Source organism: Halorubrum ejinorense, from assembly GCF_039522565.1.
Classification (GTDB): domain Archaea; phylum Halobacteriota; class Halobacteria; order Halobacteriales; family Haloferacaceae; genus Halorubrum; species Halorubrum ejinorense.
In genome coordinates this window covers 218592-262354 of record NZ_BAAADQ010000003.1, presented here as the reverse complement: position 1 = coordinate 262354, position 43763 = coordinate 218592, and the positions used below count along the sequence as shown (strand labels likewise).

Here is a 43763-nt window from a genome sequence, read left to right as displayed (position 1 = left end):
AGGCGGTTGGATTCGGACATAGAGCATTCGAAATACCAACCGCCTCGTTCTTAACTTAACATCGCCGAGCCTCGGGCCTCGCACATTTATCCCCGGCCGGCGACTCTGGAGGACGCATGAGCGACCCTTCCGACGACGCGTCCGACCCGGCCGACGGCGACGGCGTCCACGACCCGACAGCGGAGGACGCGCCGGCCCCGGCCAGGGAAGTCGACGGCGACACCGACGCCGGCCGCCACGAGTACGACCCGGACGCCGAGCACGCGTTCCCGGACGAACGGCTCAACGAGGTCCTCGCCCGGCTGGAATCGGACGAAGAGGTCGTCGCCTACCTGGAGGCGCAGAACGTCAACCCCGTCGCCCGCAAGGGGTACAACGACCACGGCGCCAAACACGTCGAGATCGTCCGCGACCGCGCGCTACGACTCTACGACCTGCTGAAGACGGGCGGCGTGGAGTTCAACGGCGCCCGCCAGCAGGGGCTCGACGAGGCGGACGAGCCGGTGATCGTCGCGCTGGCGGCGACGCTCCACGACATCGGCCACGTCGTCCACCGCCACGATCACCCGTACTACTCGATCCCGCTCGCCGCGGACCTCTTAGACGACCTCCTGCCGAGCTTCTACGACGTCGGCGACTGCGTCCGCGTGAAGGCGGAGGTGCTCCACGCCATCCTCTGTCACCACACCGAGGAGCAACCGCTCACGCTGGAGGCCGGCGTCGTCCGGATCGCTGACGGGCTCGACATGGAGCGCGGCCGCTCGCGGGTCCCCTACGAGGAAGGGGGTCGCGGGATCAACACCGTCTCCTCGCAGGCGATCGAACGCGTCTCGCTCCGCGGGGGGGACGAGACCCCCGTTCAGGTCGTGATCCGCATGAACAACGCCGCCGGCGTCTATCAGGTCGACTCCCTGTTGAAGGCGAAAATCGACGGGTCGCTGCTGGGAGATCGGATCCGAACCGTCGCGATCAACACCCACAGCGACGGCGCGGACGGGAACGGCACGATAGTCGACCGGATCGAGCTCTGAGGGGCCGCGGTCCGGGTCGGCACCCGTCGCGTGCTAATTCGCTCTTCCCGTCGCTCAGGGACCGCGGAGCGTCTCGCCGGCGCCGTTCCGGTGGGAGGCCTCGTCGACGACGCTCGTCGCGGCCACCGTCGCCGTCTGCGCGAGACGCTCCGGGGTGAGTCCGCCGTACAGTTGGCTTCCCTCGGCGGCCCCGCCGCCGAGGACGGGCGCCGTCGCGAACCCGTTCGACCGCGTGCCCGTCGCCGCGATCCCCGGCTGGTTGACCACGAGACGGCCCGGCGCGAGCCGCTCCGCGACCCGGCGAGCCCGGCGCTGTTGGGTGGTGTGGACCGCCGCGGCGTGCGGGGAACCGATCTCGGCCGCGAGCCCGGTCGCGGCGTCGAACCCGTCGCGGCCGTGGACGGCGACCGCGGGAACGCCGGGCAGCGTCGCGAGCGGGTCGTCGGCCCCCTCCGGCTCGGCGACGAGGAAGGCCGCCTCGCGGGCCGCGCTCGGGAGGTCCAGTGCGGCCGCCAGCCACCGCGGCGAGTTCCCCCGCGGGTCGGACTCGGTACCGGTCGCCTCGTCGCTCTCTCGGCTCCGTTCGTCCGCGCCGCGACCGCTTCCGGCGACCGAGTCGCCGAGGAGCGCTCGGAACCGCTCTCGCTCGTCGAAGTCGAGGACGTACCCGCCCTCGGCCTCGAGCGCGGCACACAGGTCGGCCACGGCGGGCGTCACCGTCACGACCGCGGCGTCGCCGGCGGGGTGGGCCCCGAAGTCGTACGTCGCGCCGACGGCGACCCGCGTGGCCACCGCCTCGGGCGGGACCGACCCGTCGGCGACGGCGACGACGCCGTCCGCGCTCGCGGCGACGTTCGGCGTCCCGCACCGCTGTCCGGCCGCGACCGTCGCCTCGGAGCCGGCCGCGACGACGAAGTCCGCCCGCTCGAACAGCGCGTCGGTCCCGGGTTTCGATGCCGGGGCGGGCAGCATCGAGACCGCGTCGGTCGGCGCCCCGGCGCCCGACAGCGCCCGGCGGACGGTCTCGACGACGACGTCGCACGTCTCCACGGTCGAGGGCGAGGGCGCGAACACGACCGCGTTCCGGGCGGCGAGGCCGTACAGCGAGAGGACCGCGGGGACCACGACGGGGTGCGTCGCGGGGACCGCCGCGCCGACCACGCCGTGCGGCCCGGCGACGGTCACGGTGCCCGCCGCGCCGTCGCGCTCGACCACGCCGGCGGTCGGCGCGCCCCGGACCGACCGTCGGGCGCCGTCGAGCGCGGTCGCTATCTTCTCGGTCTTCGTCCCCGGGTGGCCCCGCCCCGTCTCGTTGGCCGCCGACCGCGCGAGTCGGCTGACGGTCTCCCTGTCCGCCAACCGCTCGCCGACCGCCCGCACGAGGCCCTTCACGTCGCCCGGCGCCCACGTTTCGAGCTCGTCGGCCGCGGTCCGCGCCGACGCCACGGTCCGCGCCGGGCGGCTCGGTAGTCCGTCCGGACTCGAAGCGGAGGAGCCGCCCGTCGCCCCCGGCTCGCTGAGCCCGCGCGTCGGTCGCGACTCGTCGACCCCGCTCTCCGGTCCCGACCCTTCGCGCTCGCCGGTCGAGACCGATTCGCCGGGCTCGGCGGCCGTTCCCGGCCCGTCCGTCTCGTCCGCCCGGTCCCCGTTCATGCGTTCGCGTGCGAATCGAACCGACTTATTCTCACCCCGTGAACCACTGTGTCACCCCGCGGAGAGTCGTCACCGAAGAAACAGTTATACCGGTGGTACGGTTCAGGGGACGTATGACCGAGCCGTCGGAGCTCGTCGGCGTCGTCGAACGGCGCCTCGACTTCCTCGAACGGCTCGCGGCGGAGCCGCTGCGGAAACACGAGCTCGTCGACGCGCTCGACCACTCGCGGTCGACGGTGAACCGCGCGATAGACGAACTGGAGGCGGCCGGGCTCGTCGCCGGCGAGACGGACGGCTACCGGACGACGCTCTCCGGGCGACTGCTCGCCGAGGGCTACCGCGACCTCCTGACCGTCGCCGACGACCTCGCGGCCGCCGGCGACGTGCTCGACCCCCTGGACGCCGCGGTCGACGTCTCCCCGGTGATACTGCGCGAAGCGGAGACGTACCGGGCCGCGACGCCCGACCCCTATCGGCCGCTGGAGGTGCTCGACGAGGCGCTCGCCGACGCCGACGCGGTCGCGGCCGCGCTCCCGGCGTTCCCCTATCCCCGGATCGCCGAGCGGTTCCGGCGCACGGCGGTCGGCGGCGGAACCGTCGACCTCGCGCTGGCAGCGGGGGCGTACCGACACGCGGTCGAACGGTTCGCGGACGACCTCGGAACGGTCGCGCGGCGGGAGGGCTGTCGGGTCGCGGCGGTCGACGCCGTCGACGCGGGCGTCGTCGCGGCCGACGACACCGCGCTCCTCCTCACGTTCGACGCCGACGGTACCCTCCACGGCGCGGCGGTGTCGACCGATCCCGAGGCGGTCGCGTGGGCGGAACGCGCGGTTCGCGACCTGATCGACCGGGGGCGAGACGGCGGCGAGGCGCTCGCGGCGGTGAAAGACGCTGCGTCGGACCGGAGGACCGGCGACCCCCGAAACGGGCGCTCCTCCGGCGACGACTCGGACAGCTCCTCCGGCGACGACTCGGACAGCTCCTCCGGCGACGACTCGGACGGCTCCTCCGGCGACGACTCGGACGGCTCCTCCGGCGACGACTCGGACGGTTCATCCGGCGACCGGGACGCGGGCGCGTCCGAGGCGACGGGGCGGGGCAGCGGCTCGGCCGGCCTGCTGGGACGGGTCGAGTCGGACCGGCGGGGTCGCGACCCGCTCGCCGCGCAGGGCTTCCATGCGGTCGACGAGGACCGGCTGGCCGGGGAGCCGGTGCCGTACGGACCGCTCCGGGCCACCGCGTCGTTCCCCGAGGTCGACGCCGGGTTCGTCCTCGACAGGACGGGGACCTTCGACGGCGAGCGGCGCTCGGTCGCCGACCTGCTCGTCGAGGGACTCGCGGCGGGGACCGATCACGCGGTGGTCGGGCCGCCGGGGAGCGGCAAGAGCACCGTGTGTCGGAGCGTCGCAGTCGCGTGGTATCGGTCCGGTCGCGGCCCGGTGACGTACCGGTCGAGCGGCGGCGGCGAGCCGTTCACCGCGACGGAGCGGCTGCGGGAACGAGTCGCCGAGGGCGACGGCCACCACCTCGTGGTCGTCGAGGACGCGGTCGACCCGGCGGCCGCGGAGGCGGTCGGCGTCGCCCGCGAGTTGGCCGACCGCGACGACGTCTCGTTCCTGTTCGACGCGCGCGAGGGGCCGTACGACGACCCCGACGGGCTCCCGCTGTCGCCCGCTGACCTCCGCTACCGGCGGGCGATCGAGACCGTTCGGATGCCGCGGCTCGACGAGCGCGAGGTCGAGCGGTTCGTTCGTCACGCCGCCGACTGCACCGGGTCGACCCCGGCCGCCGACCCGAGTTCCCTGCTCGCCGACGTGCGACGAACCGACGACGAGCGAGTCGGAGAGCTGCTCTGCCTCGTTCACCGCCTCGTTCGGGCGACCGGCGACGGGGTCGCGGGAGCCGACGGCCCGAACGGGACCGCCGACCACGCGGTGACGGCGACGAGCGACGAGAGCGACTCGGGCCCGACCTCCGCGCTGGAGCGGTCGGTCGCCGAGGCGGTCCGGGAGGTCCGGAACCGGCCGCCGCCGACCGCGGACGTGGCGGTGTTGGTGAACCTGCTCAACGTCGCCGGCGTGGGCGACGGCCGGACGCTGGCGTACGCGCTCGTCGGCGGCCCTGAGAGGGGTTCCGACGCGGAGATCGGCGGGGAGTCGTCGCCGACCGCCGACGGGGTTCGCCGGGCGCTCGACCGGCTGGTCGGGACGGCGCTCGTCGGGTCGGGCGACGGCGAGGGGCGCACCGTACACGACGAGTGGTCGGTGCTGTTCTTGGAGCGCCTCGTGGAGCGGGAGCCGGAGCCGGTCGTCGCGAGGCGCGTGGGGCGGGCGGCGTCGCGGGTGCTGGCGCTCGCCGACGACCCCGCGCGCCGCTCCCGCGTTCGACGCGCCGTCGGCGGTGACGCGCCGACCGTGGACCGGATCGAGCGCGACCCGAGCGCGTGGGCGGCCGAGACGGTGCGGGCGGTGTACGGCGTCGGCCGACGCTACCCGCGGCTTGCGGCGCTGTACGGCCGGGTCCGCTACGCGTGGATCGACCTCCCGGACGCGTGCCCCGACGACCTGCGCGACCGACCGGCGGAGTGGGTGGCGCGGATGTATATCGACGCCGGCGACCTCGACGGCGCGACCGACGCGCTGGACGCGTGGCGGCCGACGGACGAGGCGGGCGCGGCCGAGCGGGAGCGCGGCTACGGCGACGTGGCGCGCCGCCGCGGGGAGTACGACGCGGCGCGCGAGCGGTTCGAGCGGGCCGAAGGGCGCTTCGCGGCCGCGGGCGACCGCGCCGGACTCGCGGCGGCGATCCGGGGACGGGCGCAGGCGGCCCACTTCGCCGGGGACTACGAGGTCGCGTACGAGGCGGCCTCGCGGGCGTACGCCATCGCCGCCGAGATCGGCGACCCGATCGCGACGGCGAAGGCGCTGATGGACGTCGGGAACGCGCTCGACGCCCTCGACGGGACCGACGCCGTCCTCGATCACTACCGGGTCGCGGGCGACCTGTTCCGGCGGCACGACGACACTCACGGAGAGGCGAACGTCCGGACGAACCTCGCGGTCACGCTGCGGCGTCGCGGCGACCTCGACCGCGCCGAACGGACCGGGAAGCGCGCGCTCGACGGCTACCGGACGGTCGGCGACGAACACCGGGAAGCGATCTCCCACCTGAACCTCTCGGGGGTCGCACAACAGCGCGGAGACGTCGACGAGGCGGTCGCCCGCGCGTCCGAGGCGCGCGCGATCGCCGGCCGGATCGGCTCCGACCTCTACGAAGCGTTCGCGGTGTGTCAGTTCGGCGACGCGGCGCACCTCTCCGGTGACCTCGACCGCGCCGAGCGGTACCTGCGGGACGCGCTCGCGTCGCTGGAGGCGTTGGGCGCCGACAGTCGGAGCGCCATGGCGACCACGATGCTGGCCGAGGTCGCGCTCGACCGCGGCGACGACGAGGCGGCGGCGCGACTGATCGAGCGGACCGAGTCGCTGATCGGCGACCACCCGGGGCGAAAACGGGTGGCGGCGCTGAACCGGCTTCGCGGGTTGCTCGCGCTCGAACGCGGCGACACCGAGACGGCGGAGGCGGCGCTGCGAGACGCGATCGACGCCGCGCTGGCGGGGGGGTTCACGCTGGTCGAGGCGGAGTCGCGCGCGGCCTTCGGTGCGGTCGCGGCCGAGCGCGGCGACGCGGCGGCGACCGCGGAGCGACTGACCGCGGCGCTCGACCTCGGCCACCGGATCGAGAGCGCGAAGGTGATCGCCTCGGCGGCCGGAACGCTCGCCGACGCGCTCGCGGACGGCGACGGGGAGCGACTGGATCGCGAGGCGCTGTCCGCCGCCCTTCGCGAGTCGCCGCCGGAGGCCGTCGGGTCGGAGCCGGCGGCCGACCCGGCGACGTACCGACGCCTCGCCGAGCGCTGGCGCGTCGACGGCGACGAGGTCACCGCGCCGTTCCCGTCCGTCGAGTGACGCGCTCAGCGCGGTCGCCGAGACCCGCCGAATCCGAGGAGCGGCGCGCCGAGCGTGTCGCAACCGATTTCCGCGCGGCCGCGAAAGCCCGGCCATGACCGACGCCGACGTCCTCGCGGACCTGCGGACCGCCGCCGACTACCAGTTCGGGGCGGGCGCGGGCGACGCGCTGTTCCCCCCGGGCGACCCGCTCACGGTCCGCCGATCGAGCGGCGGCCGCCCGCGACAGGTGATCGACGGCGACGTCGACGACACCCCCGGCAGCAGCGAGGGCGACCGCCTCGTCTCGTACGGCACCGACGGCCGCTTCACGCTCGGTATCGCCGGCGGAAAGCGACTCTACGACGCCTTCGACGCCCCGCGACATCGGATGGTCGTCGGCGAGGAGAGCGAGCCGTTCGTGCGCGAGGGCCGCGACGCGTTCGCCAAGTTCGTCACCGCGGCCGACGACGGGATCCGCCCGGGCGACGAGGTCGTCGTCGTCGACGAGGGCGACGCGGTCTTCGGGGTCGGCCGCGCCGAACTCTCCGGCGCCGAAGCGGAGGCGCTCGGCTCCGGCGTCGCCGTCAAGATGCGGGACGGGAATCCGAGCGACGACGACTGACGACGTACACGTGCGGTGGCGCGTGCCTGAGAGGCCGCTCCGCGGCCGAACAGCACGCGCGAGGGAGTCGGGCGCGCCGAGGACGACCGAGGGGAGTCCGACGGACGCGCCCGACGAGGCTGGGGAGGCGTGAGGCGCGGTGCTGTTGCGGTGCGGGGCGGGACTCGAAGGGGCAGTCGCGAGGGCGAAGCACGGCGAAGCAAGCACTGGAGGGAACGAACGAAGTGAGTGACTGAAGCGCACAGCGAGCCGCGCGACCCCTCGCGACTGGGGCTTCGGGGGTCTCGGTAGCCGGAGAGCCCTCGTCGGCTCCGACCGCGGATACCCGAGCAGTTTCGATGCCGGTGGCCGCCGCCGACCGTAATGTTACGCCCGGATCGGCCTAGAAGAACGCCGCGAGCCCCAGCGCTTCGATCAGGGGCACACCCGCGATCAGCGACCCGATCAGGTAGCCGCCTATCGCCCCGCCGTTCAACAGCGGCAGTCCGGCGTGGGCCCGGCCGCGGATCACCCAGCGCATGAGCACGACCAACCCCGCGAGGCTCCCGACCATCGCGAGCAGCGCCGGGAGGTTGACGCCCACGAGGGGCACCGACAGGTTCGGCGCCGACGAGAACGTCGCCGCGCTCGCGACCAACACCGCCGGGATGACGGCGTCGCCGAGTCCGATGAAGAAGGCGTCGCGTTCGCCCGCGTCGTCGTCGTTCTTGCCGCTTCCCTCGTTCGAGGCCGCCGTCGAACCGTCCGCTTCTGCGTCTTTCGCCGCCCCGTCTTCCGCCGACGCCGCGTCGGCCGCGTCCCCCTCGCCGTCCGCGTCCTCACCGACCCCTGCGGCCTCCTCGCTGGCGGGGCCCGAATCGAGCAGCGAGTACGACAGCGACAGCGGGATCACCAACACGACCGGGATGTTGAGGTCCATCACGCCCTCCGCGAGCGACAGCATGTGTTCGGTGCCGTACACCGAGACCGCGTCGTAGACGGCGAGGACCGCGAGCAGGATGAGCGCCGGCAACAGGCCGAAGGAGATGCCGAACAGCCCGGCCGCGCCAGCCCCCATCAACACGCCGGCAGTGTCGATCACGTACCACTCCGGGTGAACGAGCAGCCCGACGCCGACCGCGACCGCCGGCACCACGGCCGCGAGCGGCGAGACGAGCGCCGAGAAGACGTACCACGAGAGCCACGCGGAGGTGCCGACGATCAGCAGCCGGATCGCCCAGTCGAAGTCGTACCGGAACGCCGCCAGCATCACCCCGGTCATCGCGACGATGGCGACGACGTACAGCAGGCTGTTCGCCGGGTTGTCGGGGTTCTCGACCGCCTGGTACCCGCTCTCGGCGAACTCGGGGACCAGCGCCAGCGCGCCCACTTGGACGACTAGGAACAGTCCGATCACGAAGGCGACGCCGCGATACTCGCGGGGGAACATTCGACCGCCGGTTCGTCGGCCGAGGGTTTCGTCCTTGCGCTTCGGACGCGGGACCGCGGGCGACATCGGCCGCTGCCCGGAGCGGAGAACGCGTACAGAAAGGGGTTCGGGCTCGGTGTGGGAGCGGGTGGGCCCGAACCCACGCCGGCGGACGACGGACGGTGGAAGCGAGTGGCCGGCCGGCCCGAAGCGGGATGGGGCCGGCCGGATTCGTCCGCGGCGTTTACCACCTCTGCCGAGTCACGTAAGTAGCTATCGCCCGAGTTATCACAGCAGATACTCGCGGGGCGACGAGCGACCCTTCCCCGGGTCGTCCCGGGATCGACGCTCGGTCCGACGGTGGACGGTACCGAGAGCCGAGACGCGGCGGAGGCCGGACCAAGCAAGGAAGTCGGGGTGGAGAGGAGCTCGAGGTGGGGAGGAACTCGAGGTGGAGAGGAAGTCGCGAAGGGGTGGCAGCCGGAACGGAGCGGGCGAAAGGCGAGTGGGAAGGTGGGGAGAGAGGCGGACGGGCGGGCGGCGGCCGAACAGCGGACCCCCAAGCTGTCGACGGCATCGCCGCCCGGGCGGCCGGGACGGGTGCGCGGATCGTTAGCGCCGAACTCCAACGAGAAAAGCGTCGGACTTCGGCGATCGGACGTATGTGTCTCACGCGTATAAACATGTCCGAATCGGCATCTCGATCGGGCGAGGCGAGCGACGGTCACAGATCGACCCGTCGGACGGTCGATAGCGCACCGCTTCGAACGGGTTGCGAGCGGTTCAGCGGCGGTCGCGGAGCGCGGGAAACTCCTCGCGGACCGCGGCGACGCGGTCGGGGTCCACCGTCGCCGTCACGACGCCGGGGTCGTCGCCGACCGAGGCGAGCGTGGTCCCCCAGGGGTCGTACACCGCGCTCCGGCCGCAGAGCGTGTCGTCGTCGTCGAACCGGCCGCTGCCGTTGATCGCGGCGACGTACGCGAGGTTCTCGATGGCTCGCGCGCGGCCGAGCGTCCGCCAGTGTTCGACCCGGGGATACGGCCACGCGCTCGGGACCAGGACGCACTCGACGCCCGCGTCGACCATCGCGCGGAACTGCTCCGGGAACCGGAGGTCGTAACACGTCGTCACGGCGACCGTGACGCCCGCGACCTCCGTCACCGGCGTCCGCTCGCCGGGGACCATCCGGTCCGTCTCCTCGGACCCGTATCCGAACAGGTGCCGCTTCCGGTAGACGAGCCGGCGCTCGCCCGAGGCGTCGAACAGCACCGCCGCGTTGGCCAGGCCGGACTCCGCGGGGACGTCGAGCCCGTCGGCCGCCGACGCCGACAGGTCCTCGACGACGGTCCCGGCGAGGACCGCCACGTCGTGCTCGTCGGCCGCGGCGGCGAACCGAGCGAGCCGGTCGCCGTCGAGGCTCTCGGCCGCGCGGGCGTACGAGTCGAACGCGAAGTAGCCGACGTCGAACAGTTCGGGGAGAACCACGAGGTCGGCGCCGTCGGCCGCGGCCTCGCGGACACGGTCGAGCGCCCGGTCGACGTTGTCCTCGACGGCGCCGCCGTCGACCGCCAGTTGGACGCCCGCGAGCCTCATGCCGGAGAGGCCAGGGAGGCGCGGAGCGCGTCTTCGAGGTTGTCGAGCTCGGCGTCGAAGTTGCGCTTGAAGAAGGACTCGACGCCCGGGAGGCGGCCGTCGACCACGAACTCGTTCGCGAGCCGACATCCGCCGTCGTCGGTCTCCGTGATCACGTGTTCGCCGGTCACGCGGAACGCCCGCGACTTCCCGACGAACTTCACTCGGTTCGGGGCGTCGCGCTCCACCTCCTCCGTTTCGACGTCGATCGTCGAGCGGATCATCGGTATCGGCAGCGCGACGTGCCAAGTCGCGGTGCCGTCGTCGTGAACGTCGAAGGAGTCGACCACGCTGATGGCGCCCGCGCGCTGCTTCGCGTCCGAGATGAACGCCCACACGTCGGCCGGCGGCGCGTCGAACTCGAACGTCCGGGAGACTCGAACGGTCATACGATCCCGTTTGGGGCTACGGGGGTTAAAAATGCGCGTTGGCGGAGCCGAGTACGGAGAACGCGCCGGCACGATCGGGGAGAACGGAAGGAACGCGCCGGATCGTCACGGTCCGGGCCGTGTCGTCACCCGTCCGGCGTCACGCGCCACGTCGTCGACTTGGCGCGGCCCCACTTCTCGATGTCGACGTCGTCCGACTTCTCGGCCAGACGGGGGAGCCGCGAGCCGACCTGCTTGGCGGTGAGGCCGATCGCGTCGGCGATCGTCTTCGAGCGAACGTACCGCTCACCACGGGTGACGCTGTCCGTGAGGTACGCGAGGATCCGCTGTTCCTCCTCGGTGTACTCGCTCATTACCGGATGTACGCGTCTGACGTCCTTAACGGTTTCTCGTTTTCGTGCGCCGGCCGACCGAACGGACCGGACCGACGGAAAATGAAGGCCGATCGAGACGCGCGTCGACCGGTCAGTCGAACAGCTGAACCGCGCCGACGGCGAGCGTCGCGAAGACGAACGCGCCCGCGAATCCCCACGCTTTCCCGAGCTGACCCGGGTACGCGAACATCACCATGGCGCCGACGACGGCGATGGCGCCGAGTGCGAGCGCGACGCCGACCTCCTTGTCCGATTCGATGGAACCCTCGCTCATACGGACCGCTTCGCGGGGGACCACTTAGTTCATGCGAACCGCGCGACGCGGTCGCGCCCGACGGCCGCAGGCGCGGGTCGGTTTGCGACCGACTTAGATGATCTCGACGTGCTCTGACGCCTCGTTGAGCGCGAGGTTCGCCGCGATCTCGGCGTTCCGCATGGCGTACTCCGCGGTGTGCTGCAGGCTGACGAGCACTTCGCGGGTCATGAGCAGCGTCTCGTTGTCCAAGTCGCTCGGCAGCTCGTCGAGGATCTCCTGTTCGCGGTCCTCCAGGCGCGAGAACAGATCCCGACACTCGACGGTGAGGTCGTAGTCGCGCTCGACGACCGCCCGGACCGCAAGCGCGGTCAGCTCGTCCACCTGGTCGGTGAACTCGCGGATCTGTCGCATCGTCGCGCTGTCGACGTCGAGGGTGTGCCCATCGGCTTCCATCACGATCTCCGCGATGTCCTCCGCGTTGTCGGCGGTGAGTTCGAGGTTCTTCGCGACGGAGCGGTACCCGATGAGCGGGAATCCCTCTTCGAGACCGACCGCGCGGGCGAGGTTCGGGTTCTGGTAGGCGGTGAAGATGAGCCGGAGCAGCAGGACGAATATCTTGTTCGCCTGCCGCTCGCGGTTTAGCGCGCGCTGCGCGAGGTCGGGGTTGCCGTGCGCGAGCGCCTTCACGCCCTCGCCGCGCATCGTCGATCCCGTGTTCTCCAGCCGTTCGAGCAGGTTATCGAGGGTGAAGTCCTCGGGGTCGACGGAACAGCGGATCGAGATGTCCTCCGGCGTCTCCTCGATGACGCCGAGCCCCATCAGTTGCGTCTCGGCTTTGTACACCGCGTTGATGTGTTCGCTGTCGAGCGCCCCCTCGCTCCGGACGTGGATCACGCGCCGTCCCAGCACGTACTGCGCGACGATCGCTCGCTCCAGCGAGCGCGCGTCGAGCGCGTCGGCATTGATCACCGCCTCCGACTCCTCCGTGCTCACCGACTCGGGAAGCACCGTGAGCGTTCCCTTGCCGCCCATCCGCAGCGACACCTCGTCGCCTTTGTTCACGCCGTGTTCCTGTGCCCACTCAGCCGGGAGCGTCATCGCCAGCGTCGACGGCCCTAGCCGTTGGACCTTCCGCGTTTCCATACGCGAACGTATCGTGGGATAGACCTTAACGTTGTTCCCATGTTCATTATACGCTTCATCGAATATGCAAGGATTCAGCGAGTCGAGCGGGGCCGGCGTGCGCCGGCGCGTCGACGACGAAGCGACCGGACGCCCCCGTCTCCGGCGACCGATCCGCGCGCTTATGTCGGTCTGGATAGGAAAACGGGTATGACCGAGCGGGTACTCGTGGTCGACGACTCCTCCTTCCAGCGGACCGTCGTTCGGGACGCGCTGTCAGACCGGTTCGAAGTCGTCGACGAGGCGGAAAACGGCGCAGAGGCGGTCGAACTCTTCGAGGCGTACGAGCCGGACGCCGTGTCGATGGACGTCGTGATGCCGGAGATGACCGGGATCGAGGCGACCGCCGCGATCAAAGACCGGTGGCCGGACGCGGTGATCGTGATGTGTACGAGCGTCGACCAGCAGGAGAAGATGATGGAGGCGGTGAAGGCGGGCGCCGACGGCTACGTGACGAAGCCCGTCGACGAGGCGGAGCTGGTCGGCGAGTTGGAGAGTCACCTCGGCTGAGTCGGCGCCGACTCAGGCCGGGTCGAACGACCGCAGGATCGTCGCGAGCGCGTTCGCCAGCTCCTCGAACCGATCTATCTCCATGGAGTCGGTCGTCAGCCACACGCCGTGGCCGTTGGCGATGACGCGCGTGAGGTAGCCGTTCTCGAACACCCGCACCGTGAAGTGGTAGTCGCCGAGCTGGGTGTCCGCGTACAGCGACTGCGCGCGGAACCCCTGTCGCTCGTTCTCCGCGAATCCGACCAAGTCCGCTGTCCTGCTCAGGTCGCTACGGAGGTACAGCTGGTCGATGTCGGCCTCGGTGAAGTAGGTGAGGCTCCGGAGTTCGTCGCCCGTCGCGGTACGGGCGGCGCTGAGGAGCTCGTCGACGTGGTCGGTCGGTGGCTGCGACATACGACCACGATCAATGCTCACACACATGAGCGTATGGGTGGTCACACGAATGTCGCCGGCCGGTCGCCGCGAACTGGGTCCCCGCGGGTCCCGAGAGGGACAGAGTTTAGCGACTCCCCCGTGATCGCTACGACTGATGAGCGAGTACGACGACGTCTGCGTCCTGCTGCCGACGATGAACGAGGCCGAGACGGTCGCACGCGTCGTCGGAGACTTCCGTGACGCCGGTTTCGAGAACGTCCTCGTAATCGACGGCGGGTCGGCGGACGAGACGCAGTCGATCGCCCGCGAGACGGGTGCGCGCGTCGTCGAGCAGTCGGGACGGGGGAAGGGGCAGGCGGTCAGGGAGGCGGTTCGGGACCACGTGGACGCGCGGTACGTGCTGATGGCCGACGCCGACGCCACCTACGACGCCGACGACGCGTCGGCGATGCTCGACCCGCTTCTCCGGGGCGACGTCGACCACGTCATCGGCGATCGCTTCGCCGACATGCGGCCGGGCGCGATGACGCGCCTGAACCGGATCGGGAACCGCTTGATAAACCTCGCCTTCCGGGCGATCCACCGCGAGGGGTACCGCGACATCCTCTCCGGCTATCGGGCGTTCACGCGCGAGTCGTTCCTTCGTCTCCACCTCACCGCCGACGGGTTCGGCATCGAGACGGAGATGGCCGTCGAGTGCGTGAAAAACCGACTCTCGGTCACCGTGGTGCCTGTCACGTACCGGGAGCGACCCGGCGGCTCGGCGACGAACCTCCACCCGATCCGAGACGGCGGGGTGATCTTCTTAGAGCTGTACCGGAAGGCGAAGACCAACAACCCGCTGTTCTACTTCGGGAGCGCGGGCGCGGCGTCGACCGCGGCGGGGCTGGCAATGGGTGGGTTCGTGCTCTATCGGTACCTCGCGTTCGGTATCAGCCACGAGGTCATCGCGGTCGGCGCCGTGGGGGCGGTCATCCTCGGTATCCAGCTACTCGTGTTCGGCGTGTTGGCCGACATGATCCACTCGCTCCACCGCGAGCAGATCGCGTGGTACGAGCGCGCGCTCGACCGAGAGAGCGGTGGCCGGTCGGCGGTCGGTGACGAGATCGGCCAGGGCCCTCTAACGGCCGAGACGAACGAGAGCCGAGAGACGCGGTCGGACGCAGGCGAGGGAGACAACGGCGGCGAGTCGAGTCGGGTCGCCGGACCGGAGCGGCCGGGCGAGTGAGAGCCGACCAGACTGGCGACTGACCGGGACGACGGCGCTCACTCGATCGCCGACGCGAGCGACGCCGGAGCGATCCGTCGCGGCTCCGGCACGTCGACCCCATCCGGGGCCACCGCCACGTCGCCTCGCGATTCGCCGGGTGCGGCGGCCGCTTCCGACTCGGGAGCCGGCGGTGCGAGGACCGCCGTCCCGCCGACGGAGAGCGGGGCGACGAGCCCGGCCGCGAGCGCGGGCGAGTCGGTGAAGGAGCGCCGGAGGACGACGCGCGTCTCCTCGCCCATCTCGGCCGCCTCGACGGCGGCCGCGGCGAGCGAACACAGGTCGCGGTGGCTGAACGAGCGGTCCGAACCGAGGATCGCGTCGTCGTCGGGACCGACATCGCTGGGCGGCATCCCCGGGTTCTCGCTCCAGAGCTCCTGTTCCCAGTGCGTGGTCTCGGGTCGCTCCGGCGGGCCGCCGAACGCCGCCAGGTTCGTCCCGGGTGCCGGGTCGAAGCCGGACGCGGTCGCGACCGAGGCGAGCACGACCCGATCGCCGGCGTCGATCCCCGCATCCGGATCGAACCGGACCGGCGCGCCGACGGCCGCGGCGCCGAGGAACGCGAGGGTGGTGTGAAAACCGGGCGTCGGGTCGACGGCGACGGTGGCGCCCGCCCGGACGCCGAGGTACCTGAGCACGTTCGCCGCCTTGTATCCGTTCGTGATCAGGTCGTGGTGGGTCCGCTCCCGTCCGTCCGGCGTGACGAGCGCCGTCTCGCGGGTGCGTCGGTCGCGCGCGAGCAGGTCGCCGACGAGGTTCATACGCGGACGTGGGGGCGGGCGCGCCTTAACGCTGCGGCGTCGGCCGACAGAGCCGGATCGCCGACCCGGACGGACGGTCAGGGCGCGCCGGCGATGACTATCATCGAGCCGGCGTCAGGGCGCGCCGGCGATGACCGTCTTCGAGCCGGCGTCAGGGTGCGCCGGCGATGACCATCTTCGAGCCGTCCGCGGAGAAGGTGAGATCGCGGGTCGACCCGGGGTCGACGCGGACCGCGTCGCCGGGCGCGAGGTCGACGGCGTCTCCGTCGACGGTGAGCGTCGCCTCGCCGTGAAGCAGGACGTACACCTCCTCGTGGTCGGCGTCGCCGTGGTCGTGTTCCATCCCCTCCCAGCCGTCGTCGGCCTCGACGACGGTCACGCCGAGCTGCTCACAGTCGAGCGCGTCGCGGAGGAAGTACATGCCGGGGGCGCGCGGTTCGACGTCGTCGTAGGCCGTCGTGTCGTAGCCCATGCGTCGACGGACGGTCCGAAGGCTCGAAAAGCCACGGGCCGCGGCCGTCGAGACGCCGCTCCAGCGGCAGGGGGCGGGAGACCGCTCAGAAGGAGCTCTTCAGTTTCTCGAAGAAGCCGCCGCCGACGTCGATGTCCTCGCCGCCCGCTTCGGCGAACGCCTCCAGCGCCTCGCGCTGCTCGTCGTTGAGCGACTCGGGGACGACGACGGCGACCTGAACGTACAGGTCCCCGCGTCCGCGGCGACGGAGCCGGGGCATTCCCTTCCCCTTGAGCCGGAACGTCTCGCCGCTCTGCGTCCCGGCCGGAACGTCCATCTCGACGGTGCCGTCGACCGTCTCGACCTCGACGGTGTCGCCGAAGACGGCCTGCGGGAACGAGACCGCCTCGTTGACGCGGAGGTCGTCGCCGTCGCGCTCGAACCGCTCGCCGACGTCGACGTCGACCTCGATGAGGAGGTCGCCGTTCGGGCCGCCGTTCTCGCCCGGCGCGCCCTCGCGTTCCATCCGCAGGCTCTGTCCGGAGCGGATCCCCGGAGGAATCTCGACCGAGAGCGTCGCGTCCTCGCGGACGACGCCGTCGCCGCCGCAGTCCTCGCAGTCCTCGCTGTACAGTTCGCCCTCGCCCTCACAGCGGGGACAGGTCGAGGTCTGCTGAACTCTCCCGAGCGGGGTCTGCTGGACCTGTTGGACCTGTCCGCGCCCGTTACACTGCGAACACGTCTCGACGTCGGCGTCGGGCGGGTGACCGGCGCCGTCGCAGGTGTCACACTCGGTCGGTCGCGTGAGCGTGACCTCCTTGGTGGCGCCGTCGAACGCCTCCTCGAGGTCGATCGTCAGTCCCGTCTTGAGGTCGCGGCCCTGCCGCGGCCGGTTGCCCCCGCCGCGGCCGCCACCGCCGCCGCCGCGGCCGCCGCCGAAGAACTGGTTGAATATGTCCTCGAACCCCCCGGCACCGCCGGCGCCGCCGGCGCCGCCGAAGGGGCCGCCCGCGCCGCCCGGACCGCCGCCCCCGGTCGCGCCGCGCTTGTCGGCCTCGGTGAACCGGTCGTGGCCCATCTGGTCGTACTGCTGGCGCTTCTGCTCGTCGGTGAGCACCTCCTTGGCCTTCTGTATCTTCTTGAACCGCTCCTCGGCGTTCTCGTCGTCGCTGACGTCCGGGTGGTGTTCGGCGGCCTTCTTGCGGTACGCCTGTTTGATGTCGTCTTCGCTGGCGTCCCGCGACACGCCCAAGACGTCGTAGAAGTCTTCGCTCATTCGTTGCGTTCGTTGATTGGTGTTGATCTGCCGGTCGATTTAAACGACGGGGTCGAGGCGTCGAGGATCGGGTCGGAGCGGGTTACTCCTCGTCGTCGTCTACGTCTTCGAAGTCGGCGTCGACGTACTCCTCGTCGTCGCCGTCGCCGCCGGGACCGGCGCCGCCGGGGCCGGCAGCACCGCCCGGACCGGCACCGCCGCCCATGCCGCCCATGCCGCCCATGCCGCCGGGACCGGCGCCGCCCGCGCCGCCCGGACCGGCCTGTGCGGCCTGTCCCTCGTACATCTGCTTGCCGATCTCCTGAAGCTCTTCGGTGAGGGCCTCGGTGGCGGACTCGATCTCGTCGGTCTCGGCGTCCTCGTCTTCGAGGACGTCCTCGACGTCCTCGATGGCCGCCTCGATGTCGGCGACGAGCTCGTCGTCGTCGAGCTCCTCCTCGTTCTCTTCTAAGAGGGTCTCGGCGCGCTGTATCGTCGTCTCGGCCTCGTTACGGGCCTCGATCCGCTCGCGGCGGGCCTCATCCTCCTCTTTGTGCTTCTCGGCCTCCTCTTGCATCTGGTCGATCTCCTCGTCGGAGAGGCCGACGCCCCCCTCGATGGTGATCGACTCGGCGTTGCCCGAGCCCTGATCCTCGGCCTCGACGTTGACGATGCCGTTCTCGTCGATGTTGAACGAGACCTCGATCTGCGGGGTTCCCGCGGGCGCCGGCGGGATACCGGAGAGCTGGAAGGCGCCGAGCAGCTCGTTCTCCTCGGCGATCTCGCGTTCGCCCTGGAAGACGCGGACGTTGACCGAGGTCTGGTTGTCCGCGGCCGTGGTGAACACCTTCGACTCCTCGGTGGGGATCGTGGTGTTCTTCTCGATGAGCCGCTCGAAGAGACCGCCCTTCACCTCGATACCGAGCGAGAGGGGGGTCACGTCGAGCAGCACGATGTCGTCGACGTCGCCGGAGAGCACGCCGCCCTGGACCGCCGCGCCGAGCGCGACCGCCTCGTCGGGGTTGACGTTCTTCTTCGGCTCCTGGCCGACGAGCTCCTCGACTTTGTCTTGGACCTGCGGCATCCGGGTCGACCCGCCGACGAGGATGACCTCGTCGATGTCCGACTTGGAGTAGTCGGCGTCGGAGAGCGCCTGTTCGGTCGGCTCGACGGTGCGCTCGATGAGGTCGGAGGTGAGGTTCTCGAACGTCGCACGCGTCACGGACTGTTCGAGGTGGACCGGACCGCTGTCGGTCGCGGTGACGAACGGGAGGTTGACCGTCGTCTCCTTTTTGTTCGACAGCTCGATCTTCGCCTCCTCGGCGGCGTCTTTCAGTCGCTGGAGCGCCTGCCGGTCGTCGCGGAGGTCGATACCGTGGTTGTTCTGGAACTCGTCGGCGAGGTGGTCGATGAGCGCCTCGTCCCAGTCGTCGCCGCCGAGGTCGTTGTCGCCGTTCGTGGCGACGACCTCGTAGACGCCGCCGCCCAGATCGAGGACCGACACGTCGAACGTGCCGCCCCCGAGGTCGTACACGAGGACGGTCTGGTCGGACTCGTCGTCGAGGCCGTACGCCATGGAGGCGGCCGTCGGCTCGTTGACGATGCGCTCGACCTCGAAGCCGGCGATCTCGCCGGCGTCCTTCGTCGCCTGTCGCTGCTTGTCGTTGAAGTACGCGGGGACCGTGATGACCGCCTTCTCGACGTCGTCGCCGAGGTACTCCTCGGCGTCGCGTTTGATCTTCTGGAGGATCATCGCCGAGACCTGCTCGGGCGTGTAGTCCTCGTCGCCGATCTCGACGGTGTAGTCGGCGTCGCCCATGTGCCGCTTGATCGACTGGATCGTGCGGTCTGGGTTCTGGACGGCCTGGTTCTTCGCCGGCTTGCCGACGAGCCGCTCGCCGTCGTCGGCGAACGCGACGACCGAGGGCGTCGTCCGGTCGCCCTCGGCGTTCGCGATGATCTCGGGCTCGTCGCCCTCCATCACCGCGAACGCGGAGTTGGTGGTACCGAGGTCGATACCGAGAATCTTGTTGCTCGCCATCTTGGTCACAGGTAGCGGCTTGTTTCGGTTAAAGGTTACTAGACGCGACGATCCAGCCGGACAGACGAAGTCGCTGCCGTCGTGCGGTTTCTCGATCGTGTGAGTCGCTCACATCGATGTCTTTATACAGATCCGCAAACGCAGCAGCCACGGCTCGTCGGTCAGGGGCCGGTAGGGGGTCGCTCGCGAGTCGATCGCTACGGAAAAACGAGCGTGGGCCGGGATCGTCCGATTCGACGGCTCTCAGTCGGGGGCTTCCGCCTCAGATCCCGGAGACGAGGTCTTCGAGGACGGCTTCCGGGTCGTCGGCCTTCGCGACCCCGGAGGCCAACAGGACGCCGGCGGCACCGAGGTCGCCGGCGGCGGCGACGTCCTCGCCGGTCGAGACGCCGGCGCCGCAGAACACGTCGACGCCGGAGTCGACCGCCTCCGCGGCCGCGACCGCGTCCTCCACGATCCCGGGGTCGGCGGTGGAGACGGAGACGTCGCCGCCGATGAGTTCCGGCGGTTCGACGGCGACCGCGTCGGGACCGAGCGCGGCGGCGGCGCCGATCTGCGCGGGGTTGTTCGCGCAGACGACCGTCTCGAGGTCCGCGCGCTCGGCGGCCGCCACCGAGCCGTCGATGTCGGCGAGTTTCAGCCGCTTCTCGGAGTGGTTGATGAGGGTTCCCTCGGCGCCGTTTTCGGCGGCCGCCTCGGCGAGCGTCGAGCCGGTGTGCGACCCGTGCGCGTTCGGCGAGACGTGTTGGGCCCACGTCTCGACGCCGGTGTCGGCGACGCGAGCGAGGTCGGCGGCCTGCGGCGAGACGGCGATGCGCGCGCCGGACGCCTCGGCGACGTCGCGGGCCGCGGTCGCTACCTCGATCGGGTCACACGGGTACGCCTTGAGGTTCACCAGGATGAACATACCCCTACTCGCGGGCCGCGGGCGCAAATAGCTTCATACTCCGGCGGCTGTCGGCCCCGATGCCCCCGACGTCCAAGGTGGCCGGAGCATAAACGCCCTTATACCGCCGTACTGTGGGTGCGACAAGGAGATGTCCCTCATCGAGCTCATCGCCGGCGTGGAGGCTCGCAAGGCCACGTTGGCCGTGTTCAACGCCGATCCGGAGGTCACGACGGCGCTCCGCGAACACTTCGCCGACCGCAACATCCGGATCGTCGACGAGCGGAGCGAGGCCGGACCGGACGGCTACGCCGTCCTCTCGCGCGACGGGGAGTTCGTCACCGCGGCGGCGGTCACCGACCTCCTGCCGGGCCTCGGGGGCACGGCGGACGCCGACGGCGACGGTGGGGCACCCGGAGACACCGAGTCGACCGGGAACGGCGAGGGAGCGCTCGGTCCCCCGGACGACGCGCGAATCGGCAAGCCGATCCTCGACCACCTCGACGAGACGATGTTCACCTCCTACTCGCGCGGCGACATGGTCGCCGCGTCGCGGGAGATCGAGGACCGCGCGTGGCGGGTCGGCGACGGGGAGCTCCACGCGGGGTTCCAGACGCTCGACGTGCTCAGCGGCGAGTCCGACACCTACGACCTGCTCGGCGAGAAGTCGGACCTCGACGTTCACGCGTACGCGGCCGCAGAGGGCGACGCGCCCGACGTGGAACACTACACCGTCCACACGGGTCGGACCGCCGAGATACGCGAGACCTGGTTCGTCGCCTACGACGGCGGCGGGTACGACGGCGCCAAGTGCGCCCTGCTCGCGGAGGAGCGCGCGCCGGGCGAGTTCTACGGGTTCTGGAGCTACGACCCCGAGACGGTCGACTACATCATCGACTACCTCACCGGTCAGTACGGCGTCCAGTCGACGGACGGCGGCGCGGAGAGCGGTGCGAGCGCGGACGAAAAGCGGTAGTTCGATCGCGGCGGAACGGGCCGAGACGACGGCCGCTCAGTCCTTCCGTTTGACGACGTCGCCGAGCGTCATCGTTCCGGGGTCGTCGGTCTCCCAGTCGGCGTCGTCGGACGACTGCCCCTCGACGAGCGAGATGTCGAGCGCGCCTTCGAGCTTGCGCTGGACGTCGTCGGTCGGGAGGGTGTCGCCGCGTTCGAGCTTGCGGATGAGACTCGCCTTCTCGTTGAGCTGATCCGCCAGCTCCTCTTGGCTCAGTCCGCGGGACTCGCGCGCGTTCCGGATCCGATCGTCGTAGTCGGTGGCGATCTCGTCCATGTCGTCGAACATGTCGCGTGGGCGGGTCGAGCCGCCGGAGCTGCCCGAGCTGCTCGACGAGCCGGACGACGAGGACGACTTCCCGGTGCTGGAGCTGGTGGAGTACTTGCCGCCGCCGGAGCTCGTCGACTCGTCGCGGACCTCGGTCCCGAAGTCCGTACACGAGCTACAGAGCTCCAGTTCGGCGCCTTCGACCTTCGTCGTCGTCAGCGAGGCCTCCTCGGCGCCACACATCTCACACTGGGGCATACGCGACGCTAACGCTCCCGGTGGTATAAAGGGTGTGCCGCGGCGTCGCGTCGACGCCGTTCGCGTTTCGATGCCCCGCCCGTCGCAATCGTGCCGCGGTCGGTACCGACTTGTCGCCGCGGCCGGCAGGGGGTGTATGGACGTCCGCGTCACGCACTCAGACCTCCGAGGGACCGCCCGCGCGCCGCCGTCGAAGAGCTACACCCACCGCGCGCTGCTCGCGGCGGGCTACAGCGACGGCGCGACCGTCGAATCGCCGCTGATCTCGGCCGACACGCGGGCGACCGCCCGAGCCGTGGGCGCGTTCGGGGGGGCGGTCGCGCCCGCGGACGCCGAGGGGGCGGGCGCCGACGCCGGGTCCGACCTCACCGACGCCGACGCGCTCGCAGTCGAGGGGTTCGCCGGGCGGCCCGGCGTCCCCGACGACGTGATCGACTGCGCGAACTCGGGGACGACGATGCGGCTCGTCACCGCCGCGGCCGCGCTCGCGGACGGCGCCACAGTGCTCACCGGCGACGAGTCGCTGCGCTCGCGCCCGCAGGGCCCGCTCCTCGACGCGCTCGGCGACCTCGGCGTGCGCGCGGAGTCGACGCGGGCGAACGGGCGGGCGCCGCTCGTCGTCAGCGGGCCGCTCGCCGGCGGCGAGGTCGCGATCCCGGGCGACGTCTCCTCGCAGTACGTCACCGCCCTGCTCATGGCCGGCGCCGTCACCGACGAGGGGATCGCCGTCGACCTCACGACGCCGCTGAAGTCCGCGCCGTACGTCGACATCACGCTCGAACTGCTCGCGGACTTCGGCGTGGAGGCGACGCCGCTCGACGAGGCCGGTGACGCCCTCGACGGCGCCGCGGGGGCCGCCGGCTTCTCGGTTCCGGGCGGACAGACGTACGCGCCGAGCGACGGGACCTACGCCGTCCCCGGCGACTTCTCCTCTATCTCGTACCTGCTCGGCGCCGGCGCGGTCGCGGCCGAACCGGGCGAGTCGCTCCGGATCGAGGGCGCGCGGCCCAGCGCGCAGGGCGACGCCGCCATCGTCGAGATCGTCGACCGCATGGGTGCCAGCGTCGACTGGGACCGCGAGGCCGGCGAGATCGGGGTCGAACGCGCCGACCTGACCGGCGTCACCGTCGACGTGGGCGACACCCCCGACCTGCTCCCGACGATCGCCGCGCTCGGCGCGGTCGCGGACGGCGACACCCGGATCGAGAACTGCGAACACGTCCGCTACAAGGAGACCGACCGCGTGTCGGCGATGGCGGAGGAGCTGTCGGCCATGGGCGCGGAGACGACCGAAGAGCCGGACGTCCTCACGATCCACGGCGACGAGAGCAGTCTCAAGGGAGCTACCGTCGACGGCCGCGCGGACCACCGGATCGTGATGGCGCTCGCGGTCGCCGCGCTCGCTGCCGAGGGCACCACGACGATCCGCGGCGCCGAGCACGTCGACGTCTCCTTCCCCGGCTTCTTCGACGCGATGGCCGACCTCGGGATGGACGTCGAGCCCGACGGCGCGATCGAATAACCATTTATAAACAAACGGCATTGCGGCGGCGCGTGCCTCCGAGCGCCCGCAGGGCGCGAGGAGCACGCGCGAGGGACGCCGCGAACGCCCGCAGGGCGTGAGCGGCGAGGCTGGGGAGGCGTGAGGCGCGGTTGCTGTGCTGGGCGGGGCGGGACTCAAAGGGGCAGCCGCGAGGGCGCCGTAGGCGACGCAAGCACTGGAACGAGGAAGCGAACGCAGTGAGCGACCGAGTGAAGCGCGCAGCGAGCGTACGGCGCCCTCGCGGCTGGGGCTTTGGAGGAGTTCTCTGCCGATCCGCAACCGACTATTTATAAGTAGATTGCTAGGGCTTCGGGCGTGTTCGCCGTCGGTGCACACGCAGCCATTCATAAGCGATCGACTGAGCATTCGGGTGAGTTCGCCGCGGAAACGACGTTGATAGCTTATCGGGACCGACGAGTACACAAGCCCGCCGGAACGACACGTCGGTATGGACGACATCGACGTCGAGCCGGTCGACCGCGTCGACGAGCCCGAAGGCGATGGTGCCGTCGAACCCGCAGAGACGGACAGTTCCCTCGCCGTCGACGACGACCTCGCCGACCTCCCGGCGGGCGTCGACGCGCCCGACTACGTGCTGTACGGCGGGAAAGGCGGCGTCGGGAAGACGACGATGGCGGCCGCGACGGGGCTCGCCTCGGCGGCCGGCGGCGTCCGGACGCTCGTCGTCTCGACCGACCCCGCGCACTCGCTGTCGGACACCTACGAGACCGACATCCCCGCCGAGCCGGCACAGATACGGGAGGACATGCCCCTCTACGCCGCCGAGATAGACCCGGACGCCGCGGTCGAGGAGGGGATGTTCGGCGCCGACGCCGACCCCCTCGGCGGCCTCGGCGAGATGGGCGACGCGATGGGCGGGATGGGAGGCCCCGAGGGCGAGGACGGGGAGGGACTCGGCGGACTCCTCGGGGGGACGATGCCCGGCGCCGACGAGGCCGCGGCGATGCGACAGCTGCTGGAGTACCTCGACGACCCGCGGTTCGACCGCGTCGTCGTCGACACCGCGCCGACGGGTCACACCCTCCGGCTCCTCCAACTGCCGGAGATCATGGACTCGATGCTCGGCCGCGTGATGAAGCTCCGCCAGCGCTTCTCCGGCATGATGGACGGGATCAAGGGGATGTTCGGCGGGGGCGACGACGACCCCGACCCCTCCGCGGACCTGGAGGAACTGCGCGAGCGCATCGAGCGGCTGCGGGCCGTCCTCCGCGACCCCGCAAAGACGGACTTCCGCGCCGTGATGATCCCGGAGGAGATGAGCGTCGTCGAGTCCGAGCGGCTCGTCGCGCGCCTCGACGAGTTCGAGATTCCGGTGAACACGCTGATCGTCAACCGCGTGATGGAGGGCGTCGGTGACGTGACGGGCGGGGACGGGTCGGGCATCGACCCCGAGTGGGTGGTCGAGCCGAACCCCGACAGCTGCGAGTTCTGCGCGCGACGGTGGGACGTCCAACAGAACGCGCTCCGGCAGGCGACGGACCTGTTCCGCGGCCGCGAGGTGAAGCGCGTGCCGCTGCTCGCGAACGAGGTTCGTGGCGAGGCGGCGCTGCGGGTCGTCGCCGCCTGCCTGAACTGAGCGACCTGTCGTCTCCGGCCCGCGGCCGGGTCGCTACTCGGCCGCGCTCCCGAGCAGTCGGTCCCGGACCGTCTCCGCGATGCCGGTGAGGTGCGCCTGTCCGAACAGTCCGACGAGAATCGCTCCCGCCGTGTTGTACATGAGATCGAGCACCGTGTCGTCGAGGCCGTGCTGCGCGAGCGGCATGTCGATGCCCGTCTCGGTCGCGACGATGTCGAGCCCGAACTCGAACAGCTCCCAGAGCACGCCGAACGCGAGGACGATGACGACGATGAAGACGAACGCGAACCGCGGCGGGATCCGGATCCCGTCGCTGTGGAGGTCGACCGCCCGCATCGTCGTGTACCCGACCGCGGCGACCAGCGAGGCCGACAGCGCGTGCGTCATGTGGTCCCACCACTCGACGCGTTGGTAGAACCCGGCCGACCCGACCGTGTGGAGGAACACCGCCATCGTGATCCACAGGGCGAGCCACGGGTCGAGCGGGAGGTCGTACCGACGTTCCAGCGTCGCCGGGATCAGCGTGACGAGGAAGGCGATGATCCCGTTGCTTATCGCCTTCTGTTCGCCCGCGACGAAGCCGTAGGCGACGATGCCGATCAGGAGGACCTGCATCGCGCCGGTGAGGCGCCGCTGCGATTCGAGGGAGGGGCGCGGAAGCAGCCTCATCGCCGCACCACCCGCCGAATGACGCGGCGGAGCTGCCGGCCTCGGCGCCGGAAGTAGCCGTCGAAGAGGATCCCCGCCGCGAGCCCCGCCAGCGTGACGTACATCCACTCGAGCATCAGCGCGTCGTTCGTCGTGAGGAACTCGGTGCCGACGCGCTGGTCGAGGTTCCACCGGAGCACCGTCCACACCGCCGCCGTCGCCAGCGTCGCTAACACGACGAAGAGGACCGCGAACCAGTGGGTCACCCGCAGCGTGGTGAACATGTGGAGGTCGACGGTGATCACGAGCGCCAGCGCGGCGATGGCGACGTACGTCGCGAACGTCCCCAGTTCGCCGCCGAAGACCGCCCGCACGAGGACCGGCAACAGCGCGAGGGTGACCAACTCCGCCGGGAGCATTGCCCGCCAGTCCCGCGCCGCGACGGTGGGCGCGAGGACGACCGCCCCCAGTCCGACGACGATCGCCGCGGAGAGCAGGTCGTAGTCGAGGGCGCTCTCGACGAGCACCCCAGCGAGAGCCGCGATCATCGCCCACGCGACGAGCGCGTTAAGCCGTCCGTCACGGACCAACCGCGCCAAGCGATCCTCTACGGTCTCCGCCTCGGCGTCGCCCCCGTCGGCGCGACGTCGATCTCCATCCATGTCCGGTACGGACGCCCGGGAGGGTAATAAGGAGTCGCTCCGAGCCCAGGTCGGAGACGGAACCGACCACCGAACGGACGCCCTTTTATTCCGTACAGCCGTTGAATACGTATGAACTGTCGGCGGTGTGGCACCCCGATCGAGAAGCCGGGGGACTTCTGTCTCACCTGTAACACCGCCAACGCCGACGCGGTCGTCGCCGAGTTCGAGACCGACCGCGCGCACCTGACCGTGCTCGACGAGGACGCGGTGGTCGGCGAGACGACGGTGACGACGCGCCCGGAAGAGGGCGAGCGCCTGAGCGAGGTCCAACTCCGAAACTTCGCCGGCCGCGTCGCCGACGAGATCCGTCGGAAACGCCCCGAGACCGTCTACGCCGCCGGCGAGCGCGAGCCCCTCCGCGAGACTCGCGCGCAGCTCCACCACGAGTTCTACCGCGTCCCCGACGCCGGAGCGGGCGGGCGCGACCGACGAGAGCGGAGTCGGGGGAGCGGCGGGAACGGCGAGACCGAGAGCCCGGTCGTCGCGTGGGTCCTCGACCGACGCGGCGACCGGTCGCTGGCGGTGGTCGAGACGCCGCCGCGCGAGAAGATCGGCGGGTCACACTCGACGCTCATCGGCGGCCGCAAGGGGCGAAAGGCCGTCCAGACCGTCGCGGAACACCCGCACGTGAAGAAGATCGTTCCCGGCCCCATCGACGCCGGTGGAACCGGGTCGCGGACCGGGCTCCGGGCGAAGGCGACCCGCGCCGGAACCAACGGCAACGTCCGGCTCCTGCTGCGAGACGGCTCCAGCGTCCAAGAGAACCGTATCGTCACGACGGCGATGGACCGCGAGACCGGCGAGCGCGTCCGCGAGGACCTCAACGAGGCGCTCCGCGACGCGGAGCTCCAAGACGCGTAGCCGACCCCCGGCAACCGATCTCATCTCCTCGCTCCGCCCGACCACCGTGTGCGATTCCGTCCGTCGATGCGCCGATTCCGACCACACGTCCCGGTGTCGGGCGTCACCGAACGCCTCTCTGTCGCGGGCTTTTTCACGAAAACGGGCGTTTCGAGCGGTGTGAGCTCCCTCGTCACTCTCGGCGCAGGCGTCGTCTTCGGGCTGGCGCTCGCGGCGCCGCCGGGGCCGATGAACGCGGTGATCGCCGAAGAGTCCGTTCTCCGAGGGCGGCTGGCCGGATTCCGAGCCGGTCTCGGCGCGGCCACCGCGGACGCGATCTTCTTCGTCCTCGCGTACGTCGGCGTCGTCGCCGTCGTCGAATCGTTCCCGCTGTTACAGGGCGTCATGGTCGCCGTCGGCGGCGTCCTGATGCTGTACTTCGCCGTCGGCGCGGCGAAGGGGGCGCGAGCGTCGTTCCGCCCGACCGAGGGGGAGGAGCCGGTCGTCGAGGAGGGGAAGGGGTTCCGCAAGGCGCTGGTGCTCGCCCTGACGAACCCGTATCAGGTGCTCTTCTGGCTGACGATCGGCGTCGGACTGCTCCGGCCTGGCGAGCTCGACGTGCTCGCTCGCCTCCCCGTCGTCGGCGCGGACCTCGCCGGAACCCTCGTGGTCGCCACCGGTTCGCCGGCGCTCATCGGCGGGTTCTTCCTCGGCGTGTTGACGTGGATCGTCGGCTTCCCGACCGGACTCGTCGCGGCCGAGCGGCGGATCGAGACGTTCGCGCCGATCGTCGCCGTCGTCTCCGCCGTCGTCCTCGCCGGGTTCGGCGTCTACTTCCTCTACGACGCGGCGACGACGCTGTCGCCGCTAGTCGCCTGAGCCCAGCCCCCGCTACCGCCTCGCAGCGACCGACACCCGTGACCGGCTCGCAGCGACCGACACCCGCGACCGCGACTGACATGGACAACGGCTTTGACCCGTCGGCGCGACCGTCCCGTATGTTCGAGAAGACGACGTGGATCAAGCTCCCGCGAAACGTCCTCGTGGGACACGACGTCCTCGACGACCTCGGCGACGCGGTCGGCGAGCTCTACCTCACCGGGCGCCCGCTGATCGTGACGAGCCCGACGCCGAACGACATCGCCGGCGACCGCGTCCGGGCGCAGTTCGACGACCCCGCGACCGCCGTCGTCGAGGAGGCCTCGTTCGCGGCCGTCGAGAACCTGATCGAGACGGCCGAGGCGGTCGATCCCGGCTACCTGATCGCCCTCGGCGGCGGGAAGCCGATCGACATCGCGAAGATGGCCGCCGACCACCTCGACGTCGGCTTCGTCTCCGTCCCGACGGTCGCCTCGCACGACGGTATCGTCTCCGGGCGCTCGTCGATCCCAGAGGGGGACACGCGCCACTCCGTCGCGGCGGACCCGCCGCTCGCCGTCGTCGCGGACACGACGCTGCTCGCTGACGCGCCGTGGCGGCTCACCACCGCCGGCTGCGCGGACATCATCTCCAACTACACCGCCGTGAAGGACTGGCGGCTGGCCCGCCGGCTGCGGAACGTCGAGTACAGCGAGTACGCGGGCGCGCTCTCGGAGATGACGGCGGAGCTGCTCGTCGAGAACGCCGACATGATCCGCCCCGGCCTCGAGGAGTCGTCGTGGGTGGTCGTGAAGGCGCTCGTCTCCTCCGGCGTGGCGATGTCCATCGCCGGATCGTCGCGGCCCGCCTCCGGTGCGGAACACCTCATCTCCCACCAACTCGACCGGATCGCGCCGGGGAAGGCGCTCCACGGCCACCAGGTCGGCGTGGCGTCGATCATGACGGAGTACCTCCACAGCGGCGAAAACGGTCGGTGGGACGCCATCCGCGACGCGCTCGCCGAGTTGGACGCTCCGACGACCGCGGGCGAACTGGGGGTCGACGACGCGGAGCTGCTCGCCGCGCTCACGAGCGCCCACGAGATCCGCGACCGCTACACCATCCTTCAAGGCGGGATCAACGAGGAGGCGGCCGTGGAAGTCGCGACCGCGACGGGCGTCATCGACGGGTGAGTTCGGCTCGCCGCGGGAGCGACGGCGTCGCCCGAGGCGGGCGGCTCGGTCCGACCTCGAAAGGCCAATAACGCTGCCGGAAGTAGGTCCGGTATGTCCACCGCCAGCGTTCGCGACAGGGCCAAAGAACGGGCCGGTGCCGTCACCGTCCTCCTCACGATCGTCGGCTACGGTGCCGTCGGCGGCGTGTTCCTCGTCCCACAGTTTCAGGCGCTGTTCCCGACGCTCACGAAGGGGACCGTCGACCTGCTCGCGCACGGCATCGCCGCCGTCAACACGGTCACGGTCGTCACCCTCTCGCTCGGGTGGTACTGGATCCGCAACGGCGAGGTGAAGAAACACGCCGCGGCGATGACGACGTCGTTCGTCCTCATCCTCCTCTTCCTCGGGATGTACCTCCCGAAGGTCGCCGGCGGCGGCACGAAGGAGTTCGTCCTCGACTCGTCGTACGCCTGGGTGCCGCTGTGGGACTGGGTGTACCCGGCGTACCTCGTCATGCTCGCGATCCACATCATCCTCTCAGTCGTCTCCGTGCCGGTCGTGCTCTACGCCATCGTCCTCGGACTCACGCACACCGAGGAGGAGCTCCGAAACGAGACGCCTCACCGCCGCGTCGGTCGGATCGCCGCGAGCGCGTGGATCCTCTCGCTCGCGCTCGGCGTCGTCACGTACCTCCTCTTGAACCACCTGTACGACTCGACGTTCGCGGCCGCGGAGGCCGCGGCGGTCCTCCTGCCGGCGCTGCCGGTCTGAGCGCCGCGCGCCCCGAGGACGCGTCCCGGCCGCGCCCGCCGCCATCGAAACGCTTGACTCGGGGGCGTGACACCCACGTTCATGACCGATTGGATCGGAGAGACGTTCACGAGCGACGCCGGCTGGAACCACCTGATCGACCTCGTCGACCTCGACGACCGAATGGCGGGCTCGGCCGGCGAGCGCGAGGCGCTGGAGCTGACCCGCGACGCGTTCGCCGAGGCCGGCGCGCGGAACGCGGCGATAGAGGAGTTCGAGATCCAAGGCTGGGAGCGCGGCGACAGCGCGGTGCGGGACGCGGCGACCGGCGACCCGCTCGCGCTCGGCCCGAACGCCTGTATCGCGCTCCCGCGGAGTCCGAGCGGCGAGGCGACGGGCGAGCTCGTCGACCTCGGTCACGGCGTCCCCGCGGACTTCGAGGCCGACCTCGAAGGGGCGGTCGTGATGGTCTCGTCGGACACGCCGGAGTCCGTCGACCGGTTCATCCACCGGCGTGAGAAGTACTACCGCGCCGTCGAGGCCGGCGCGGCCGCGTTCGTCTTCGCCAATCACGTCGAGGGGACGCTTCCACCGACCGGCAGCGTCGGAACCGCCGACGCGCCGATCGGCGACGTTCCGGCCGTCGGCGTCTCGAAGGAGACCGGCGCCCGCCTCTCGCGGCGGAACGAGGGCGACGACCTGACCGTCGCGGTCGACTGCGAGACGCCCGCGGCGACGAGCGGTAACGCGGTCGCGGAGCTGGGCCCCGACACCGACGAACACCTGATCGTCTCCTCGCACGTCGACGCCCACGACCTCGCCGAGGGCGCGATGGACAACGGGGCCGGGACGGCGACCATCGTCGAGGTCGCGCGGGCGCTCGCGGCGCGGGAAGACGAGCTCGACGTTCGGGTCCGGTTCGCCGCGTTCGGTGCCGAGGAGGTCGGTCTCGTGGGGTCGTCGGTGGCCGCCGAGGCGGCCGACCGAGACGCGGTCCGCGCGGTCGTCAACGTCGACAGCAACGTGTTCGGGCGGACGCTCCGCCTCGACCACCACGAGTTCGACGCGCTGGCGGCGGCCGCCGACCGAGTGAGCGACCGCTTCGATCACCCGATTTCGACCGGCGGGGAGTTGGTGCCCCACAGCGACCACTGGCCGTTCGTGAAGCGCGGGATCCCCGGCTACATGGTCTCCGGCGAGACCGACGGGCGCGGCCGCGGGTGGGGTCACACCCACGCCGACACGCTCGACAAACTGGAGTCGCGGAACCTCAGGGAGCAGGCGATCCTCCTGACCGAGCTCGTCGTCGACCTCGCGGGAGCGGACGCGTCGATCCCGCGGCGGGACCACGACGACATCGCCGCCGCGCTCGAAGCGGAAGGGAAGGCGACCGGGATGAAACTCACCGGCGACTGGCCGTTTTAGCGAATCGACAGGGGAGAAAACCGGGCGGGAACGTCCGCCGCCGCGGTCGACCGCGATCCAATCCGGCGCCGGAGCGCGTCTCAGGCGATGACGAACTGGTTCCAGATCCCTTCGACGATGAAGAACAGCGCGTAGTACGACGACCACACCAGCACGATGACCGACGCGGCGATCGAGCTCTTGGGCGCTTCGATCGTCATGTCGTTGCGTGCCTCGACGTTGCGCGCCTCCAGTTCGAAGAGGTCGGCGATGAACATCGCGAGGACGAGGACGGAGAGGATCGTCCCACTGACCGGTGCGTCGAGGATGAACAGGAAACAGAGGAGGACGAGCCCGACGTTGGTGAAGACGTGCGGCGTGTACGGTTCCACGCTGTCGGCGTCCCGTCCCTGGGCGACGTGCTGTCTGTGCGCGAGGTGTCGCGTGGCGAGGTTGCCGACGGTCATCACGAAGATCGCGTACGGCAGCACCGGTCCGACGGCCGACAGCCAGCCGAGGGGAACGAGGAACTGCAGTGGGTCCATATCCACCATTTCCGTTCACGACCTATTAGAGTGTTTCCGATCGACGCGCTCGCGGACGAGGCGTCACTCCGCGGTCGGTGAGAGGAGATCGACCGTCGTCGCAACTTCGATCCGGACCACGTGGTGCGGTTCGACGGTCCCCAGTCGGCTCCCGTCGACGACGAGCGCGACGGGCTCTTCCTCGCGTTTCACCGTGACGCGAACGCCGCCCGTCGCGACCCACGTGTCGGGACTGGTGGTGAACGGGGCGACCGGGACGACCGCGAGTCCGCCCCCCGGCGACACCACGGGCCCTCCGGCCGCGGCCGCGTACCCGTCGCTGCCGAGCGGCGTCGCGACCACGGCACCGTCCGCGCGCACCGAGACCGACTCGCCGTCCGGGAAGTCGATCCCGTACTCGGAGATCCGGGCGGGTTTCCCGGTCACGAACGCGACGTCCGCGGCCGCGAACCGCCGGCGGTCGTCGCCCGCTCCGTCCACCGACAGGACGGGATGCGCGACCCGAGAGAGGCCGTCGAACGCCGGCTCTGACCCGCCGATACCCTCGACGAGGGTGTCGATCCAGTCGCCGGCGTGATCGGCGCCGACCGCGTGACGACCGGCTCCGACCGGAAGGATCGGAACCGACGGCGCGTCACCGTCCGCGACCGCGCGCACCGCGTCCCGCAGCGCCGCCTCTCCCACGGCGACGATCGCGTCGGCGTCGGACCGGTCGACGAGGCGCGCGCCGGCAGCGGTCGCTGCGGACCGTGTCGTCGCTACCGAGTCGCCGTCGCCGAGAACCGCGAGGCGGCGCGTCGGCTCGCTCATGCGCAGGGGTGGGGCCAGCGGGGGTGAAAAGCTCCCGGTTCGTCGCAGCGCGCGGTCGCGCTCTCGTCGCGGGAGAAGGAGGAGACGGACGGCGCGCTCAGTTCGCGGCCGCGTCGTCGTCGCCGCCGAGGGAATCGCGGATCTGACGGCTGACGGGGATGAGTACCCAGAACGTCAGCGCACCGAGAATCATCAGCCAGAAGAACGCGTCGCCCGCGAGCAGTCCGACCTCGCCGTAGGCCGTGTTCACTCCTTCCGCCGGGTTCACGAGCTGAACCACCTGATAGTACGACGGGGTCCGGTACCAGCCGCCGAAGGTGATCCACCCGAGGCCGCCGATCGTGAAGAGGGCGAAGCCCTTCATGAACTCGTCTGCCATTACCTGACTCTTAGCTGGCGTCGTCTTGAGACTTTCCCATCCCCTGTCCGCGGAATCGGGTCCCGAGCACGTACACGGCGGTTCCGAGGAGGATGAAGCCCACGCCCGTGATCGCCAAGATCGCTACGAGCACGTCTTCCGGCGGGAGGAGACCGGCGCTGTCGAGCAGGTAGACGATGGTCGTGCGGATGAAGCTGATCTGGAGCGTCGCGGCGTCGATCAGGGTGAAGCCGATGAAGTAGGTGACGACCGCGGCCAGCGTCGAGAAGACGGTGACCGCCTTGTACAGCCTGAACGGGACGACGATCTCGCGACCGCTCGGTCCGTCGCGCGGGCCGGTCGGCTCGCTGCGCGGGTCGTCGTCCGCGTCGCCGTCGCGGGCGATCGGGTCGCCGGTCTCGTCGAACGCCTGCGCGGAGTCGCCGTCTGTTGAGGATGACATGGGTAAGGAAGCCGCGGAACGGCACGAGGGGACCGCGACCGCGGTGTGGTCGCGGGAGCGGGCGTTTTCCGGCCGTTACTTCGGCGGGCGCAGCATGAAGTACCGGCGGTTGAGGTCGTACATGTACCCCTCACGCATCGTCTTCAACACCGCGTAGGTGAGGATGGCCCCCGCGACCGGGAGCATGAACACGAGCGTGAGCAACAGCTCCTGTTGGAACGGGATGAAGTTCTGAATGGCCAGCACCGCCAGCGTGAACGCGAGGATGACCCCGGCCACGCCGAGCGCGGCCCATCCGGGCTCCTCGACGGGACGCCGCGCGTTCCCCTTGTTGAGGAAGGGAACGAGCGTGATGACGCCGAAGATGATCCCGTGTGCGACGAGCCCGTACAGCTCGTTGGACATGACGATGTCACCGCCGAGCACCGCGAGTTCGGGGTTGATCGGAGCGAGCTTCAGCAGGCCGAACGACCAGTAGAGGTACCAGTCGGGGAGGATGATGGCCGGCGTGGAACCGGGATTCGCCGGGTCACCGAAGTGCGACGGGATGATCGAGGCCACGAGCAGGATGATCCCCAGGAAGAACGAGGTGATCGCGAGGTTACGGATCGTCTCGTGGGGCCACGTCGGGAAGCCGAGCACGTCGCGCTCGACGTACGTCGACTCCGCGCGCAGGTCTTCGTCCTCGCGCCGCGAGCGCTCGAAGTACTGGTAGGTGAGCTGTGCGAGTCCCTGGCTGCGCTCCTTGCGCTCGGACCAGGTCGGCGTCTCGTCGTCCGGCGGGACCGTCGCCGGCGGGCCGCCGTCGGCGCGCGCTTCGCCGTCGGTCCCGCCGTCCGTGCGCGCTCGCTCGTCGGTGCGGCCGTCGGTTTCGGGGGTTGTGTCGTCGGTCATTGGATTAGTGCGGTTCCGCGATGCCCTGCACCCAGACGATGCCGACGTGGATCGCGATGAGCGCGGTGACCACGAACGGCAACACGAAGACGTGCAGGATGTACATTCTCACGAGCGTCGCCTGTCCGAGGGTGAACCCGCCGAACAGCAGCTGGGCCGCCCACTCGCCCACGATGGGGGTCGCGAGCGCCAGTTCGACGCCGATCTGTGCCGCCCAGAAGGACAGCTGCTTCCACGGGAGAACGTAGCCCGAGAACCCGAACAGCAGCGTCAGGGCGATGAGCACGACGCCGAGGATCCAGTTGACCTCGCGCGGCTCCTTGTACGCCCCGGTGAAGTAGACGCGCAGCATGTGGAGGAACACCGCCGCCACCATGAACTGCGCCGACCAACGGTGGATCGACCGGAGCATGAAGCCGAACTGGACGTCTTTCATGATCATCACCATCGAGTCGTACGCGGCGGTGGGATCGCCTTGCGCAACCGCACCGGCGGTCGACGGCGCGTAGTAGAACCCGAGCAACGCGCCCGAGACGGCCGCGAGTAGGTACGCGATTATCGAAAGGGACCCGAGCGAGTACAGCGGGTACCAGTACCAGAACTTGTTGTCGAGGTCGTACTGTTCGGTGTGGCTCTTCGGCATCTGGAGGTTCGCGCGGTAGTACATCGTCTCCAGCAGTTCGAGGTAGTCGACGATGCGGAGCCGCTTGTCGAGCCAGATGAGCGTGGTCAGGAACGCCGTCTCGATGGCGGTGAGGTCCTGACTCTTGAGCCACGCGTTGTGGTCCATGTCGTCTTGTTTCTTCAGACTCATTGTCGAATCACTTCTTGTAGTACGGGTAGACGGCCCGTTTCAGCGTGTCCGCGAGACCGCCGGTGTCGATGGTCTTCCCGTCTTTGTCCTCCTCGCTGATGTACAGGTCTTCCCACTTGCGACGGCGTTTCTTGACGATCATCACGTCGGGCAGGAACTCCTTCCGGTAGAGCAGGAGGATGAACGCGAGGTCGATGAAGATGAGCGCCAGCAGCGCGCCGACGTACATGTTCCCGGCCTCCGTCGTCGCCCACGCGGACATCAGTCCGTAGGTGAAAAGCGAGACGAAGACGACCTCGATGACCGTCAGGAGAACGATCGCGATCGCGGCCGCAGTGCTCTCGCGGGCGGGCTCGTAGCGGTGGATGTCACCGTACGAGGAGTTGCCGGAGCTCATCTCGCACCCCCGTGCCCGGTGTGGGCCGACTCGCCGTACTTGAGCATGTAGAACGTGAACACGAACGTCATCCCGATACCGAGGATGGCGGAGATACCGACCCAGTGGGCGTGAAGCGGGACGCCGACCTTCGCGATGTCCTCCGGCCACCCGGTGTTCGCTCCGCCGACCTCGACGGTGGCGACGTCCTCACCGACGGCGATGCCGCCGTGCATGCCGACGGCCGCGTGGGGCACACACTGGTAGTGGGTGATGCCGGCGTCCTCGCTGGACGTCTCGTACTCGTAGGTGTAGCCTTCCTCGCCGACCGCACTACCGCTGTCGAGGCTGGCGGGGCCGCCGTCCTCGACCGTCTGGACGTTGTGGTCGCCGCCGGCGCCGGTCCACTCCCAGACGATCGTCGTCCCCTCGTCGACCCACACGAGGGTCGGGTCGAACGCGAGCCCGTTGCTGCCGGCGCCGACCGAGATGGTCACCTCGTCTTGGCCGCGGGCGTCCGTATAGGACCCGACGTTTCCGCCGGCCGCGCCGCTCGGCCAGTCGGGCTGTACCTCTTGTGCAGCCGCCGTTCCGGTCGCCCCGGCGGAGGCCGCAACGGCGGCGGTCGCGCCGCCGGCCGTCCGCACGAAGTCCCGCCTTTTCATACAGCCTCACTCAGGACGGCGTGCGCTTAAACCCACCGACTGAAACCGCCAACGTGGAGGAGGTTTCGGGGCCTGAGACCGCCGAAATCGGCGGATTACTCCTCTCGCTCGGAGTCGGCTGCGGCGGCGTCCGTGTCGGTCACCACGCCGTCCTCCACGGGCACGAACTCGGGGCGCTCCTTCGCCTCGCGGAGCGCGCGCAGTCGGTCCCGATACTCCTCCGAACGGAACCGGTCGGAGAGCCGCGCGTTGGCCACCATCGCGAACAGGAACACGCCGACCAGGAGGAAGACGACGCCCATCGTCGGCGCGACGATGGTGTTGAGGTCGGCCACGGCGCTCGCGACGAGGAGGGCGACGCCGGCGAGCACCTGAACCGCCGCGACGGCCTGTATCACGAGGTTGCCGAACTCGCCGGACCCCTCCGGGACCGTGTCCGGGTGCGGCAGCGACCAGTCGTCCGGCGGCTCGGGTACGTCGTACGAGTCCATCGCCGCCAGCGCGACGACGGGCTCGATGTCCCTGAGGACCGTCCCCTCGCCGCTGACTTCGCCGGTGGGGCGGATGATCGCGTACCCCTCGTCGGAGTAGACGAGGATCCGCTCTTCGCCGTCCTCGCGGACGCGCTCCAAGACGCCGAACACGTCGCGCGTCGCGATCCGGGACTTCAGTTCCGCGTCGACGCGGTCGAGGAGCCGGTCGCCGGTGATCCACGTGTCCGGATCGAAGGCGGCGTCCCACTCGTCGGCGCTCATCCGGGCCATGTCGGACGGGCCGAAGTCGTCGAAGTCGTACTCCGACTCGACCCGTTCGCGGAGCGCCTCGATGTCGTCGTCTCCCGAGGCGCCGCCGTTTGTCCCGGCGGCGGCCAAAGGACCGCCGTCATCGCCCCGAGCTTCGCTCTTCGGGTCGGACTCGTCCGGCCCGTCGGGTGCCGGGTCGGCCGACTCCTCCGGCGGCGAGTCCGGCTCCGACCGCGTCGAGGTGTCGTCCATCAGCTCGTTCGTACGTGCTCCTGACGCTAACTGTTTTCGTCCGCGTCCGGGCCTCGGGAAATCGGACACCGCGCGTCGGGCGGCAGCGTCGACGGAGGCGGATCGGGGGGCTTTACGCGCCGGAGACCGTACGCATCGATATGGTCGACGAGTCGGTCATCGCGGCGGTCGCCGGGCTGTCCGTGACGGCGAGTTTCCCGTTCCTCCTGTACGGGGCCTGGATCATGATCGACGCGGAGACGGTGTCGTGGAACGTGCTGATGCGGCACCTGCGGTACATCGTCGTCGGACTGGTGCTCACCACGGTCCCCATCGTCACGTGGATGGTCCCGCGCGTCCTCGATCAGGTGAGCGGGATGGCGATCCTCCACGCGTTCTTCGGCGTCCAGGCGTACGCCCTGCTCGCGTTCGCGCTCACCGGAATCGTGCGGATATTCCAGGCGAAGCGGAACGCGGACGCCTACGAGGACCTCGACGTCGACATCGACGAGATCCACGAGGACATGGGCCACTGGCGGAAGCGCCTGCGCGCCGGCGTCGCCGGGTTCATGATCCTGTGGCTGTGCGCGTGGGTGACGGGGATATACCGCCTCGTCACGCTTCATCTCGTCTCGATGTTCTGACCGGAACGGGTCGCGCCGACCGACAGGTTCAATCCGAGTTTGCCCCTAAGGGGAGTATCGTGGCAGTCACCTTCGATCTCTTCGGGACCCTCGTCGACGTCGAGTATCCGTCCGACCCGGCGGAAGCGGTCGCGCGCGAACTGGAGTCCCGAGACGTGGCGGTCCCGGACGACTGGCACGTCGCGTACGGCGAGCGACACGTCGAGGCGCCGGCCGGCGCGGAGGTCCCCCTCCCGGCCCACGTCGCCCGCGCGCTCGACTCGCGGGGCGTCGACGTGACGCAGAACGTCGCCAGACACGCCGTCGTCGCTGCGTTCGACCCGGACGTGACGCGGCGCGACGGGGCGGTCGAAGCGGTCCGCGGCGCGGGAGAGCGCGGTCCCGTGGGGTTGCTCTCGAACTGCGCCGTCCCGGAGCTGGTCCCCCGGACGCTGATCCGGGCGGGGCTCCGCGGCGAGTTCGACGCGGTGACGACGAGCGTCGGCTGCGGCTGGCGCAAACCGCACCCCTCGGCGTTCGAGGCCGCCGCGGAGGCGCTGGGCAGCTCCACGCCAGCGCTCACCCACGTCGGTGACGACCCGGAGACCGACGGGGGAATCGTCGCCGTCGGCGGGCGCTTCGTCGACGTGACGGAGACGCCGCTGTCAGAGGTCGTGGCGGAGCTCGAAGCGGAGCAGTAGTCGAGCGGACGGGAGAGGGATCTGTTGCGGGCGCGACATCGACCGCGAACGGCGAGTCGTCGACAACCGCGAGCCGCGCGTCCGGAAGCGGTCACCCCCTCGTCCGGGGTCAGTCAAGCCCGTGTTTCGACAACCGCGCGCGCCACGCGGCGTCGATCCGCCCCTCGGCGACCAGCTTCGCGACGTGGGCGGCGACCGTCGCCCGCGCGAGGTCGCGGACGCCGGAGACGTCCTTCTCGTAGGCGCCGTCGACGACCGCGTCGAGATCGGCCGCGCCGTCGTCGATCGCGGCGATCACGTCCCGCTCGCGGTCGAGCCGGTGGTCGATCAGCCGGTCACACGCGGCGGCCGGATCGCCGATGGCCGGTCCGTGTCCGGGGAGCAGCCGGTCGTACCCCGCGTCGCGCACGCGCTCGAGGCTCGCGAGGTAGGCGGCGAGGTCGCCCTCCGGAGCGGCGACCGCGACGCTCCCCTCGGCGACCGCCAGGTCGCCGCAACACAGCGCGGAGCGCCCCGACTGCTCCCCCGGTTCACCGACACCGAACGCGACGTGATCGGGCGCGTGCCCTGGAGTGTCGACGACGCGGACCGCGGTGTCGGCGACCGTCTCGCCCGGCGCGACCGTCCGGTCGGGCTCGACGCCGGCCGCGTCGACGAACCGGTCGACGTGCCCCTCGCGGGCGACGACGGTCGCACCCGTCATGTCGGCGTAGCCGGCGACGGCGCCGACGTGGTCGGGGTGCGCGTGGGTGACCGCGACCGCCTCGACGCCGGGGTCGTCACGGTCGCCCGACCCGCGCTCCGCGACGGCGGCGTCGAGCGCGTCGGTCCGGGCCGCCGGGTCGACGAGGACCCCGTCGAGGAGGTACGCGTTGGTGGTCCCGCCGGGAGCGCGCGTGTCGACCGGGACCTCGATCCGGGTGACCGCGGCGTCGTCGCCCGACACGCTTCAGTCCCCGCGCCCGAGCGACGACCGCGCGGCCGGCCCGGGTCCGGAGCCTGCGCGGTCGCGGCCGGGGATCGGTACGTCGGTGTCGTCGGCGACCGCGTACGCCGAGAGGTCGGCGACGCCCGCGTCGACCGCGTCGACCGACTCGTAGGGGCGCCCGACGACGACGTCGCCGGCCGTGTTCCGGTTGATGCCCGGGATGGCGGTCAGCTCGTCCATCGAGGCCGAATTCACGTCGATCGGGTACGGAACCCCCGTCACGGAGCGGTAGCCGTGATCGGTGATCGCCACGTCGATGCTCGTTCCCAGTTCGCGCTCGCCCGGAACCGCGACGAGGAGCGCGTACGTGCCCAGCTGGCGGCCGAACGTCTTGCCGTCCTGGTGGTACTCGAGGTAGACGTCCGGGAGGACGGTCCCCGGCGGGACCACGCGGTCGAGCATCGGGTTGTCGATGGTCTCGCGCACCTCTCGCTTGTACGCCTGGAACTGGTCTTTGTGCTCCTGTGCGATCTCGGCGCCCGTCTCGGCCATCTCGGTCCCGGCGAACGCCATCACCTGCCGGATGTTGATCCGTCGGAGCATCAGCCCCTCGTCGTAGACGGTCTGGAGGAACCGCTTGTTGTGCTCGTACGTCTCGGGGCGCTCGCCGGTCAGCCCGTGAACGAGGTTGATCCCGGGGAGCAGCTTCGGCAGCCGCGGCGATGCGTCCGGCCCGGTCGACGGACCGGTGACGCGCGTCGGGTCCCCGGGGGTCGTCTCGGGTGTGTCGCCCGGGCGCCAGCCGCCCTCCTCGTTGACGACCCGGACGGCCTCCAGACACTCCTCGGCGGAGACGAGCAGGTTGTTCTCCTCTCTGACGACCGGATCGGCGGATTCGAGACCGAACGCGGCCGTGTCGCCGGGCGTGTTGTGCTCGGCGATCACTCGGATGGCCTCGCGGGACGCCTCCGGGTAGTCGGTGATCGTCACCGGGTTCATGTTGTCGAGGTGGAGCGTCCGCAGGTCCGGGGCCACCTCGCGGATGCCGCCGTACAGCTCGCGCAGCGCGTCCGGGTTCGGCGCCTCGCCGTCCCCGCCGTACGCGAGGATGTCGGCCTGGCGACCGAGCCGGAAGTGCGCGACGCCGCGGTCGGAGAGCGCGTCCACCTCGCCGACGACCGAGTCGGGGTCCCGGAACGCCGGGTCGCCGTACAGCGGCTCGGTACAGAACGAACACCGGTAGGCGCAGCCGCGAGAGGTCTCCATCTCGCAGATGAGGTAGTCCGGGTGGTTCGGATGTTGCTCGACGACGAACGCCCCCTGCCGGGCCCAGCGACCGACCTCGTCGTTCGTCCGCATCCGGTTGCCGTACCCCTCTAACCCCTCGCGGACGAGGTCGTGGGCCGCGGCCTCGACGTCCCCCATCGCGACGAAGTCGTAGTCGAGGTCGTCCCGTTTCGTCTCCTGTGCGCCGGCGTTCTCCTCGCCGACGCCGAACCGCACGGGCCCGCCGAGCAGCGTCACGCCGTCTGCGGTCCAGCCGAGTTCGCGCACCTCGTCCGGCTCGGCGGGAGTCCCGCCGACGTACTTCCCGGGCACCGTCATCCCGCCGACGTACACCATGAGGTCCGCGTCGGCCACGTCGGCGTGTTTCGACCGGTCGTCGCGGAGCTCGTCGATGGTGTGGTAGGTGATCCGCGACTCCGGAACCCCCGCGTCGACGAGCGCGCCCGCCGTGTACCGCGGGTACGTCGAGAGGTACGGCGGGACGCCGAAGTGGGCCGGCTCGTCGACGTAGCCGTCGACGATGGTGACGGAGAGGTCGGCCGGATCGGCCGGGAGAGAGCCGCGACCGGCCGCCGAAGGATCGCTCATGTTACCCGGAGTAGGCGGCCGAGAGGGGAAAAGCGTGCGGAAGGTCCGCCGGGAGCGACGCCGGATCGCTTATGTCGGAACGCGCGGAAGCGCCGGCCATGCCCTCCGAGACGCCCACCACCGGTGAGACGCGTTCGGGCGGCGGTGCGCCCCCAGCCGCAGACGAGTCCTCTCGCTGGCAGCGGGTCGGAAACTACGTGTCGTTCGCCGCGCTCTGCGCGCTCGCCGCGATGGAGTTCCTCGGTGCCAATCCCCGGCCGTGGGGACTCGCGGCCGGCTGGGCCGCGGCGACCGCGGTCGGCCTGGGACCGATCGCGTGGCTCGCCCGCGACCGCCTCTCGCCGGACCGCTACGAGACGCTGACCTACGTCGCCTTCGGCGCCGCGGTCCTCGCCATCTCCGCCGGGCTGGGAGCCGCGCTCGCGTTCGGTGTCCCGTATTACCCGTACGGTCCCGGCTTCCTCGCCGGCGTGGCGTTCGGCACCGCAGTCGTCGTCGTCGCCGAGCGCGCGGTCGTTCCCGATCGGCTGTGCAGCGCGGGCATCTGATCGCCGGGACGCTCGATTCGTCCGACGCGACCGCCTGATCGCCGGGACGCTCGATTCGTCCGACGCGACCGCCGCCGCCACGCCGTTTAAGCCCTCGCCGACACAACGTGTTCGCATATGCCATCGACGATGGAGGTCAAGTGCGTCAGCGACGACTGCGAGCTCGACATGTTCGAGAACCACTACACGTACGACGTGCCCGACGACCACGCGGTCGAGGACCTCTCCTGTCCGTACTGCGGCGGGAGCGACCTCGTCGAAATCGGGGTGTAGCCGGTGGGTGGACTCGTCGAGACCGGCCGGTCCGCGCTCCGGAGCGCGCTCGAACGCGTCGGTCGCGGCTGGGGCCGCGTCCAGGAGCGGCGCCCCCTCTCGTACGACCTCCTCGAGAGCGACGACGCCTACCTCGTGGTGTTCGACGCCCCCGGCGTCCGCGGCGAGGACGTCGACGTGACGTTCCTCGACCGCACCGTCGAGGTGAACCTCGAGCGGTTCCGCGACTTCTACGACGGCTACGACCTCGTCTTCCCGGGCCGCGGCGTCTCGCTGTCCGGCAGCGTCGACCTCCCCAACGACGCCGACGTGACGCCCGAGGGCGCGAACGCGACGCTCACGCGGAACGGGACCCTCCACGTCGAGATCCCCAAACGCGGGGGCAGCAGCGACGTCGACGTCGTCGAGGAAGACGACTGAGGCCGCGCCCTCTTCGTTGCGGCGCTCTGATCCGTGAGGACCTACTTCTCCCCGTTCCGGTCCCCGTTTTCCGTTCGCGCTCCGATCACTCCTCATCCGTCCGACTCGACAGCGACATCCCCTCTGCGATCTCGAACGTCTCGTCGCCGTCGAACCGGGTCGGGTCGAACGCGACGATCCACGGGGAGTCCGGGTCCTCGAACGCGACGCCCGCGAGCGACGCGAGCACGCCCTCGGCGACCGTCTCGCCGATCGCCGGCGCGCGCATGAACCCGTGCCCCTGCCAGCCGGCCGCGACGAAGAGCGTCGGAGCGGGCCCGGCGGTCGAGCCGCGGTCGGCGGCCTCCCCGCTCGCGTCCACCGGACCGACGAGCGGGTCGCCGTCGGGCGTCGCGGTACAGAGTCCGGCCCACGCACGCGCGTCGGCAGCCGGATCGCGGTCGACGCCGGCGGGGGCATCACCGCCGGCGAGCCGCTCGCGGAGGACCGCGGCGACGTCCTCGCGGAACCAGTCGTCCGCCTCGCGCCGGTAGTCGTCGGGGTCCGCCGGCACCGGCTCCGTCCCGTCGCCTGCGAGCAGGCCGTCCGGGTGCGGCCGGAGGTACGCGTCCGCGGTGGCGTCGTACACCATCGGACCGTCGTAGGCGACGGGGGCGACGAGCGCCTGAACGCGGTACGGAACGACAGGGACCGGAACGTCGGCGGCCGCGAGCAGCGACCGCGTGTGCGCTCCGGCCGCGACGGCGACGGCGTCGAAGGCGCGGCCCTCTGCCTCCGCGCCGCCGTTAGATGGGTGGACTTTCCGTTTTCCGTCGGTTCGCGGACCGAGACGGACCGCCGTCTCGGTCTCGATCGCGACCCCCTCGCGGGCGGCTCGGTCACCGAGCGCTCGGACGTAGCTCGGCGGGTCGGTCCAGCCGGCCCCCTCCGCGACCGCCGCGACGGCGAGGTCATCGGTCCAGAGGGCGGAGAAGCGCTCGCCGAGGGCGTCGGGGTCGAGGGTGCGCACCTCGCGGCCGTGGTCGCGCATGCGCTCGACCATCGCCGGGACGGCGTCGGCGTCGGGGTCGCCCTCGCGGACCGCGATCACGTACGGACACGGCGTAAAGGAGAACCCCGGCAGCGACCGGTCGAACGCGCGGAAGCGCTCCATCGCTCTGGCGCCGACCGTGGCGTCGACGTCCTCGGCGTAGGCGTCGTAGAGGAGTCCGGCCGCGCGCCCGGAGCTACCGCCCGCCAGATTCCCGCGCTCGTACAGCGTCACGTCCGCGCCGCGGGCCGCGAGGTCGTGGGCCGCGGTGACGCCGACAGCGCCGCCGCCGACGACCGCGACCGTCGGCGCGGGCTCGGCTCGTTCGTTCATGTCGCGACAGAGCGCGGAAGGTACCGAAAAACCA

Annotated in this window: 46 protein-coding genes; 18 read left to right on the top strand and 28 right to left on the bottom strand. The window is 70.8% G+C overall.

The window, feature by feature from the left end; translation table 11 throughout:
- Positions 1–116: 116 nt before the first annotated feature.
- Positions 117–1031: an HD domain-containing protein gene (locus ABDZ89_RS05760; protein WP_343777379.1), complete on the top strand. Its 915-nt coding sequence runs from the start codon at positions 117–119 to the stop codon at positions 1029–1031.
- Positions 1032–1085: 54 nt separating this feature from the next.
- Here the strand turns inward: ABDZ89_RS05760 and ABDZ89_RS05755 are convergent, their stop codons facing one another.
- Positions 1086–2684 carry an aldehyde dehydrogenase family protein gene (locus tag ABDZ89_RS05755; RefSeq protein WP_343777377.1) on the bottom strand — a complete coding sequence of 533 codons (1599 nt, stop codon included), beginning with the start codon at positions 2682–2684 and terminating at the stop codon, positions 1086–1088.
- 113 nt (positions 2685–2797) lie between these two features.
- Here ABDZ89_RS05755 and ABDZ89_RS05750 point away from each other — a divergent pair, with 113 nt between their 5' ends.
- A complete protein-coding gene (locus ABDZ89_RS05750; RefSeq protein ID WP_343777375.1) occupies positions 2798–6649 on the top strand; it encodes a tetratricopeptide repeat protein in 3852 nt (1283 codons plus the stop codon).
- A 94-nt stretch (positions 6650–6743) separates the two neighbouring features.
- Positions 6744–7253: a PUA domain-containing protein gene (locus ABDZ89_RS05745; RefSeq protein ID WP_343777373.1), complete on the top strand. Its 510-nt coding sequence runs from the start codon at positions 6744–6746 to the stop codon at positions 7251–7253.
- Between the two features lie 382 nt (positions 7254–7635).
- On the opposite strand, the gene ABDZ89_RS05740 is transcribed toward ABDZ89_RS05745, so the two are convergent.
- The 6 genes from ABDZ89_RS05740 to ABDZ89_RS05715 all read right to left on the bottom strand — a co-directional run bounded on the left by ABDZ89_RS05740 (position 7636) and on the right by ABDZ89_RS05715 (position 12455).
- A complete protein-coding gene (locus ABDZ89_RS05740) occupies positions 7636–8682 on the bottom strand; it encodes a presenilin family intramembrane aspartyl protease PSH (protein WP_343777371.1) in 1047 nt (348 codons plus the stop codon).
- A 762-nt stretch (positions 8683–9444) separates the two neighbouring features.
- Positions 9445–10254, bottom strand: a complete 810-nt coding sequence (locus ABDZ89_RS05735; RefSeq protein ID WP_343777369.1) for a carbon-nitrogen family hydrolase — start codon at positions 10252–10254, stop codon at positions 9445–9447.
- A complete protein-coding gene (locus ABDZ89_RS05730; RefSeq protein ID WP_343777368.1) occupies positions 10251–10682 on the bottom strand; it encodes an SRPBCC family protein in 432 nt (143 codons plus the stop codon). The genes ABDZ89_RS05735 and ABDZ89_RS05730 overlap by 4 nt, the downstream gene beginning before the upstream one ends.
- A 125-nt stretch (positions 10683–10807) precedes the next feature.
- On the bottom strand, positions 10808–11035 hold the full coding sequence (locus tag ABDZ89_RS05725) for a DUF7123 family protein (RefSeq protein WP_004598402.1): 228 nt from the start codon (positions 11033–11035) through the stop codon (positions 10808–10810).
- A 112-nt stretch (positions 11036–11147) separates the two neighbouring features.
- The gene (locus ABDZ89_RS05720; RefSeq protein ID WP_343777366.1) at positions 11148–11330 is read right to left on the bottom strand and encodes a DUF7525 family protein; all 183 of its coding nucleotides are present in this window, start codon (positions 11328–11330) and stop codon (positions 11148–11150) included.
- 93 nt (positions 11331–11423) lie between these two features.
- A complete protein-coding gene (locus tag ABDZ89_RS05715; RefSeq protein WP_343777365.1) occupies positions 11424–12455 on the bottom strand; it encodes a PhoU domain-containing protein in 1032 nt (343 codons plus the stop codon).
- Between the two features lie 189 nt (positions 12456–12644).
- On the opposite strand from ABDZ89_RS05715, the gene ABDZ89_RS05710 reads away from it, so the two are divergent.
- Complete coding sequence (locus ABDZ89_RS05710; RefSeq protein ID WP_343777364.1) at positions 12645–13004, top strand: response regulator; 360 nt, start codon at positions 12645–12647, stop codon at positions 13002–13004.
- Between the two features lie 12 nt (positions 13005–13016).
- Here ABDZ89_RS05710 and ABDZ89_RS05705 read toward each other — a convergent pair whose 3' ends face one another.
- Complete coding sequence (locus ABDZ89_RS05705; protein ID WP_343777362.1) at positions 13017–13397, bottom strand: DUF7522 family protein; 381 nt, start codon at positions 13395–13397, stop codon at positions 13017–13019.
- 136 nt (positions 13398–13533) lie between these two features.
- Here ABDZ89_RS05705 and aglJ point away from each other — a divergent pair, with 136 nt between their 5' ends.
- The gene (aglJ, locus tag ABDZ89_RS05700) at positions 13534–14607 is read left to right on the top strand and encodes an S-layer glycoprotein N-glycosyltransferase AglJ (RefSeq protein WP_343777360.1); all 1074 of its coding nucleotides are present in this window, start codon (positions 13534–13536) and stop codon (positions 14605–14607) included.
- A 38-nt stretch (positions 14608–14645) separates the two neighbouring features.
- On the opposite strand, the gene ABDZ89_RS05695 is transcribed toward aglJ, so the two are convergent.
- From ABDZ89_RS05695 to tpiA, 5 genes are all read right to left on the bottom strand, one after another.
- A complete protein-coding gene (locus ABDZ89_RS05695) occupies positions 14646–15407 on the bottom strand; it encodes a hypothetical protein (protein ID WP_343777358.1) in 762 nt (253 codons plus the stop codon).
- Positions 15408–15558: 151 nt separating this feature from the next.
- Positions 15559–15879, bottom strand: coding sequence for a cupin domain-containing protein (locus ABDZ89_RS05690; RefSeq protein WP_343777357.1), 321 nt, complete (start codon positions 15877–15879; stop codon positions 15559–15561).
- 85 nt (positions 15880–15964) lie between these two features.
- Positions 15965–17134 (bottom strand): molecular chaperone DnaJ, encoded by a 1170-nt coding sequence (dnaJ, locus tag ABDZ89_RS05685; RefSeq protein ID WP_343777356.1) that lies wholly within the window; start codon positions 17132–17134, stop codon positions 15965–15967.
- Between the two features lie 82 nt (positions 17135–17216).
- A complete protein-coding gene (gene dnaK / locus ABDZ89_RS05680; protein WP_343777355.1) occupies positions 17217–19154 on the bottom strand; it encodes a molecular chaperone DnaK in 1938 nt (645 codons plus the stop codon).
- Between the two features lie 262 nt (positions 19155–19416).
- Positions 19417–20061 (bottom strand): triose-phosphate isomerase, encoded by a 645-nt coding sequence (gene tpiA / locus ABDZ89_RS05675; protein WP_343777353.1) that lies wholly within the window; start codon positions 20059–20061, stop codon positions 19417–19419.
- A gap of 130 nt (positions 20062–20191) precedes the next feature.
- Here tpiA and ABDZ89_RS05670 point away from each other — a divergent pair, with 130 nt between their 5' ends.
- Entirely contained in the window at positions 20192–21016 is an 825-nt protein-coding gene (locus tag ABDZ89_RS05670) for a DICT sensory domain-containing protein (protein WP_343777351.1), read from the top strand.
- A gap of 36 nt (positions 21017–21052) precedes the next feature.
- Here ABDZ89_RS05670 and ABDZ89_RS05665 read toward each other — a convergent pair whose 3' ends face one another.
- The gene (locus tag ABDZ89_RS05665; RefSeq protein ID WP_343777349.1) at positions 21053–21580 is read right to left on the bottom strand and encodes a multiprotein bridging factor aMBF1; all 528 of its coding nucleotides are present in this window, start codon (positions 21578–21580) and stop codon (positions 21053–21055) included.
- A gap of 136 nt (positions 21581–21716) precedes the next feature.
- Between ABDZ89_RS05665 and aroA the strand changes: the two genes are divergently transcribed.
- Together aroA and ABDZ89_RS05655 are read left to right on the top strand one after the other, a co-directional pair.
- A complete protein-coding gene (gene aroA / locus ABDZ89_RS05660; protein ID WP_343777348.1) occupies positions 21717–23102 on the top strand; it encodes a 3-phosphoshikimate 1-carboxyvinyltransferase in 1386 nt (461 codons plus the stop codon).
- 469 nt (positions 23103–23571) lie between these two features.
- Complete coding sequence (locus ABDZ89_RS05655) at positions 23572–24720, top strand: ArsA family ATPase (protein WP_343777347.1); 1149 nt, start codon at positions 23572–23574, stop codon at positions 24718–24720.
- Between the two features lie 33 nt (positions 24721–24753).
- Here ABDZ89_RS05655 and ABDZ89_RS05650 read toward each other — a convergent pair whose 3' ends face one another.
- Positions 24754–25389: a DUF2238 domain-containing protein gene (locus ABDZ89_RS05650; RefSeq protein ID WP_343777346.1), complete on the bottom strand. Its 636-nt coding sequence runs from the start codon at positions 25387–25389 to the stop codon at positions 24754–24756.
- Positions 25386–26030 carry a hypothetical protein gene (locus ABDZ89_RS05645; RefSeq protein ID WP_343777345.1) on the bottom strand — a complete coding sequence of 215 codons (645 nt, stop codon included), beginning with the start codon at positions 26028–26030 and terminating at the stop codon, positions 25386–25388. The genes ABDZ89_RS05650 and ABDZ89_RS05645 overlap by 4 nt, the downstream gene beginning before the upstream one ends.
- A 111-nt stretch (positions 26031–26141) precedes the next feature.
- On the opposite strand from ABDZ89_RS05645, the gene ABDZ89_RS05640 reads away from it, so the two are divergent.
- The 5 genes from ABDZ89_RS05640 to ABDZ89_RS05620 all read left to right on the top strand — a co-directional run bounded on the left by ABDZ89_RS05640 (position 26142) and on the right by ABDZ89_RS05620 (position 31120).
- A complete protein-coding gene (locus tag ABDZ89_RS05640; RefSeq protein WP_343777343.1) occupies positions 26142–26933 on the top strand; it encodes a DUF2103 domain-containing protein in 792 nt (263 codons plus the stop codon).
- A 159-nt stretch (positions 26934–27092) separates the two neighbouring features.
- Positions 27093–27791 carry a LysE family translocator gene (locus tag ABDZ89_RS05635; RefSeq protein WP_343777342.1) on the top strand — a complete coding sequence of 233 codons (699 nt, stop codon included), beginning with the start codon at positions 27093–27095 and terminating at the stop codon, positions 27789–27791.
- A 119-nt stretch (positions 27792–27910) separates the two neighbouring features.
- On the top strand, positions 27911–28963 hold the full coding sequence (locus ABDZ89_RS05630) for an NAD(P)-dependent glycerol-1-phosphate dehydrogenase (protein ID WP_343777341.1): 1053 nt from the start codon (positions 27911–27913) through the stop codon (positions 28961–28963).
- 93 nt (positions 28964–29056) lie between these two features.
- Complete coding sequence (locus ABDZ89_RS05625; RefSeq protein ID WP_343777339.1) at positions 29057–29716, top strand: DUF420 domain-containing protein; 660 nt, start codon at positions 29057–29059, stop codon at positions 29714–29716.
- Positions 29717–29797: 81 nt separating this feature from the next.
- On the top strand, positions 29798–31120 hold the full coding sequence (locus tag ABDZ89_RS05620) for a M28 family peptidase (RefSeq protein ID WP_343777337.1): 1323 nt from the start codon (positions 29798–29800) through the stop codon (positions 31118–31120).
- A gap of 80 nt (positions 31121–31200) precedes the next feature.
- Here ABDZ89_RS05620 and ABDZ89_RS05615 read toward each other — a convergent pair whose 3' ends face one another.
- The 9 genes from ABDZ89_RS05615 to ABDZ89_RS05575 form a co-directional block, all read right to left on the bottom strand.
- A complete protein-coding gene (locus tag ABDZ89_RS05615; RefSeq protein WP_343777335.1) occupies positions 31201–31644 on the bottom strand; it encodes a DUF7313 family protein in 444 nt (147 codons plus the stop codon).
- A gap of 63 nt (positions 31645–31707) precedes the next feature.
- Complete coding sequence (locus tag ABDZ89_RS05610) at positions 31708–32454, bottom strand: NAD(+)/NADH kinase (RefSeq protein WP_343777334.1); 747 nt, start codon at positions 32452–32454, stop codon at positions 31708–31710.
- Between the two features lie 97 nt (positions 32455–32551).
- The gene (locus ABDZ89_RS05605; RefSeq protein ID WP_343777332.1) at positions 32552–32833 is read right to left on the bottom strand and encodes a DUF7314 family protein; all 282 of its coding nucleotides are present in this window, start codon (positions 32831–32833) and stop codon (positions 32552–32554) included.
- Between the two features lie 10 nt (positions 32834–32843).
- Entirely contained in the window at positions 32844–33275 is a 432-nt protein-coding gene (locus ABDZ89_RS05600; protein WP_343777330.1) for a DUF7315 family membrane protein, read from the bottom strand.
- A gap of 75 nt (positions 33276–33350) precedes the next feature.
- Positions 33351–34169 (bottom strand): cytochrome b family protein, encoded by an 819-nt coding sequence (locus ABDZ89_RS05595; RefSeq protein WP_343777328.1) that lies wholly within the window; start codon positions 34167–34169, stop codon positions 33351–33353.
- Between the two features lie 4 nt (positions 34170–34173).
- Positions 34174–34983 (bottom strand): cytochrome b, encoded by an 810-nt coding sequence (locus tag ABDZ89_RS05590; protein ID WP_343777327.1) that lies wholly within the window; start codon positions 34981–34983, stop codon positions 34174–34176.
- Between the two features lie 7 nt (positions 34984–34990).
- Positions 34991–35380, bottom strand: a complete 390-nt coding sequence (locus tag ABDZ89_RS05585; protein ID WP_343777325.1) for a DUF7318 family protein — start codon at positions 35378–35380, stop codon at positions 34991–34993.
- Entirely contained in the window at positions 35377–36024 is a 648-nt protein-coding gene (locus tag ABDZ89_RS05580) for a halocyanin domain-containing protein (RefSeq protein WP_343777323.1), read from the bottom strand. The genes ABDZ89_RS05585 and ABDZ89_RS05580 overlap by 4 nt, the downstream gene beginning before the upstream one ends.
- Positions 36025–36119: 95 nt before the next feature.
- Positions 36120–37019 carry a DUF7319 domain-containing protein gene (locus tag ABDZ89_RS05575; protein WP_343777321.1) on the bottom strand — a complete coding sequence of 300 codons (900 nt, stop codon included), beginning with the start codon at positions 37017–37019 and terminating at the stop codon, positions 36120–36122.
- A gap of 140 nt (positions 37020–37159) precedes the next feature.
- Between ABDZ89_RS05575 and ABDZ89_RS05570 the strand changes: the two genes are divergently transcribed.
- Entirely contained in the window at positions 37160–37642 is a 483-nt protein-coding gene (locus ABDZ89_RS05570; protein ID WP_343777319.1) for a DUF7321 family protein, read from the top strand.
- 59 nt (positions 37643–37701) lie between these two features.
- Positions 37702–38322, top strand: a complete 621-nt coding sequence (locus tag ABDZ89_RS05565) for an HAD family hydrolase (protein ID WP_343777317.1) — start codon at positions 37702–37704, stop codon at positions 38320–38322.
- A 109-nt stretch (positions 38323–38431) separates the two neighbouring features.
- Here the strand turns inward: ABDZ89_RS05565 and ABDZ89_RS05560 are convergent, their stop codons facing one another.
- Together ABDZ89_RS05560 and ABDZ89_RS05555 are read right to left on the bottom strand one after the other, a co-directional pair.
- Entirely contained in the window at positions 38432–39268 is an 837-nt protein-coding gene (locus tag ABDZ89_RS05560; RefSeq protein ID WP_343777316.1) for an MBL fold metallo-hydrolase, read from the bottom strand.
- Positions 39269–39271: 3 nt separating this feature from the next.
- Complete coding sequence (locus tag ABDZ89_RS05555; protein ID WP_343777314.1) at positions 39272–41125, bottom strand: radical SAM protein; 1854 nt, start codon at positions 41123–41125, stop codon at positions 39272–39274.
- Between the two features lie 98 nt (positions 41126–41223).
- Here ABDZ89_RS05555 and ABDZ89_RS05550 point away from each other — a divergent pair, with 98 nt between their 5' ends.
- The 3 genes from ABDZ89_RS05550 (at position 41224) to ABDZ89_RS05540 (ending at position 42366) form a co-directional block, all read left to right on the top strand.
- Positions 41224–41673 carry a hypothetical protein gene (locus tag ABDZ89_RS05550; protein WP_343777312.1) on the top strand — a complete coding sequence of 150 codons (450 nt, stop codon included), beginning with the start codon at positions 41224–41226 and terminating at the stop codon, positions 41671–41673.
- Positions 41674–41790: 117 nt separating this feature from the next.
- The gene (locus tag ABDZ89_RS05545; RefSeq protein WP_343777311.1) at positions 41791–41946 is read left to right on the top strand and encodes a DUF7559 family protein; all 156 of its coding nucleotides are present in this window, start codon (positions 41791–41793) and stop codon (positions 41944–41946) included.
- Positions 41947–41949: 3 nt separating this feature from the next.
- Positions 41950–42366, top strand: coding sequence for an Hsp20/alpha crystallin family protein (locus ABDZ89_RS05540; RefSeq protein WP_343777309.1), 417 nt, complete (start codon positions 41950–41952; stop codon positions 42364–42366).
- An 85-nt stretch (positions 42367–42451) separates the two neighbouring features.
- On the opposite strand, the gene ABDZ89_RS05535 is transcribed toward ABDZ89_RS05540, so the two are convergent.
- Positions 42452–43729, bottom strand: a complete 1278-nt coding sequence (locus ABDZ89_RS05535; protein ID WP_343777307.1) for an NAD(P)/FAD-dependent oxidoreductase — start codon at positions 43727–43729, stop codon at positions 42452–42454.
- Positions 43730–43763: the final 34 nt, after the last annotated feature.

Excerpts from the sequence above, each read along its gene's own strand:
- ABDZ89_RS05740 (WP_343777371.1), bottom strand. The coding sequence starts at position 8,682 with ATGTTCCCCCGCGAGTATCGCGGCGTCGCCTTCGTGATCGGACTGTTC.
- ABDZ89_RS05730 (WP_343777368.1), bottom strand. The coding sequence starts at position 10,682 with ATGACCGTTCGAGTCTCCCGGACGTTCGAGTTCGACGCGCCGCCGGCC.
- ABDZ89_RS05620 (WP_343777337.1), top strand. The coding sequence starts at position 29,798 with ATGACCGATTGGATCGGAGAGACGTTCACGAGCGACGCCGGCTGGAAC.
- ABDZ89_RS05655 (WP_343777347.1), top strand. The coding sequence starts at position 23,572 with ATGGACGACATCGACGTCGAGCCGGTCGACCGCGTCGACGAGCCCGAA.
- ABDZ89_RS05670 (WP_343777351.1), top strand. The coding sequence starts at position 20,192 with ATGTCCCTCATCGAGCTCATCGCCGGCGTGGAGGCTCGCAAGGCCACG.
- ABDZ89_RS05590 (WP_343777327.1), bottom strand. The coding sequence starts at position 34,983 with ATGAGTCTGAAGAAACAAGACGACATGGACCACAACGCGTGGCTCAAG.
- ABDZ89_RS05715 (WP_343777365.1), bottom strand. The coding sequence starts at position 12,455 with ATGGAAACGCGGAAGGTCCAACGGCTAGGGCCGTCGACGCTGGCGATG.
- dnaK (WP_343777355.1), bottom strand. The coding sequence starts at position 19,154 with ATGGCGAGCAACAAGATTCTCGGTATCGACCTCGGTACCACCAACTCC.
- ABDZ89_RS05745 (WP_343777373.1), top strand. The coding sequence starts at position 6,744 with ATGACCGACGCCGACGTCCTCGCGGACCTGCGGACCGCCGCCGACTAC.
- ABDZ89_RS05665 (WP_343777349.1), bottom strand. The coding sequence starts at position 21,580 with ATGCCCCAGTGTGAGATGTGTGGCGCCGAGGAGGCCTCGCTGACGACG.
- ABDZ89_RS05535 (WP_343777307.1), bottom strand. The coding sequence starts at position 43,729 with ATGAACGAACGAGCCGAGCCCGCGCCGACGGTCGCGGTCGTCGGCGGC.
- ABDZ89_RS05585 (WP_343777325.1), bottom strand. The coding sequence starts at position 35,380 with ATGAGCTCCGGCAACTCCTCGTACGGTGACATCCACCGCTACGAGCCC.
- ABDZ89_RS05605 (WP_343777332.1), bottom strand. The coding sequence starts at position 32,833 with ATGGCAGACGAGTTCATGAAGGGCTTCGCCCTCTTCACGATCGGCGGC.
- ABDZ89_RS05695 (WP_343777358.1), bottom strand. The coding sequence starts at position 15,407 with ATGAACCTCGTCGGCGACCTGCTCGCGCGCGACCGACGCACCCGCGAG.
- ABDZ89_RS05640 (WP_343777343.1), top strand. The coding sequence starts at position 26,142 with ATGAACTGTCGGCGGTGTGGCACCCCGATCGAGAAGCCGGGGGACTTC.
- ABDZ89_RS05650 (WP_343777346.1), bottom strand. The coding sequence starts at position 25,389 with ATGAGGCTGCTTCCGCGCCCCTCCCTCGAATCGCAGCGGCGCCTCACC.
- ABDZ89_RS05610 (WP_343777334.1), bottom strand. The coding sequence starts at position 32,454 with ATGAGCGAGCCGACGCGCCGCCTCGCGGTTCTCGGCGACGGCGACTCG.
- ABDZ89_RS05760 (WP_343777379.1), top strand. The coding sequence starts at position 117 with ATGAGCGACCCTTCCGACGACGCGTCCGACCCGGCCGACGGCGACGGC.
- ABDZ89_RS05625 (WP_343777339.1), top strand. The coding sequence starts at position 29,057 with ATGTCCACCGCCAGCGTTCGCGACAGGGCCAAAGAACGGGCCGGTGCC.
- ABDZ89_RS05710 (WP_343777364.1), top strand. The coding sequence starts at position 12,645 with ATGACCGAGCGGGTACTCGTGGTCGACGACTCCTCCTTCCAGCGGACC.
- ABDZ89_RS05555 (WP_343777314.1), bottom strand. The coding sequence starts at position 41,125 with ATGAGCGATCCTTCGGCGGCCGGTCGCGGCTCTCTCCCGGCCGATCCG.
- aglJ (WP_343777360.1), top strand. The coding sequence starts at position 13,534 with ATGAGCGAGTACGACGACGTCTGCGTCCTGCTGCCGACGATGAACGAG.
- ABDZ89_RS05580 (WP_343777323.1), bottom strand. The coding sequence starts at position 36,024 with ATGAAAAGGCGGGACTTCGTGCGGACGGCCGGCGGCGCGACCGCCGCC.
- ABDZ89_RS05615 (WP_343777335.1), bottom strand. The coding sequence starts at position 31,644 with ATGGACCCACTGCAGTTCCTCGTTCCCCTCGGCTGGCTGTCGGCCGTC.
- ABDZ89_RS05550 (WP_343777312.1), top strand. The coding sequence starts at position 41,224 with ATGCCCTCCGAGACGCCCACCACCGGTGAGACGCGTTCGGGCGGCGGT.
- ABDZ89_RS05600 (WP_343777330.1), bottom strand. The coding sequence starts at position 33,275 with ATGTCATCCTCAACAGACGGCGACTCCGCGCAGGCGTTCGACGAGACC.
- ABDZ89_RS05750 (WP_343777375.1), top strand. The coding sequence starts at position 2,798 with ATGACCGAGCCGTCGGAGCTCGTCGGCGTCGTCGAACGGCGCCTCGAC.
- tpiA (WP_343777353.1), bottom strand. The coding sequence starts at position 20,061 with ATGTTCATCCTGGTGAACCTCAAGGCGTACCCGTGTGACCCGATCGAG.
- ABDZ89_RS05755 (WP_343777377.1), bottom strand. The coding sequence starts at position 2,684 with ATGAACGGGGACCGGGCGGACGAGACGGACGGGCCGGGAACGGCCGCC.
- ABDZ89_RS05705 (WP_343777362.1), bottom strand. The coding sequence starts at position 13,397 with ATGTCGCAGCCACCGACCGACCACGTCGACGAGCTCCTCAGCGCCGCC.
- ABDZ89_RS05570 (WP_343777319.1), top strand. The coding sequence starts at position 37,160 with ATGGTCGACGAGTCGGTCATCGCGGCGGTCGCCGGGCTGTCCGTGACG.
- ABDZ89_RS05720 (WP_343777366.1), bottom strand. The coding sequence starts at position 11,330 with ATGAGCGAGGGTTCCATCGAATCGGACAAGGAGGTCGGCGTCGCGCTC.
- ABDZ89_RS05645 (WP_343777345.1), bottom strand. The coding sequence starts at position 26,030 with ATGGATGGAGATCGACGTCGCGCCGACGGGGGCGACGCCGAGGCGGAG.
- dnaJ (WP_343777356.1), bottom strand. The coding sequence starts at position 17,134 with ATGAGCGAAGACTTCTACGACGTCTTGGGCGTGTCGCGGGACGCCAGC.
- ABDZ89_RS05545 (WP_343777311.1), top strand. The coding sequence starts at position 41,791 with ATGCCATCGACGATGGAGGTCAAGTGCGTCAGCGACGACTGCGAGCTC.
- ABDZ89_RS05735 (WP_343777369.1), bottom strand. The coding sequence starts at position 10,254 with ATGAGGCTCGCGGGCGTCCAACTGGCGGTCGACGGCGGCGCCGTCGAG.
- aroA (WP_343777348.1), top strand. The coding sequence starts at position 21,717 with ATGGACGTCCGCGTCACGCACTCAGACCTCCGAGGGACCGCCCGCGCG.
- ABDZ89_RS05690 (WP_343777357.1), bottom strand. The coding sequence starts at position 15,879 with ATGGGCTACGACACGACGGCCTACGACGACGTCGAACCGCGCGCCCCC.
- ABDZ89_RS05595 (WP_343777328.1), bottom strand. The coding sequence starts at position 34,169 with ATGACCGACGACACAACCCCCGAAACCGACGGCCGCACCGACGAGCGA.
- ABDZ89_RS05630 (WP_343777341.1), top strand. The coding sequence starts at position 27,911 with ATGTTCGAGAAGACGACGTGGATCAAGCTCCCGCGAAACGTCCTCGTG.
- ABDZ89_RS05575 (WP_343777321.1), bottom strand. The coding sequence starts at position 37,019 with ATGGACGACACCTCGACGCGGTCGGAGCCGGACTCGCCGCCGGAGGAG.
- ABDZ89_RS05725 (WP_004598402.1), bottom strand. The coding sequence starts at position 11,035 with ATGAGCGAGTACACCGAGGAGGAACAGCGGATCCTCGCGTACCTCACG.